The sequence below is a fragment of the Rhizobium sp. CB3060 genome (genome assembly GCF_025200735.1).
Taxonomy (GTDB): domain Bacteria; phylum Pseudomonadota; class Alphaproteobacteria; order Rhizobiales; family Rhizobiaceae; genus Rhizobium.
The window spans coordinates 57,672-115,342 of sequence record NZ_CP104159.1; the positions used below are offsets into that span (position 1 = coordinate 57,672).

Below are 57,671 nucleotides of genomic sequence, written 5' to 3' on the forward strand. Positions count from 1 at the left end.
GAGCGTCTCCTTGCGCGGCAAGGAGGTATAGTCATCGGCCTTCGCTGCCGCCATCAGGCCAAGTGTGGCCAGGGCGACGCCGAATGCAAGCTTCTTCCAATGCTGCATGATCTCCTCCCTTTGAGAGCGACGAGAGAGCGGCCGCAGGGACGCCTGGCACGTCGCAGTTTGTCGGTTCGCAGCCGCGTCAGGACCGAGCAAGTCAGGTCCTGGGCTTCTGCGAACCATTCCTCCGGCTCGGTTGCCTCCTCGCAACGCGCGCCGGATATGCCTCGGTCAGGGCCGGTAGCCCTGCCGGCAAATGGTCGTCACACCGACAGCCGGATGACGCTGTAGGACAGCGGCTTCAGCGCCGCCCGCAGCCTGCCATCCTCGATTTTTGCGGTTTCGACATGGACCGGGACGACCGTTTCCGGCCGCGTGGCGGTGTTGACCGCCTGCAGGTCGCCGTGGGTCATCTCCACCTGCTCGACAATGCGGGCATTTGCAAAGCCGTCCAGGCGGGCGTCGAAATCGAGCGCGGTCTGCGTGTGGCGGTTGACGGCGAAGAAGGTCAGGGTCTTGCCGTCGTCGGAAAGAACGGCTGACGCATCGAGATACGGAACGTCGTTTGCCTCGTCGCAATCGTAGGTCGGACCGTCGGTGATCAATTGTAGCGCCGATCCACGCCCATATTTCGAGGCGAAATAGAAGGGATAGTAAATCGTCTGACGCCAGGCCGGGCCGCCATCCTCGGTCATGATCGGGGCAATGACGTTGACGAGCTGGGCGATGCAGGCGATGCGCACGCGATCCGAGCGGCGAATGAAGGTGTTGAGAATGCCGCCCACCTGCAGAACGTCTTCGAAATTATAGACGTCTTCCAGCAAATGCGGCGCATCCGGCCATTCATCACGAGCAAGGATCTCCTTGTCCTGCTGGTTGGAATGGTACCAGACATTCCACTCATCGAAGGAAATGCCGATCGTCTTCTTCGACCGCTTCTTCGCCTTGATATAATCGATGACGCCACCGATGGTGACGATGTAGCGGTCGAGCTTTTCGGCCTTGGCCAGATAGTTGAGCGTGTTCTTTTCGCGATTGGCGAAATACATGTGCAATGAGATATGATCGGCGCTGTCATAGCACTGGTCCAGAACCTGCGCTTCCCAATCGGGATAGGTCTTCATGTCAGAATTCGACGAGCCACAGACGACCAGTTCCAGAGATTTGTCGAAGCCGCGCATGGCCTTCGCCGTCTCATCGGCCAGCCGGCCATATTCATAGGCTGATTTGTGGCCGACTTGCCAAGGGCCGTCCATCTCGTTGCCGAGGCACCACAATTTGACATCATGGGGATTTGTCCAGCCATGCTTGCGGCGCAGGTCCGACCAATAGGTGCCGCCGGGATGATTGCAATATTCGAGGAAATTGCGAGCTGCATCCAGGCCGCGCGAGCCGAGATTGACGGCAAGCATCGGCTTGGTATTTGCCTTCTTGCACCAGTCGACGAATTCGTTCACGCCGATCTGGTTGCTTTCGCGGGTGCGCCAGGCAAGGTCGAGACGGACCGGGCGCTCCGAGCGCGGGCCTACTCCATCTTCCCAATTATAGGCCGATACGAAGTTGCCGCCGGGATAACGGCAATAGGGCGTATCGAGCTGGCGAACGAGATCGATGACATCGCGCCGGAACCCGTGCTCATCGGCAGTCGGATGTCCGGGCTCGTAAATGCCGCCGTAAATCGCCCTGCCGAGATGTTCGAGGAACGAGCTGTAAAGTCTGGAATCGATGGTCGCGACCTGGAAATCGCGATGGACAATGACGTTCGCCTTCAACGAACCCTCCCATTTATGCATCAGATTTCTTGTTTTCTTGTATCTATCTTGATAGCGATAAATGGCAGTGTCAATTGTGCCGCGTTTTTGATTTTTCCCGTGCAAATTCCTGAAAAAGCTATTTAATTACAAGTAGTTCTCCTTGCGGATGGGTGGCTTGGAACGGGAACGGAACGCGATTTAATAATCAGGATTTCCGATATTTATCTTCAAACATACAGCCGCATGACGATGTCTCGGCCATAATTTCCAAAGCCGCGGCCGAAAATATTGACCCCGCCGGTGTTGCTGGCATTTTCGGCGATGCCGATGCGGAGCCGGATGGAGGAATGTTGGGCAAGGGCGAGGTCGCTGACCGTGACATTGGAGGCGGCCATGCCGTCGATGAAGGTTCCGCGTGTGGAAATGCGCCAGGTCTTCAGCTTCCCGTATTGCGAACCCTCGAGCTTCCACCATGCCGGCGTGAAGGCGCCACGCTTGTCGCCATAGTCGCCCGGCGAGGTCCAGGTTCCAATCGCCATTCCGTTAACCCAGAGCGTGATGTCGGAGGGCCAATCGGGATTGGTGCCTGGCACTTCAGAAGACAATTCCATCGAAAATTCGATGGCGCGCACGGTCTTGTTCAAGACCTTGGCATTATTGGGGAATTTATACTCGACATGCCCTCTGCCAAACCAGATGAGACCCGCCTGCATGCGTTGTGGATCCAAGAAATAGTCGGGCACGTCGAGAAGGCCGAGCACAGTTTCGGTGGAGCAGAGACCACAGGGCGCATGAATGTCACAGCTCGTATAGAGACCGACCGGCATCGCAACCTCGATGAAGTCGTCCTTCTGAACGGTCGTGTCCTGGAAACTGATCAGAATTTCATTATAAATCGCGGAGCAAATTTTTTGATTGCCCTTGCGTGCCTTGGCAAGACGGGATTCAACCAGTCCCGCCTCTTCCAAGATCTGAATGCCGGTGGCGACCGTTGACTGAGGCAAAGAGAGCGTTCGCGCCATGTCATTAACGTTCATCGGCCCTTTTGAGCAAAGCAACTTGAGGAGTTGTATGCGTACAGGCGCCGAGAGCGCTCTTATAGCATTCTCGTTCTCGCTGGCGTCGATGGTCAAGAACGAGTGTTCCATTACGCTCCCCAGTATTCTTGAAATTACGTTTTATATCTGAAATCTCGATGTATCAAGACTGACTGGCTAAAATTGACTTCAGTGTCAGTGCCGCCGGCTTTTATTTTTTCCAACTATAGGGGCAGCATCTTCAGAAGCTCAATCGACGATTATCCATTGGAAATCTGTTGCTTGATAGACTGCTGACGTTCACAGGCGCCCGCTAGAGGCGCAGGATAGTGGCTCCGATCAGGATGATGAGGAATGCCGGTGGCAAAAGGACGACTGGCAGGAGCCAGATGCCGAAAAGCGAGTCCGCCTGCGCTTGGTCGGGATGAGCGGGATCGTAAAGGATCGGGAGCTTGGAAAATTTGCATCCGCGATATAGCGCTCTTTGGCTCGCCGATCTCATTGTGTCTGCTAGCAGGGGTGAAGTAAAAATCTGACAGAAGGTGAGCTGGATGGTGAAATGGCAAGCTAAAGATTTCGGCCCGGACAGCGTTGTCCTTGACGCTGACAAGCTGTCGCGACCGGTTACCGCTGAAGAGCTGGGAAATCAGCTAGTTCGTATCAATCGACTCTGCACGATTCTGTCGCATGTTCTCGATGCGGCAGACATAGCAGTGACGGATCGGGAACGCCTTTGGTCGGAGATCGAGGGGTTTCAGGATCAAAACTTCGAGGCGTACAAAAGTTTGCTCGCGAGCGAATCCCCCGAAGGAGGCCGGACCAGCCCGCCCAAATAAGCAAATGGCCCGTTGAGATGGGATGCAGCAACGGCTATCTGCTGCTAGACCCCCAGCGGATACTCCGCGAACAACAAGGCATAGCCCCCGCATGATCCCAGATTTCCTCGTCACCCATTCCGGCGGTTTCCATGCCGACGAACTGTTGTCCAGCGTCATCCTGACCCGGCTTTTTCCGCAGGCGCGTCTCATCCGCAGCCGGATGCCGGAATGGACCACCCCCGGCCCAGACCGTATCATCTACGATGTGGGCGGCAGATATGACGCCGCCGCGCGGATCTTCGATCACCATCAGCGCGGCGCGCCGCTGCGGGAGAGTGGCCAACCATACAGTTCGTTCGGTTTGATCTGGAAGCATTATGGCCGTGATTACCTCGCCGCCTCGGGTCTTCCCGAAGCGCATATCGAGGCGGTACATGCCTCCTTCGATGCTAGTTTTGTGCTGCCGGTCGATCTCGTTGACAATGGTGCGCTCAGCCCCTCCGTTGCGGGAGCGCTGGCTGGGCTCACGTTGCCGGCGCTGCTGGAAACCTTAAAGCCCGTTTTTGACGAGGCAAACCCCGAGGCCGAAGATCGCGGTTTCCAAAACGCTCTTGCCATTGCCCGAAGTTTCGTCGAGGCGAGGATAGCCCAAAGCGCCGCAAAGTTGCGGGCCGAAGCGCTCGTGCACCAGGCAATCATGGATGCAGGCAAGGGGCGCATTCTGGAACTCCCAATGGGAATGCCCTTCCGCCCCGCCATCGTGAAGGCAGGCGCCGATCACCTGCTGTTTGTCGTTCACCCGCGCGAAAATGATTGGTGTCTGACCGGCATCCGCCGTGCGGATGAGGGTTTCGAGCTGAGGGCAGACCTGCCTGCCTCTTGGGCGGGCTTGACCGACCGCGATCTGGAAGTGGCTTGCGGCATAGAGGGCGCGAGCTTTTGCCACAGCGGCCGGTTCATCGCCGCCGCCAGGACCCGCGAGGCTGCACTCGCCATGGCCGAGCTGGCGGTGACGGAGGCTGAAGTCGGCATGACCGGCTGACGCTTGCCAGGCAGATGATGGAGCGGTGCCTAGTCGGCCCGCTCGTTCTGAAAGCCTTACCTGATCGACCTCGTAATCGACCGGCTCCTTGTCCCGCATTTCGCTTTCGCAATTGCCTATGAATTTGCTTTAAAGGGCGGAATGGTAGACTTGACGCAAAGAGACCAATTGTTCGGAGCCTTGCAAGTTCATCACGCCGAGAACATGGGATGGGCAGCGGCGTGACCGCTGCCCATCCCGGATTTCCCAGACCGAAGTTGTCTCAATGCAGAACCGCTAGCCACTGAGACGGAAGGCGATGATTTCCAGCGTCGTGGCCTGACTGGCGGCTGAAGGTGTTGCTTCGATCAGAAGTCTTCCCATTCCTTTACAGCGGCGGCAGTTGCCGTCTTTCCGCCGAAGACGCGGGAGAGCTTGTTGCTAAGGGCGCGGGCCGGAGAGGCAACAGGCTTGGTCGTTTCGCGGATGGCACGCGGGCCGACGGCGTCTTCAAGCCTAAAGTTGCCAATGAGATCCCGTAGCTTCGCGGCCTCCTGCGTAAGATTGGAAGCCGCGGCGGTCGATTGCTCCACCATGGCGGCATTCTGCTGCGTCGTCTGATCCATCGAATTGATCGCCGTGTTAATCTCGGCAAGACCCGTCGACTGCTCCTTTGCGGACACGGCGATCGCATTCATGTGATTGTTGATCTGGCCAATGAAGCCGCCGATGACGTTTAGCGCCTCGCCGGTATCGCGCACCAGCTTGACGCCGCTTTGCACTTCGGTGGTCGACGTTTGGATCAGGCCCTTGATCTCCTTTGCCGCCTGCGCCGAGCGCTGAGCAAGCTCGCGCACTTCCTGTGCGACGACCGCAAAGCCCTTGCCTGCTTCGCCTGCTCGGGCTGCCTCCACTCCGGCGTTGAGCGCCAGAAGATTGGTCTGGAAAGCAATCTCGTCGATAACGCCTATGATGTTGGAGATTTGCTGCGAGCTCTCCTCGATCCGCCGCATCGCCTCCTCGGCATGAGAAACCACTTCGGCGGATTTCTGCGCGCTCTGATTGGCCTGGCTCGCGACAGCGCGGGCCTCTTCCGTCAGCTTTGTCGACGAACCAACGTTGACGACGATCTCGTCGAGTGCGGCGGCGGTTTCTTCGAGTGAGGCGGCCTGTTGTTCCGTCCGTCTGGAGAGATCCTGCGCACCCGACGAGATTTCGCGCGTGCCATTGTTCATGGCGCCAATGCTGTCCGCGATCGTCGAAAGTGCGGCGCCAAGCTGCTGGACCGACTGATTGAAGTCCCGGCGCAGCGGCTCGAAATCCGGTGCGAAGGCCTCATTGATCTGGAAGGCCAGATCGCCGGCGGCAAGCCGTTTCAGACCTGAGGCGAGATTGTCAGAGGCAAAGCGCAATTGTTCGGCTTCACGCTCCGTGCGGCGCTGGAGTTCGGCGCGTTCGGCTTCCTGATGGCCGCGAGAGGCGGTAGCCTCTTCTTCGAGGCGCCTGTTGGCGACTGCATTCTGTTGGAAGACCTTAACGGCTTCATACATGGCGCCTATTTCGTCTCGACGCGTCACGGAGGCGATATCGACATTCATGTCGCCATCAGCGAGCCGGCGCATTGCTGAGGTCATCAGCTTGATGGGCTTGGCAACGCCGATCATCAACGCGATCGCTGATGCAAACAAGACAAGAACAACGCTTGCGCCGACGATCAAAGAGATCGTTTCCGCCGTTGAAACCGAGGCCGCCAGCGCAGCTCTTGCTTCCTGCGTAAAGTGGCGAGCGTTCTGGATCGAGGCGTCCGTTGCCGTGTGCGTGCGCTCCATAACCTGGTTGATATCCACCTCGGAGACGACGCCCAACGCCGCTTCGACTTCTGCCGGGCTCAATGGCGAGCCATTCTTCTTGGACATGGCTGCGGTCAAAGCGGAGGCACGTTTTGTTATGAGGCCATCATACTCGCGCAAACCATTGCGGATGTCCTTCAAGACATCAGGCTTCAGAGCGATACTGATGGGCTGCTCAAGGCCATCCCATGCTTGTTGGTCGCTGATTTTGGCTTGACTGAGCGAAGCTTCAACTTCCTTTGCCGTCGTAGCAGAGCCGATTTCATGAGCGGCTGTCCGCATTTCGGCGAGAGATACCGCGGCAGTCTGAATGCCGTTGAGAATCGTTTGTTCACGAGAAACGGCCGCATTCGCCGAACTGATTTCACCGCTGGCGATCTGCTGATTTATGAGAATACCGATGATCAGTACAATTCCGATACCCGACGAAAGCGCAAGCTTCGTACCGATCTTAAGGTTTGCCAAGAAAGACATATGAATCCTTTGTGTTGTCACCGCCGGCAGCCTCCTCCCTTGAAGCCGGGCGTATTGAATGATTTTCAGTTAGAGACGAAAGAAGAAGTGAGCCTTCACGCGTTCTGCGTGGGCCGCATGTCAGCGTTAATTGAAAGATGCGGCGCATCAGTCACATCGCCCTTCAGAGACGCGCAAAGAGCCTCCAAATAATATGCCGCGTTGCTCAGCATCTCACGTTTGCGCGCCAGCAATTGTAAGAGGTCAGGTGCTTCGGGCGCCGTGGAAAAGGTATCCGAGGTTTGGACGTCTGGTCGAGCGCGGTTCTGGGCTGGAAATGGAATGAGGTTAGGCACGACGTTCTCCGGGAACGAAGGAGACAGGGGTGCCGTCATCGGCCCTCTGAAGGTAGTGGAGAAAAGCCGCCACAAATCATTTGCGCAGCGCGAATAGGCTTTCGATTATGCCGGAGAGCAGGAGATTGTCCTTGGAAGACAACCGCGTCTCAGCAACTGCGCCTATGCACTCACGAATTGACGCGAACCCTTAACAAAGATTGGATTTTCGTGGATGCGCCTCGGTTCTCACAACCTCAAGTGAACTTTGCTGCTCATTCTGGATATGTTGGCGGAAACTGGACACGATGGCGCGATCCCATGATGGTAAGAGCGATCATGAAGTAGTGCCGCATTTCGCGGCAGTAAAAACTAAAGGATCGCTATGGCGTGACGAGATTCAGTCCGAACTGTCGCCAGGAAGAACCGCTTAGAGACCGGCCTTAAAATTCCGTTCTCTCGAGGGGCGCTACTGGTACTCGCGGTGCAGATTCTTGGTGTTCCAGAGAGTTGGCCGGGTACAGGTACGTGTCGCCTTTGGCGGCCGTCAGATATCGTTTGTCCGCGTGTCATTCGCTATTGGGCGGGGTCTGTTTGCGCGCTCGCAGACTTCCAAATCTCGACGCCGACCATCTGGACGAAGTTGCCATTTGACCTGCCATTGCCTTTCAAGCGGTCCACGCACAAACGAATAATCATATGTCAGACAATATCCTGGTGAAATCCTCGCTGCGATTTCATGGCTCAACCTTCGACGATATGGTCGAAATATACACGAAAAACTTCGGTCCCTTTGAGGCCAGCCAGTTGGGCCGGGGGGCAGATTTCCTTTGGCAGGCCGACTTCCATACCGGAGGGGCAGCAACCTTGGTCACCAGTCACTACCAGGTTGAATGGCAAGCACGTCCTCTGGCCGAAATGCCTGAGTGGCTATCGATTGCGGTACCTCGCATCGGAGGCTGGGGCGTAGCGCTTGGTCGCCGAGTGATTGACGTCAAGCCGGGCCAGGTGCTGCTTGTCAATAACAAGCAGCCGGAACGTTTCTTTCTGCAAGGTGCGCCGAATATGTCCGATGTGCTCCGACTGGACTGGGCGGTCATGAAGCAAACGGTTGCAGCAATGTTTGAGATGCCATTGAATGGCTCACTTGATCTGACGCCGATCCTGGATCTGTCCACGTCAGCCGGTCAATTGGTCGGAAATCTCGTGCAAACGATCATTGCGGGTATGCGCTACAACGGACCGCTCATTCAATCTCCGATGGCGATGTCGTATATGGTCAACGCGCTCGCCGATTTGATATTGCGGACGACGCCACATCAGCTATCTCACCTATTAGCCAAGAAGCCCCACCTGGTTGCTCCCCGGCATGTTCGACGTGCCATCGACTTCATGCACGCAAACATTGACCGGCCAATAACGATGCAAATGGTCGCCGAGGCTGTTGGTGTTTCCATTCGCGCGCTGGAAGGGGGCTTTCGGGCTTTCAGGGAAACAACCCCAATGGCTTATCTGCGGGGGATTCGTCTGCAAGCCGCCCGGGCAGATCTTCTGGATCAGTCCAACCGCACGTCGATCAAAGAAATATGCTTGAAGTGGGGCTTCTTCCATTTCGGAAGATTCGCGGTGACCTATCGGCAGACATTTGGAGAAACTCCATCGGAGACGAGGAAGCGCTCAGGAGCTGAAGGCTGAGTAAGCATATGACAATCCACAAACGTCTTTAGACCCGATCTCCGGGCTGGTTCACTCCAGGGGAAAGTGGCAGGCAACCCCATGGCTCGTCGAGGTTTCAGTCAAAAGCGGGCGGCTTTCATGGCAGATATCTCGGGCAAAGGCACAGCGGGTCGAGAATTTGCAGCCCTTGGGAGGGTTGAGCGGGCTTGGAATTTCGCCCTTGAGCAGGATGCGCTCGCGTCTGCCCCCTTTATGCGGCTGCGGAATGGCTGAAAGCAGCGCCTGGGTATAAGGATGGCGCGGGGCGGCGTAGAGCGTGTCGGTCTCGCCGATTTCCACGATGGAACCGAGATACATGACGGCCACGCGGGTCGAAACCTGGCGAACCACGGGAAGATCGTGAGCGATGAACAAATAGGTGAGGTTCAGCCGCTCACGGAGGTCAGCGAACAGATTGATGATCTGCGCCTGTACCGAAACATCGAGTGCGGAGACCGGTTCATCGGCGACGATCAATTGCGGTTCGACCGCCAGCGCCCGCGCAATGCCGATCCGCTGGCGCTGTCCGCCTGAAAATTCATGCGGATAACGATCGAGATATTCAGGCCTCAGACCCACCAAAGTCATGAGTTCGGCAAGGCGATCCTCGACTTCGGAACCAGTGCGGATCGCGTGGACCTTCAGCACTTCGCCGAGGATATCGCGGACCCTGCGGCGCGGATTAAGCGAGGAGGAAGGATCCTGGAAGATCATCTGCATTTTGCGCCGCACTGGCTTCAGCGCCCGCGCATTCGCCTTGCCGATCTCGATGCCCTCGAAGGCGAGGCTGCCGGAAGTCACGTCGTAAAGCCGGGTCATGCAACGACCCAAGGTGGACTTGCCGGAGCCGGATTCGCCGACCAGGCCGAGCGTCTCGCCCGGAAACACGTCGAGGCTGATCTGGTCTACGGCATGCAATATCCGGCCCGAGCCCGGCATCATGGTCTTACCGACGACGAAATTCTTGGTCAGTTGGTGAGCCGAAAGGAGAGGCTTTCGCATTTGCTCGGTGCTCACGCCGCCACCTCCAGGCAAAGAACGGTCCGGCGCAGGGTTTCCCGCTCGTCGCCGTCGAGCACACAGAGCCCGGCCTGATCCTCAAGCCGTCTGAGCGGCGGACGCGCGTTGCACTCAGCGCGGGCAAATCGACAGCGCGGCGCAAAACCGCAGCCCTCGGGTATGTTTTCGGGTGTGGGCGGCATGCCGCCGATCGAGATCAGCCGCTCGGGTCTTGGGCCGGTCAATGGCGGGATCGAGGCCATCAGGCCCCAGGTATAGGGGTGAAGGGGATGGGAAAAGATAGCTTTCGCCGGACCGCTTTCCACAATACGGCCGGCATACATGACCGCGACCTGATCGGCCACTTCGGCAACGACACCCATATCGTGGGTAATCAGGATGATCGCCGATCCAAAATCCTTGCGCAACCGCAGCAGAAGATCGAGCACCTGCGCCTGGACGGTCACGTCGAGCGCCGTGGTCGGTTCATCGGCGACGATGAGCGCCGGATTGCAGGAGATCGCCATCGCAATGACGGCGCGCTGGCGCATGCCGCCGGAAAGCTGGTGCGGATAGCGCCCGACGGCCTCCGCCGGATTTGCGAAGCCCACCTCCGCCAAAAGTTCGATCGCGCGTTTGCGTGCTGCCCGAGCGGAGAGTTTTTCATGAGCGCGGATCTGCTCTTCTATCTGCCAGCCGATCGTATAGACCGGGGTCAGCGCGGTCATCGGATCCTGCGAGATCAGGCCGATGCCCTTGCCGCGAATGCTTCGCATCCGGCTGGCCGGCAGTTCGAGAATGCGCTCGCCTTGAAAGGCAACCGCACCGTCGACCCTGGTGGTCTTCGCATCGTGAAGGCCGAGGAGCGACAGAAGCGTTACCGATTTTCCAGAGCCGGACTCGCCGACAATGGAGAGAATTTCGCCCTGGCGAACCGAAAAGGAGACGTCGTCTACAGCCTTGACGAGGCCCTTGTCGGTCGCAAATGACACGGTAAGACCCTTGACGTCCAGAAGCAGAGGCTTGTTGGAACCGGTCATCGTCAACTCCCTCTCACGCGCGGATCGATCAGCACGTAGATGATGTCCACGCACGCATTGGCGAGGACGACGAAAAAGGAGGCATACATCACCGTGCCAAGAATCATCGGCAGATCCAGATTGAGCAGCGCCTGATAAGTCAGCCGTCCGACACCGTTGAGGCCGAAGACGACTTCGGTAAGCAATGCGGCGCCGCCAACCAGTGCGCCGAAATCGAGGCCGAACATGGTAACGAACGGGATCAGCGACGTCCGGAGCGCGTGCCTGAGCATTACCCGCGCCGGGCTCAGCCCCTTGGCACGAGCGGTGCGGATATAATCTTCGTGATAGGCTTCCACCAAGTTGGCGCGCAGGACGCGGCCGTAAATCCCGATATAGAGCGTCGCCAATGTGATCCACGGAATGATCAGCGTCTTGAACCAGCCCAGCGGATCTTCGAAAAGCGGCTTGTAGCCGAGTGCGGGCACCCAGGAAAAAAGCCAGGTATCGTGAAGGCGGCTCTGGGAGATCAGATTCATTACCTCGCCAAGCCAGTAGACCGGCATGGAAACGCCGACGAGCGCAAGCATCATCAGCCCGCGATCGAGTAGGCTGCCCCGTGTCATGGTGGCTACGACGCCGGTCACCACGCCGCCCAGGATCCAGAGAACTGCCGCGCCGAAGACGAGCGACAAGGTCACCGGCGCCGCGACGGCGACTTCCGGCACCACGCGCATGCCGCGATTGACGTAAGAGGCGAGATCCTGCGTCACGAAAAGCCGCTTCATCATGATCGCATATTGCACGGGCAGCGGCCGATCGAAGCCGAATTCGGATCGGATGGCCTGGATAGTTTCCTGAGAGGCATTGCGGCCGGCGATGCGGGCAGCCGGATCGGAGCCGGGCGTCGCAAAGAAGATTAGGAAGACGAGCGCCGAGATGCCGAACATCACGAAGATCATCTGGGCGAGACGCTGGAAGATTGCGACAAACATCCCGCGCCCTCAGACAATCTTGGTGCGTGGGTCGAGCACGTCACGGATGCTGTCGCCGACCACGTTAAGGGAGAGAACGGTGAGCGCGATGACGATGCCGGGCGCGAGCGCCACGGCCGGGCGCGTATAGAGCAGCGTCTGCCCATCCTGAATGATTGTTCCCCAGCTCGCATCCGGCGCCTGTACGCCGATCGAAAGAAACGAAAGCGACGACTCGGTGACGATGTTGAGCGCCATCATCAGCGGTATGAAGACGATGAGCATGGTCGACACGTTCGGCAAAATGTCCTTGAGCAGAATGCGCCAGGCTGGAATACCGAGCCCGACCGCCGCGAGCACGAATTCGCTCTCCTTGAGCGCGAGCACCCGGCCGCGGACGGGTCTTGCGACATAGGGCACGTAGATGATGCCGATGATGCCGATCGGCAGGAGCAGACTGTCGGCAGTGATTTCAATCGGGCCGATCACAACGCCCTTCGAAATCATCACGATCGAAAGCGAGATCGCCAGCAGATAGACGGGAAACGCCCAGAGAATGTCGAGAATGCGCGACAGCACGATATCTGCGAGGCCGCCGAAAAAACCCGCAGATATGCCGATGGCTGCGGCCAGCACGAGACAGACGGCCGTCGCAGCCGACGCGATCAGCAGGGAATTCCTTCCGCCATAGAGGAGGCGGGCGGCAACGTCGCGACCCTGCGTATCGGCACCGAGGAAATATTGCGCTCCCCAGGTCGGCCCGATCGGAGTCACGCCGAGGCCCAGCCCCTCGGTAGAGGCCTGCATGATCTTCACCTTTTTGCCGTCGACCGTGACCTTGCCGCTCAGGTTGGAGCGGAACGGATCCGTGCCGGCGATATCGGCGGCGTAGAATGGCGCCGCAAGGCTCGACAACACGATCACGAGGAGCAGGAAAACGGCGGCGATCGTCGGCTTGTCGCGTTTCAGGAGCACCCAGGCCCGCCGCCAGGGACCGGCGCCGCTACGCGTCGCAACGGCGTCGAGCCTTTCGATCTCGGAAGATGGGGTATCGGCCAAGGCGTTCATCTCGCTTTCCCGCACGGGTCATATACAACAGGCACGCATGCAGGCGGCGGCGCTGATCGCGCCGCCGCCTGATGGTTACTTCACCCAGGATTGGGAGATGACCCAGCGGTTCTGCTTGTTGAAGGCATAATTTCCGAGGCGGGCGGAGGTGAAATTCACGCTCTTCGGCGTGAACAGCGGCGCCAGCGGCGCTTCAGCCATATAGGCCTTGTCGATCTTGGCCCATTCGGCATTGGCGGCTTTCTCATCGGTCAGCGAAAGGGTCATGGCCGCCTTCATCTTGGCGTCGAGGTCCTTATTGCAATAGCCGGCGATATTGATCGAGGAATCGCTGCCTTTGTTGAAGCTGCTGCAGGAGAGCAGCACATTCAGAAAGTCCGACGCGGCCGGATAGTCCATATACCACTGGGTAACGCTGATCTGGACGTTGTTGTTGGTATTCTGAATGTAGGCAAACTCGATATTGGGTGAGATCGCCTTCATTGAGGCATCATAGCCGAGCTCGTTGAGGACGCTCTGAATATAGGTGCCGATGCCGCGTGCAACCGCGTTGTCTTCGGCGATCACGGTCACCTTTTGACCCTTCGTGCCCGATTCCTCGACCAGTTGCTTGGCCTTGTCCATATCTGCCTCCGACCACTTCGGGCCGGGGTCCTTGGTATAGATGCAATCATCGACATGGCCGGGGAAATCGGGCGGCAGGATCTGGCAAGTCGGCTGTGCCAGCACTTCACCCCCGAAGAGCCCGACGAGTGCGTCACGATCGAGCGCATAGTTCAGGGCCTGTCGCGCTTTGATGTTATTAAAGGGCGGTAGATTGACGTTCATCGGCGCGTACCAAAAGGCCGCGAGCGGATCGATGCGAACCTGCTTGGCGTATTTCGAGCCGATCTCAGGCAGGCGATCCGTCGGCGGCGTGTCGAACATCCAGTCCACCTGACCATTGATCACGGCATTGATACCGGCTTCCTCGGTCATGCCGAACTTATAGTCGATTTCGTCGGCATAGCCGTCCGGCTGCGCATCGACGCTCCATTCCTTGAAATAGGGATTGCGCTTCAACACCATCTTTTCATTTGGGTTGTAGCTTTCGATCATGTAGGCACCGGTTCCCGGTATGGGGCTCGTGCCGGCATCCTTGGCGGGCGTATCGGCTGGGACGATACTCGCATGCGGTACCGCAAGCTTGGCGAAGAACTCCGAATCCGCCGCGGTGAGATTGATGGTGACTGTGCCAGCCTTCTCGTCGGCAATCACACCGCCATCAAGCGTGCAGGTATCACCATCAGCCATGCATTTATCGGCGCCGACGATGCCATTGTAGAAACTGCCCATGGTTGGACCCTTGACCTTGAAGATCCGCTGAAACGAGGCCACGACATCGGCCGGCGTGACGTCCTTGCCGTTCCAGAACTTGATGCCCTTGCGGATCTTGAAGACATAGGTTTTCCCGTCATTCTTGATCTCCGGCATTTCCTCGGCGATCGCGGGCACGATCTTGAAGCCTTCCGTACCACCCGCCTGCTTGAACTTGACGAGGCCGTCATAGCTCATCTGGTAGATCTGCCAATACTGGGCCGTATAGTTGAGCATCGGATCGATGGTGCCGGCCGCCGAAACGGCCGAGAGCGTCATCGTGCCACCGCGATGCTGAGCCATGAGCGCGGCCCGGTCCTCGGCGTGAGCCACCCCCGAAAGCATGGTCTGGGCGAGCAGAAGGCCGGCGAAAGCTGCCCCCGCGCGGAAAAATGTTGTTGTCCGTGTCATCATGATTGTCTGTTCCCCTCATTGTAGCTGGTTCGATACGGCTGCTATTTACGACCGGTCCGTTGACAGTCTCTTGCTTTCAGGGCGCTTTCTCATTCAGAAATGCGCCAACCTCGGCCATGCAGGCCGCGCGTTCCTCGACATGCGGCATGTGGCTGGACTGTTCAAAGATCCGCCAGCGCACATCCGGGATTTCATCGGCATAGGGTTGCACGCAGGCCTCCGTCGCCTCGTCGTAGCGACCAGAGATCAACAGCGTCGGGACATCGATGGTCGAAAGACGACCGACGATCGACCAATCCTTCATCGTGCCAATGACATGGAATTCGTTGGGGCCGTTCATCGTGTAGTAGACGGTCGGGTCCTCGGCTATGGCATCGAAGGTGCGCTTTACCTCCGGCGGCATGGGGACGACGCGGCAGACATGGCGCTCGTTGAAAACGTCTGTTGCCTTGACGTATTCTGGGCTGCCCGTGGTGCCGGCCAGTTCATGCTTGAGCAGCGTGGCCTGCACGTCGGCCGGCAAGGCTTCGCGAAGGCGATTGGCCTCGGAAATCCAGGTTTTCATTGCCGCGGGCGAATTGGCGATCACGAGCGCCTTGAGACCGGCCGGCCGATCGACGGAGAATTCAGCCGACAACATGCCGCCCCAGGATTGTCCGAGCAGGCAATAGGCGTCCCGGATGCCCAGATGGTCGATCAAGTTATGGAGCTCCGCCTTGAAGAAGGCGACCGTCCAGAAATCACCGCCCTTTTCCGGCAGGTGCGTGGACTTGCCATTGCCCACCTGGTCATAGTGGATGACGGCGCGGCCGGTGGCGGCGATATCCTTGAAACTGTCGACATAATCATGCGTGCAGCCAGGCCCGCCATGCGCGACGATCAGCGGCGGCTTGCCGGATGCGAGGTCTCCAGTGATCCGGTACCAGCTCCTGTAACTGCCATAGGGCGCATAGCCTTCGATTACCTCCATATTTCGTCTCCTTCTTGTTCGTCTTCCTAATGTCCGCCGTGGGTACGCCTGTCGTTCTTGCAGATGGCGTCCGCGGCCTCTTCGACCGTCATGCCCCAATCCATCGAGATGCGTCTCAAGCGTTTGAAAGCGGCGGCTTCGCCGGCATATCCCTGCTGCATCAATTGCAATACGGCGCGCACCACGATCGGTCGCTGACGCAATCGGTCCTCAAGCGCACGGATATCATCGGCATGGCTGCGGGCTTTCTGGTAGGCATGCGATGCGATCAGCAGCGCGCTATAGGCGCCTGTCGAGCCGATCGGCTTCAGCATATGCGCGTTCGAGCCCTGGGAGAGCACCCATTCGATCCGCCCCGGCGCTTCCGAGCCGATCAACGCGACGAGCGGCATCGGCGAAAAGCCAGATGGCCAGGGAAATTGCTGGTCGTGTCCCATGTCGGCATCGAAGAACACCACATCGGCCTGAGCATCCTGCTCATCGAGCTGCGGCCAGACGGCTTTGACCTGGATGTGCAGCGACTCCAACTGGCGCGTCAGCGCCTCGACGGACGGATGCGGCCGATGCAGGATCACTGCGCGCCACCTCGAAAACATCGGTCGTTCGAAGCGGCTCATTTGACCACCTTCAATCCCGCGCCCGGCCCATAAACGCTCGGCTTACCGGGAAAAATCGAACGCACCAGATAGGGATCTGCTTCGACAACAGGGGTTTCGGTGTCGAAAATCTCGAAACCGCCCTCGCTGTCGGACCTGCCGATATATGGCCGCAAACCGGCGTAATGGGTGCGCGGATCAAACGAAATCGGCCCGATGGGCGTATCGAACCGCCGTTGCGTGACCACTTTGCGGATCAAATCCGGATCGTCCGTGCCGGCATCGGCGATCGCCTGGGCCAGGACGGAAACCGCCATATAGGCGAAGGCAAATGGCCCTGTGACCGGCCGGCCGTCGCCACGGCGAGCTGCCAATCGCGTCTTGAAATGCCGATTTTCCTGAGTGTCGAGCCTGTCCAGATAGATGTTGGTGACGATGTGCCCAGCCTTGGCTTGCGAACTCAGGTCGGTGAGATCGATTTCCGAAAGGTTGCAGGCCACGAGCGGCCGGCGTTCGGCGCTAAAATCGACGTTCTCCTCACGCAGTTCCGCATAGGCCCGGATGAACGCATGGGCGGAACGGCCAACAAGGTTGGAGAGGATGAAATCCGGCCGCTTCAGGCGGATTTCGGCAATCAGGTGATCGACCTCTTCCGAACCAAGCGGCACGAAGCGCTCTGCCAGCACCTCGCCACCCGCCGCCTCGGTCAGCTCGCGGGCGATGCGGCCAATTTCCCAGCCCCAGATATAGTTCGAGCCGACGATGAACGGCCGCCGGCCGTAACGCGGCAAGACGTAGTCGAACAGCGGCAACAGATGCTGGTTCGGACAGGCGCCCAGATAGATGACGCTGTCACTCGTCTCATAGCCCTCGTGCGGAAAGGCGTACCAGAGCAGCGTGCCATGGCGTTCGACGACTGGAAGCACTTCCTTCCGGCTCCAAGACGTGATCGCGCCGACGATGTGCCGACATCCCCTTTGCCGGATGGCGACCTCGGCGAGTTCGGCATAGCGTTCCGCACTCCCGGCTGGATCATCGACACGCGGGTCGAATTGGAAGAAATAGCTGGAATCACCGTTGAGTTCGGCGATTGCCGCCAAGGCTCCGTCCACGGCATCACGGCCAAGTGTCGCATAAGTGCCCGTCGTCGAATAAAGAAGTGAGAGAGGGACGGGCTTTCGGGTCATAGGATGTCCCGCAACCCACCGAATGGGCAGCGGCCGATTGCGCGCCGCTCGAAAGACAATGGACTATCCTCGTTGGGGGTATTCTTGATCACGCCAAAATCTCGGTTTGAACGCTTGGCACGACCGACCAAACGGCACGAAAAAAGCCCCGTCCGCAGGGTGTGCGGAAAGCGGGGCTCATTTGCCGTTGGCGATCAATGCCATTTCTTGCTTTAACGCTATGACAAGCTCACTTTATAGTCAATTAGAAATCATGCTCATTTTTCAATCATTCGCCTGCGCCCAATCCGGCGATACCGCGCCGCGGCTGGTTAGGCGCAAGGATATGGGGCGCCATCTTCCCGGGCAATCCTCAAATCAAGGTTAACTGGGAACATTGAGACGGCGTTAACTTACATGCCATGATGAAAATGGGCCTGTCGCATGTTTTGTTGGCTATAGCATCATTGTTAAGCTTCTGGTGCTACCGCTATCCAGAAGACAAATGTTGGCGTTCAATATGCAAACTATTGATATCGAGGCAATTACTCAAAAAGCAAATTCCAGCCTACAGGAAGCGTGGCATCTTGGATGTACGGGCCGCTCGGTTGAGGCACTTACACTTGCCAGCCAAATTCATGCCGATGCCAAGTCGCGGGGCGACGATCGCATTGCCGCCCAATGCGACACGGATATAGCCTGGTATTGTTTGCAGATTGGCAAGGCCGAACTCGGGATAACGCATGTCCGCAGGGCGGTAGACTTCTGGAAATTGAATGGGGAGCCCATCCAGGAAGCCTATGCCCGGGCGTATCTCGGATGGTTATTCCTGGAATTGGGCCTGCCGGAGGAAGCGATCGAAGAGGCTACCCGCGCGTTGGATTTGGCCGACAGGACTGAAGACCTAAAGGTGCAAAGCCTGGCCACCAACGTCATTGGAATTATCTTCTGGTACAACAAGCAGCCTGACCGGGCCATTCTGATGAGCGAGAGATCCGTCGAGCTCGCCAGATCGATCGGCGACAAGACCTATGAATGCTGGTGGCTTATCAATCTTGGCGGTGCCCATTCGGAAGGCGGATATATCGCGCAAGCGCGCGGCGAGCCGGAAGTGGGACACCAGATGCTGATGAGAGCGCTGGAGCTGACGGAAGAGGCGCTCGACATCTCAATCGAGATCGGGGATAGCTGGGCCGCTCGCATTTGTCTCGGCAACGAAGCGGACTACTACAGTCATCTGGGCGAGCATGACAAAGCGCTTCAGTGCATGGTCCGCTATGAGGCGTTTCAGGAGAACAGCTATGTTCGCGACAGGCAGCAATATCTCTACACTTTAGGCCAGGTCCATATCAATTGCGGGAACTTTGTAGACGCGCGATCGCTGTTGCTCGAGGCGCTGGATCTGATCGGCGACGGCGGCAGTTTCGATTCCTATATCCAGATCTATCTTTATCTGTCGCAGGCTTATGAAGGGCTGGGGCAGTTTGACCTGGCGCTGGAGACGCATAAGAAGTTCCACCAGGCATATTTGCAAAACAGCGCCGAGAGAACCCAGCAGCGTGCGCGTCTCGCCGAAATCTACTATGAAACCAAACGGCTTAAGGAAGTCGCGGAGACAGAGTCGAAGCGCGCCGAAACGCTGGAAGCCTCCTATCAGAAATTGCAGGAGGAAACTGATATCCTTGCCAGCGCCGTTTATCTGGATGGGCTGACTGGGCTCTATAACCGCAAATATCTCGACAGCCGCTTCAAGGAGCTAGCGTCCGAGACGCGCCCATATTCCATCGCGATGCTGGATGTAGACCACTTCAAGTCGATCAATGACAACTTTTCCCATATGATCGGGGACCAGGTGCTTAGCGCCATTGGAACCATATTGCGCAACCAGTTGCGGATCACCGATCAGGCGATCCGCTTTGGCGGCGAGGAGTTCGTTGTCCTGCTGGCGGGCCCTCCCGGAGGGGCGGCCGATGTCTGCGAGAGGCTGCGTTCGACGATTGAACGCTGGGACTGGTCGCAGATCTGCAACGGGCTGTGCGTCACGGTCAGCATAGGCGTCGCCGGTAGCCTGTCCGCCAATTCTCCGAACGAGATTTTGGAGATCGCCGATCAGAATCTCTATGCGGCGAAAAAGGGCGGTCGCAACCGGGTTGTTTCGTAGCGAGCGTGCCGTCCAGCGACGTCTCTGTCTGGTAAACGCTGCAAGCATCTAGCTGTGTTGCTGCCCCGTAACCAAAGGCGTACGGGGCAGTTTCTTTGCTCGGCTAACTATTCAAATCCCGCCAAAGCCGCACCGGATTAGAATTCCTCCCAATTGGTAGCCGCGACCGCCAGGTTGCCTTGCGTCGCGTAGGCCTTGGCGAGTTTGGCTCCCAGCGCCCGTGCAGGAGATGCCGTGGGCATGTCGCTTTGCTTAGCTGAGCGAGCCCGGGATACCGATGCCTTGCCGATGTTGAATTCACTGAGCATTGCAGCGATGCGACCGACCTCCAGCGTGAGTGCATGGCTGGCGGCGGTGGATTCCTCTACCATCGCGGCATTCTGCTGCGTGCCCTGATCCATCGAGTTGACGGCTGTATTAATTTCCTGCAGGGCGGTTGCTTGCTCTGTGGATGCTCGAACGATCGCGCCGATATGCCGATCAATCTCCTTGACCTCGTCAGCGATGACCGTAAGCGCTTCTCCGGTTTCTCCAACAAGAGTCACGCCCGCCTTTACCTGCTCGCCCGAATTGTTGATCAGTTCTTTGATCTCCTTTGCGGCCTTGGCCGAGCGCTGGGCGAGTTCGCGAACCTCCTGCGCGACGACGGCAAAACCCTTACCTGCGTCGCCGGCTCGAGCCGCTTCGACACCGGCATTCAGCGCCAGCAAGTTCGTCTGGAAGGCGATTTCGTCAATCACTCCGATAATATTCGAGATTTCCCGCGAAGAGCCGTCGATTGCACCCATTGCGGCGACCGCTTGCCTCACGATGTCACCGGATTTTTCGGCGCCGATACGAGCCTTTGCAACCAGTTGTCCAGCTTCCTCGGCACGCCGGCTGGAATCCTTGACCGTGGTGGTGATTTCCTCAAGTGCAGCAGCGGTCTCCTCGATGGAGGCTGCCTGCTGTTCGGTACGCTTGGAAAGATCATCCGCAGCGGACCGAATTTCCTGTGAGCCAGAGTTGATCTGTGAAGCGGCACCATTGATTTGCTCGATCGTCGCCGACAACTGGTCAAGAGCGTTGTTGAAGTTGTCACGCAGAGCGTGATACGCCGCCGGCAGCTCGTCATCGATCCGGTAGCTGATATCCTTGGCGGCGATTGCCGCCATCGCTTTGCCGAAGCTGTCGCAGACGAGCTGGCGTTCCGCGTCGATCGCCTCGGCCTGAGCCTTCTGCTTTGCGATTTCAGCTTCATCGATATAGACCGAGATCGCCAAGTCCATGTCCAACATCACAGCCTTGACGAGACTGGCAAGTGCCTTGCCGAAGTCCGCACTCTTCATTGTTTTTCGTGAGAATATCCCGCCTTTGGGGAAGATTTCCTCGACGGCGCTCTTGATCAGATGGTCGATAATGATGGCGTAGCCGCCAATGTACCATTGTGGCTCCAGGCCGATGCGGGCATGCACAGTGCCGATCGTACGAACCTTGCCGACATATTCCTCATTGAAATTGCCATCGGCGATATTGTGCCAATGGCCCATCTGCGCACCCTTCGCCCGGGCGATGTTCTCCTCCGTGGAGAAAAAGCGGCTGACCTCTGGGCTCTTGCGCAATTGCGCATAGAACTTGTCCAGACCATGGGGCAGTTCGCGTTCGATCAAAGTTTTTAGGGATCGGATGCCAGCGCGACCGTCCTGATCGAGCTGCATGAAGTCGAGGCGGCGTTCGACGTTCTGACGCCGGGTCTTTGCGCCGGCGGCGTCACCGTTGCCTGCGGAATTGGAGCTGTTGTTGGCATGCATGGAGCGACTCGACATTCTCGACCTCGAAAACAATGGGCTTAAACCGCGATTGGGCACATACCTCAATCACATCGAAACCCGTCGTCATGTCGGCGCTGGCGTCCATCCGCCCTTTCGATAAGCCCCAAATTTGGGCGATTTCCTTTATTTGGCGTTAACCAAAGTCAGATCCTCAAGGCACATCGCTAAAGTCTTCGTATATCGGATATTTTCTGCGCTTTTCGGATGCGATGATTTGGCGAATGCAGGGGCGCAGCGGCATATGTCTATGCGGCGCTAAGCGCACTCCGAAGAGGAGGCGGGATCGGGAAGGTCCGTCGCCTCAGTTTATGAGGTTCCGGCGAATCGCTTCGGCGACCGCATGGGCGCGATTGGCCGCACCGAGTTTTTTCGTCGCGCTTTTCAGATAGCTATTGATGGTTTCCGGTCGATAATCCGAAGCATCGGCGATTTCCTCACTCGTCAACCCTTTGCTGGCGAGTTCAAGGCTTCGCAACTCACCGTTCGTCAGACGAAGGACGCCGGCGGCGAAGCGATCCATCAAAGGCTTCGTGATTACCCGATGCAGCGGTTCGGCAAAGAAGAGGAGCAAATCCCGCTCGCTTGCTGTGAATTGTTTTTCTCTTGTGAAGCAGACGCCGCCGTAGACGACGCCATCTCTCGCCAATGGCACCTGCAAGCGTTGCCCGATCCTGTAAGCCCGCAGCAAATATTGAAGGCGTTGCGAGGGGGGCGAGATGTCAAAAGCTTCTTCGTCGCTCAGCGGCGTCGTTCGGTTCAGCGACTGGATGACGAGCGGGTCCGATAGACCGAGCTTTTCTCCGAAGTAAGTATCGATATAAGCAGGCGGCATATCGGTATCGATGGAACGGCCCCGTCCAATCCGATACCCGGCGAGATCCAGCCCGCCGACAGCGATGTGGCGGAAATCGACCGCCTTCCTGAGCTGTTCCAGCAGTTCGCTGTCGCGTAGCTGTCTATGGGCGGGAACCTCGGAGAGATCCTTGAAATCGCCCAGGTATTTTATTGCAACACAACCCATCGTCATCTCGTCTTTTGCGCGCTGCCCAATTTTGACGTCGAGAAGTTAATGTCATGTTAAAGTTTGCAAGTTTAGGCGCTGCCCAGATCGCCGATCACGAACGTCTCTTACGTAAATTCAGCGGCCATGATCTCAAGTTCATGCCACAGACTGTCGGCAAATCCGCGCAGGACGAGGAGTTCGTAGCAATCCTCGCTGGTGCGGGCGAGGTTGGCGCCGATATGGCCGATCAGCGTCATCACGGCATGGTTGATGGGGAATTGATTGTCATGCAGGTCCACGCCCGTACCCTTTGCCAGGAGCTGACGCACCTGCGGACCCCTGATGCGGATCCGGCTGCGTCCGTGCGTTTGGTCCACCAGATAGGCGACTGTCGCCAGACGATCGGCGACGACATCAACGTCAAGAGCGCTGCCGGCAACCAAGAACCATTGTCCGGGACCGGAGTTTCTGAGGCTGAGACCTTCTGTTTGCCCGATCGCTGCCAGAATGCCGGCCTCGGTAACAGCGCCGGGGCGGGCCAATAGCTGCAGGATCACACCGTCGGTGACCGCCTCCAGCGCCAGATTCCCGAGCACCTTTGGTTCCCCGACGCGAAGTGCCGGGCGGCGGATGAGTTCAAATTTGGTCATGGCTGCCTCAGATGCCGCGCGTTCAGACATGGAGCTTCTCGTTTGCAGGATCGACAAAGACGGGACTGACGAGGCGTCCGGCGGTAAATTCGTTACGCAGGCCGTTCCAGATCTGCACCTCTTCACCATGGCGGGATGCGCCGCCCTTGACGAGGGCCAGGCCGATGGTGGAACCGACATGGGGCGAGAAGCAGCTCGAAGACACATAACCTTGGTCGTTTTCGAGCGTGGCCGCTGCGTCCTTCTTCAGAATATGTGCACCCGTCCTGAAGCTGACGGCCGGATCGAGCGGCACGACGCCGACCAGTTGCGGACGATCCGGATTGACTAGCCCCTCGCGCGCGACCATGTGCTTGCCGATGAAATCCTGCTTGGCCATGGACACCATCCTGCCGAAGCCGAGGTCGGCTGGGACGACGGTACCGTTGATCTCGTTATGGGTGACGTGCCCTTTCTCGATGCGCAGGACAGCCAGCGCCTCGATACCATAGGCGCAAATTCCACGGGCAGCGCCTGCCTGCATGACGAGATCGGCAACGCTCTCGCCGAAATCTGCCGGCACGGCCAGTTCAAAGGCCAGCTCTCCGGAAAACGAGATGCGGAACAGCCGGCCTTTCAGTCGTCCGCCAAGCAGCGAAACCTCTTTTGCCGCCAGGTATGGAAAGACTTCATTGGAAATGTCGTCATCGACGAGTTGCTGCAGCACGGCTCGCGACTTTGGCCCGGCAACCGCCATCTGCGCCCATTGGTCGGTGACCGACGCCAGCCGCACGTCGAGTTCCGGCCAAAGCGCCTGGGCGCAGAATTCGAGATGGTTCATGACACCTGCGGCATAGGCCGTGGTCGTCGTCATGAAATAGCGGTCCTCGGCAAGTCGGCTGGTCGTTCCGTCATCATATATAAAGCCGTCTTCGCGCAGCATCAGCCCGTACCGAGCCTTACCGACCGGCAGCGTCAGAAAACCGTTGCAATAGACGCGATTGAGGAACTCCGCAGCGTCCGGCCCGCACACTTCGATCTTGCCGAGCATGGAGACATCGCAGATGCCGACATTCAGCCGGATATTCTTCACCTCGCGGTCGACGCTTTCGCGCCAGCCATTTTCCCCCGCCCGCGGGAACCAGGCGGAGCGATACCAAAGGCCCGTTTCGACGAAGGTCGCGCCGTTTTTCGCCGCCCAATCGTGCAGTGGCGACTTGCGCACCGGCTGGAAATGCTTCCCGTGCGAGGCTCCTGCCAGGGCGCCGAAGGAAACGGGCGTATAGAAGGGACGGAAGGTCGTGGTGCCGACCTCGGCCGGCGAAACACGCCGCGCCTCGGAGAGGAGGCCGATGGCGTTGATGTTGGAAAGCTTGCCCTGATCGGTCGCCATGCCGTTGGTCGTATAGCGCTTGGCAAGCTCCACGTGACCATAGCCTTCCTGCACCGCAAGGCCGAGATCCTTCAGATGCACGTCGTTCTGGTAGTCGACGAAAGCCTTGCCGGTGATGCCGGGAATGGACCAGAGCGGCCTGGTCGGGGCCGGCACGGTTTCCCGCTCGACGACCGGGTTCTCGCTGACAGAATGGGAAAAGCCGAGGTCCGACAGTGCTGCGGCCGCAGCCTTCTGCCCGGACGCCATGGAGGCATGCAGCCCAAAGACACCTGCGGCCGAGCCCGCAAGCTCCAGATCCGCCAAGCCCTCGGGCGCGAGGAGGGCGGAATGTTCATCGGACCAACGCGGCTTGCCGCCGCGATGGCAGGCAAGGTGGATGATCGGCGAGAAGCCGCCTGACATGGCGAGACTGTCGACCGCGAGCCGCTCCGACTGCCCCTCGCGCCAGATGTCGATCGCTTCGACTGCCTTGCCGCCATGCACGTTCGAGACAAAGCCGCCCCGCACCAGCCGGGCCTTGCCGGTATAGGCGATATGCGCATCACGGCGGCTGTCGATGACCGCCGCCACCTCCATGCCGGCAGCCTCCAGATCGGCGGCGAGCGCATAGCCGCTGTCGTTGCTGGTGAAAACCGCCGTCTTCCTGCCCGGCGCAACGCCATAGTGATTGAGATAGCTGCGCATGGCGCCGGCCATCATGACGCCGGGAATGTCGTTGCCGCCGAAGACCAGCGGCCGCTCTTCGGCACCCGTTGCCAGAATGGCCTTTTTTGCCGCAATGCGCCACAGGCGCTCGACCGGCAGATTTGCCAGAGGTGCGGCAACATGTTTCTGCACACGCTCCACGGCCCCGAAAACCTGGCCGTCATACCAGCCGAATACCGTCGTGCGTGTCAAAAGCTGGACATTGGAAAGGCTCTCCAGTTCCGCAATCACGCCTGCGGCAAAGGAGGATGCCGGCAGTCCGCCGATCAGCGCCGTTTCGCTCAAGGCGTAGCCACCAAGCGCCGCATTTTCATCGACCAGGATTACCCGCGCTCCGGCCCGGCCCGCGGCAAGCGCCGCCATCAGGCCCGCGGCCCCAGCGCCGATCACCAGCAGATCGCAATGCGCCCAGCATTTCTCATAGGCATCCGGATCCGTTTCATGGGATGCCCTGCCGAGACCTGCCGCCTTGCGGATGAAGGGTTCGTAGACCTTCTCCCAGAATTTGCCCGGCCACATGAAGGTCTTGTAGTAGAAGCCGGCAGACAAAAAGGGTGAAAGCAGGCCATTGACCGCACCGATATCATGCTCCAGCGAGGGCCAGCGGTTTTGGCTCTTCGCTTCCAGGCCCTCATAGAGATCCTGCATGGTGGCGCGTGTATTGGGCTCGGTTCGCCCGCCGCGGCCGATGGTCATCAGCGCATTGGGTTCGGCCGCTCCAGCCGTCAGGATGCCGCGCGGGCGGTGATATTTGAAACTGCGTCCAACCAGTTGCTGACCGTTGGCCAGCAAGGCCGAAGCAAGCGTATCACCCGCCAGACCCGTCATCGGCTTACCATCGAAGGTAAAGGATAGCGCCTTCTCCCGTTTGATCAGGCCGCCTTTCGGAAGACGATAGGAGGTCATGCAAGCACCTCCTTTCGTTCAGCAGCATCACGGCAATCATGGATCTCATGCGTGGCCGTATCGCGCGAAACCACAAGCCAGCGGCGGCACCCGGACGTGTGGTGCCAATATTCCTGGTAAGCGCCACGCGGATTGTCGCGCAGATAGACATAATCGAACCATAGGTCCGCTCCGGCGTCGGCGGCGGGGCGCGGCAGGGCGGCGCCTTTCACAGTGAATTCTTCCTTCGGGCGAAGCCCGCAATGAGGGCAGGGAATACGGCTGGCCATGTCATGTCGCTTTCGGAAAAATCAGTGAAGGTTCGGCTGGGCGCCCTGGCCCTTTTCATCGATCATGTAGCCGCGCTGGAAGCGGTCGAGGCGGAACGCTCTCGCCGTTTCATGCGGCTCGCCGCGGGCAATCAGGTGGGCAAAGCAATAGCCCGACGCGGGCGTCGCTTTGAAACCGCCATAACACCAGCCTGAGTTCAGATAGAGATTATCGAGATGCACCTTGTCGATGATCGGCGAGCCATCCATCGACATGTCCATGATGCCGCCCCAGGACCGCAGCACACGGATGCGCGAGAGCGCCGGGATCATGGCCTTGCCGGCTTCCGCGACATGCTCGACCGTGGCCAGATTACCGCGTTGAGCATAGGAGTTGTAGCCGTCGATATCGCCGCCGAACACCAGGCCGCCCTTGTCGGATTGCGAGACATAGAAATGTCCGGCGCCGAAGGTGACAACGCCGTCGATGAATGGTTTCAGGCCCTCGGAAACGAAGGCCTGCAGCACGTGGCTCTCGATCGGCAGCTTCAGTCCGGCCATCTCCGCCACGCGTGACGAATTGCCGGCAGCAGCAAGCGCGAGCCTGCTGCAGGCGATGAAGCCGCGGCTGGTTTCCACCCCGACCGCCCTACCGTTTTCAAGGCGGATATCCGTCACCTCGCAATTCTGGATAATATCGACGCCATGGCTGTCGGCGCCGCGGGCGTAACCCCAGGCGACAGCGTCATGGCGTACCGTGCCGCCACGCCGCTGCAGCAAGCCGCCCTGGACCGGGAAGCGGGCATTCTCGTAGTCGAGAAAGGGCAGCATGGTGCGAACTGCCGCGCGGTCCAGCAGCTCGGCATCGACGCCATGCAGGCGCATGGCGTTGCCGCGCCGCGTATAGGCATCGCGCTGGGCGTCGGAATGAAAGAGATTGAGAACGCCGCGCTGCGAGACCATGGCGTTAAAGTTGAAGTCCTGCTCCAGACCTTCCCATAGCTTCAGCGAGAACTCATAGAAGGGATTGTTGCCGGGCAGCAGATAGTTGGAGCGGATGATCGTGGTGTTTCGCCCGACATTGCCCGAGCCGATATAGCCCTTTTCCAGCACGGCGACATTTCTGATTCCGAAGGTCTTCGACAGGTAGTAGGCCGTCGCCAGGCCATGTCCGCCGCCACCGACGATGATCACGTCATAATGGGGTTTCGGCTCTGGCTGCCGCCAGTGAGCGGCCCAATTCCTGTTGCCACGAAGACCATTGAGGAAGATCGAAAGTGCCGAATACCGCATCCGTGTCCGCTCGATTTGTGAGACTGAAGGAAGGCTAGGCCAGGAATGCGATCAACAATTGCAGAATTAGGCCATTTCAGGATAAATTGAAGACATGCGTGATAACAGCTCGTCCTCCACCCAACGCTACGGCTTCGCGCTGACCCCGAATTTCGCGCTGATGTCCTACGCATCGGCGACCGAGCCCTTGCGTGCTGCAAACCTGATTGCCCAGACCGGCCTCTATGAGGTCATCCCGCTTTCGGTCGACGGCAGGGCTGTCGCGTCCTCCTCCGGGTTTGCAATTCCCTGCGAAGACATTTCGGTCATCGGTGCGAGCTGCCACACGATCTTTGTCGTTGCCGGCGGCAATCCCGGCGACTGGAAGGATGCCGCAGGCCTGCATCCCGTGCTTCGCAGACTGGCTCGCCAGGGCGTGCGCATCGGCGGAATTTCCAGCGGCTCCTATCTTCTTGCCGCCGCCGGCCTGATGGATGGGCGCGATTTCACCATCCATTGGGAGCATGCCCCGGCCATGCGCGAGGCCTTTCCCCATCTCTCCCCGCGGCAGGCGCGCTATGTGCTGGATGGCGACCGCATCACCTGCGGCGGCGGCGTGGCTCCGCTAGACATGATGCATGCCCTGATCGAAGGCAGGCTGGGAACGGCCTTTGCGAGACGGGTCAGCGACTGGTATCTCCATACGGCTGTAGCGGAGCCGACAGCACCGCAGCGCGGCTCTTCGAGCGAGCGGTTCGGCACGCATCATCCGGCCCTGATCACGGTTCTGGAAAAGATGGAAGCCACCATAGAACAGCCGATGGATCGCCGGACGATGGCAAAGCTCGTCGGACTGAGCCCCCGTCATCTCGACCGCCTGTTTGCCGAACAGCTTGGTGTCAGCTTCCATGACAGCTATCATCGGATTCGGCTCGATCATGCCCGTCGGCTGCTTGAACAAAGCCCTCTATCGATCTCCGAACTGGCTTTCGCCACTGGTTTCTCCAGCGCTTCGCATTTTTCGAGAGCCTTCAGACAACATTTTGGGCTGACGCCAAAATCCGCTAGAGCAATCCGCCGGACGCCGTAGAAAGCGATCCGCAGGCAGACAGGGAAGAGAAATGATGGCCAAGAACACCCAAAAAGAAGCGGCAGCAAGCAAGGCAGCTCTTGCACAAAATCCGCATGCTGTCCGCGAGCCGCGCGAAAACAATCTCGAGATGGCGATCGGTCATGAGGTCCGCGCCTACCGCAAGAAGCTCGGCATCACCGTGACCGATCTTGCGGCGGCAACCGATATGTCGGTGGGGATGCTGTCAAAAATCGAAAATGGCAATATTTCGCCTTCGCTATCAACTTTGCAGGCGCTTTCCAAGGCACTCGGCGTACCGCTCACGGCATTCTTCCGACGCTTTGAGGAGCCGCGTACCGCGATTTTCGTCAAGGCAGGTGAGGGCGTCAACATCGAGCGCCGCGGTACGCGCGCTGGCCATCAATACAGTCTTCTCGGCCATATCGACAACAATAGCAGCGGCGTTACGGTCGAGCCCTATCTGATCACGCTCACCACGGAATCAGACGTCTTTCCAACCTTTCAGCATGAGGGAATGGAGTTCCTCTATATGCTGGCGGGCGAGGTCGTTTATCGGCACGCGGACACGCTCTACTCCATGCAGCCGGGTGACAGCCTTTTCTTCGATGCTGACGCGCCGCATGGGCCGGAGGAATTGGTCAAATTGCCGGCCCGTTATCTTTCGATCATCTCCTATCCGCAAAAAGCGAACCATGAGTAATTTTGCTTAAAAAGAAAAATTTATTCTTTTAAGTTGAAATACGGCATACCGTATGATAGCCCTCCATTGGCAAACGAATGGAGGGTGTTGGAAGTTATGTGCGGCATTGTTGGATTGTTTTTGAAAGACCGGACGCTCGAGCCGAAACTCGGCGAGATGCTGTCCGATATGCTGATAACAATGACCGACCGCGGGCCTGATTCCGCCGGCATTGCGATCTACGGCGCCCCATCCGAAGGAAGGACGAAGCTTACGCTGCAGTCGGCATCGCCGGAGACTGCCTTCGCCGGGCTTCGGGGCGAATTGGAGAGCGCCGGCCTGTCCGCGACCGTCACCGTCAAAAGCACGCACGCGGTCGTCGAAACCAATGGCAGCGCTGGCGAGCTGCGTGCGTTTCTGGCGGCCAGTCACCCGGATATCCGCGTCATGGGCTCCGGCGACAGCGTCGAAATCTACAAGGAAACTGGCCTTCCGAAGGAAGTGGTGGAGCGCTTCAACGTTCGCGCCATGAGCGGTTCGCACGGCATCGGCCATACCCGCATGGCCACGGAATCGGCTGTAACCACACTGGGCGCTCATCCCTTTTCGACCGGGGCTGACCAATGCCTCGTGCACAACGGCTCGCTCTCCAATCACAACAATCTTCGCCGCGAACTCATTCGGGAAGGCATGACCTTCGAAACGCAGAATGACTCCGAAGTGGCGGCTGCCTACCTGACAGCGGAAATGGCGAAGGGCAAAGACCTCGGCGAGGCCCTGACCGGCGCGCTCGACGACCTCGACGGCTTTTTTACGTTCGTCGTCGGCACGAAGTCCGGCTTCGGCGTCGTCCGTGATCCGATCGCTTGCAAGCCCGCAGTCATGGCCGAGACAGATCAATACGTCGCCTTCGGATCGGAGTACCGCGCGCTGGTCAATTTGCCAGGCATCGAGAGCGCACGCGTCTGGGAGCCGGAACCGGCCACCGTCTATTTCTGGGATCACGAAAAGGCCGCCTGAAGCCCGCCCTTCACGACAAGAAAGTTTTAGCTCCATGCCTGTCTTCGATCTTTCTCACACGCCGCTGCGCGAACTCAACAGCGCCCTGCACAATCTCGGTGCCGGCGCCAACGACACCGCCTTCGAGGTGGTCAATCCGCGCGGCAGCCATGCGGTTGCCGTCGGCATCGATGCTCCCGTCACCGTCGAGGTCAGGGGCTCGGTCGGCTATTACTGCGCCGGCATGAATGATGGCGGCGCGGTCACGGTCCATGGCTCGGCCGGTCCGGGCGTTGCCGAAAACATGATGTCCGGTACCGTCGTGATCGAAGGCGATGCCAGCCAGTATGCGGGCGCCACCGGCCGCGGCGGTTTGCTCGTCATCAAGGGCAACGCCGCCTCGCGCTGCGGCATCTCGATGAAGGGCATCGACATCGTCGTTCACGGTTCCATCGGTCACATGTCCGCCTTCATGGGCCAGTCTGGCCATCTCGTCGTTCTCGGCGATGCCGGAGAGGCGCTCGGCGACAGCCTCTACGAAGCCAAGCTTTTCGTGCGCGGGTCCGTCAAGAGCCTGGGAACCGACTGCATCGAAAAGGAGATGCGGCCCGAGCATCTCGAAAAGCTTTCTGAGCTTCTCGACAAGGCAGGCGTCAGCGGCGTCCGACCGGAAGAATTCAAGCGCTACGGCTCCGCCCGCAAGCTCTACAACTTCAATATCGACAACGCTGACGCGTACTGAGGCGAGGAAAAATCATGAGCTATCACAACCCGTTCACCCCGCCGCGTAAGTCCGCAACCTTCGACGACTACACGCTTGCTGAAATTCGCCGCGCGGCGGCGACCGGCATCTACGATATCCGCGGCGCCGGCACCAAGCGCAAGGTTCCGCATTTCGACGACCTGCTGTTTCTCGGCGCCTCGATCTCGCGTTACCCGCTGGAAGGCTATCGCGAGAAGTGCGATACTTCCGTGGTGCTTGGCACGCGGTTTGCCAAGAAGCCGATCCACCTCAAGACACCAATCACGATCGCCGGCATGAGTTTTGGCGCTCTGTCGGGCAATGCTAAGGAAGCCCTCGGCCGCGGCGCAACGATTGCCGGCACATCGACCACTACGGGCGACGGCGGCATGACAGACGAGGAGCGCGGCCACAGCCAGACGCTAGTCTACCAGTACCTGCCGTCGCGCTATGGCATGAACCCGAAGGACCTGCGCCGGGCCGATGCGATCGAAGTGGTCGTAGGCCAGGGCGCCAAGCCGGGCGGCGGCGGCATGCTGCTCGGCCAGAAGATTTCGGATCGCGTCGCGAACATGCGCAACCTGCCCAAGGGCATCGACCAGCGCTCGGCCTGCCGCCACCCGGACTGGACCGGTCCCGATGATCTGGAAATCAAAATCCTCGAACTGCGCGAGATCACCGACTGGGAAAAGCCGATCTATGTGAAGGTCGGCGGCGCCCGCCCCTATTACGATACGGCGCTGGCCGTGAAGGCTGGCGCCGACGTGGTGGTGCTGGACGGCATGCAGGGCGGCACGGCGGCGACCCAGGATGTCTTCATCGAAAATGTCGGGATGCCGACGCTCGCCTGTATTCGTCCGGCCGTGCAGGCTCTGCAGGACCTCGGCATGCACCGCAAGGTGCAACTGATCGTCTCCGGCGGCATCCGCTCCGGCGCCGATGTCGCCAAGGCCCTGGCGCTTGGTGCGGACGCTGTCGCCATCGGCACGGCAGCCCTCGTCGCTATCGGCGACAACGACCCGAAGTGGGAGGAGGAATATCGCAAGCTCGGCACGACCGCAGGAGCCTATGACGACTGGCACGAAGGCAAGGATCCGGCCGGGATCACGACCCAGGATCCGGAACTTGCCGCCCGTCTCGACCCGGTCGCGGCCGGCCGGCGCCTCGCCAACTACCTCAAGGTCATGACCCTCGAGGCGCAGACGATTGCCCGCGCCTGCGGCAAGAACAAGCTTCACAACCTTGAGCCGGAAGACCTCTGCGCGCTGACCATGGAAGCAGCGGCCATGGCCCAGGTGCCGCTCGCCGGCACCAACTGGTACCCGGGTAAGGGCGGGTTCTAACACCGAATGGCCGCGTCCTGCTCCCAGGGATGCGGCCATTTTCCTTTCAACATGTGTCTCAATCCATAAAAACAGGGGAACTACGTGACACAGGATCTTTCAAACTTTGCCGCCGAGCGCGGCATAAAATATTTTATGATCAGCTACACCGACCTGTTCGGCGCCCAGCGCGCCAAGCTCGTGCCGGCCGAAGCGATCGCCGACATGCAGAAGGATGGTGCCGGCTTTGCCGGTTTCGCCACCTGGCTCGACCTGACGCCGGCGCATCCGGATCTCTTCGCGATCCCCGACGCATCCTCCGTCATCCAGCTTCCGTGGAAGAAGGATGTTGCCTGGGTCGCGGCCGATTGCGTCATGGAAGACCAGCCGGTCGCCCAGGCGCCGCGAGTGGTGCTGAAGAAACTGGTCGCGGAAGCAGCGGAAATGGGGCTTCGCGTGAAGACCGGCGTCGAGCCGGAATTTTTCCTGATCTCGGCGGACGGCGAGAAGATCTCCGACGAATTCGACAATGCGGAAAAGCCCTGTTACGACCAGCAGGCCCTGATGCGCCGCTATGACGTCATCGCCGAAATCTGCGACCATATGCTGGCGCTCGGCTGGAAGCCGTACCAGAACGACCATGAAGACGCCAACGGCCAGTTCGAGATGAACTGGGAATACGACGACGCCCTGAAGACGGCCGACAAGCATTCCTTCTTCAAATTCATGGTCAAGTCGGTTGCGGAAAAGCATGGCCTGCGCGCCACCTTCATGCCCAAGCCGTTCAAGGGCCTGACCGGCAATGGCTGCCATGCCCATATCTCGGTCTGGGACCTCGACGGCAAGGTCAATGCCTTTGCCGACAAGGAAATGCCGTTCGGCCTTTCCGCCAAGGGCAAGACCTTCCTCGGCGGCATCATGAAACACGCCTCGGCGCTTGCCGCCGTCACCAATCCGACGGTAAATTCCTATAAGCGGATCAACGCGCCACGGACGATTTCCGGTGCGACTTGGGCGCCGAACACCGTGACCTGGACCGGCAACAACCGCACCCACATGGTTCGCGTACCTGGCCCCGGCCGCTTCGAGCTTCGCTTGCCCGATGGCGCCGTCAACCCCTATCTGCTGCAGGCCATCATCATCGCGGCCGGCCTGAGCGGTCTCAAGAGCAACGCCGATCCGGGCGCCCACTACGACATCGACATGTACAAGGATGGTCACACGGTCACGGATGCGCCCAAGCTGCCGCTCAATCTCCTCGATGCGCTGCGCGCCTATGAAGAAGACGAAGGGCTCCAGACCGCGCTCGGCAAGGAGTTTTCCGCGGCCTATCTCAAGCTCAAGCATGGCGAATGGAACGCCTATTGCTCGCAGTTCACGAGCTGGGAACACCAGACCACGCTCGACGTCTGATCCGTCCCTCCCAGGGCGCAACTGGTCCCGGATCGCTCCGGGACTTTCTTTTTCCCGTGATATGAAGGACCTCCTCCGATGAAATTCGTGCTGACCGTTGCCTGCCCAACCACCCGTGGCATCGTCGCGGCGATCTCCGGTTATCTCGCGAGCCAGGGGTGCTACATCATCGACAGCTCGCAGTTTGACGACCTGGAGAACGGCCTATTTTTCATGCGCATTTCCTTCCTGTCCGAAGAAGGCAGGGACCGGCCGGAGCTTGCCGACGGCTTTGCCGCGATCGCCGACAAGTTCAGCATGACCTTCGACATTCATGACGCCGAGGAGCGCATGAAGGTCGTCCTTATGGTCTCGCGCTTCGGCCACTGCCTGAACGACCTGCTCTATCGCTGGCGCATCGGCGCCCTGCCGATCGACATCGTCGCGGTCGTGTCGAACCATCTCGACTATCAGAAACTGGTGGTCAACCACGACATTCCTTTTTTCCATGTGCCGGTCACCAAGGCCAACAAGCCGGATGCGGAAGCTCGGTTGCTGCAGATCGTCCAAGACACAAAGGCCGATCTGGTAGTGCTTGCCCGCTACATGCAGGTCCTGTCGAATGCGCTCTGCCGGGAGATGTCCGGTCGGATCATCAATATCCACCACTCCTTCCTGCCGAGCTTCAAGGGCGCCAACCCTTACAAGCAGGCCTACGAGCGTGGCGTGAAGCTGATCGGCGCAACGGCGCACTACGTCACCGCCGATCTCGACGAGGGTCCTATCATCGAGCAGGACGTCGCCCGCATCACCCATGCGCAGTCGGCGGAGGACTATGTTTCGATCGGCCGTGACGTGGAAAGCCAGGTGCTGGCACGGGCCATCCATGCCCATATCCACCACCGCATCTTCATCAACGGCAACCGCACGGTCGTCTTCCCGGCAAGCCCCGGCTCCTATGCCTCCGAGCGCATGGGGTGACGACGACGGCGGTCGAGGCAAAAGTGGTGGCTGCTTTTCTCAGCCATCGCCGAAAGGCCCATTGTACATGGCGTTCCCGAGGGCCATGCCTTGCCGGCAAGCGTCGGCTCGCTCGGCACCGTCCCCTCGCATGTCACCCTGCCGATCGCCTGTGGCAAGATTGTAAGGGTGAAATAAGGATCATCGGCGTCCGGCCGGAGCGAACGCACTGAAATGGTGGCTCTGGGTTATTCCGGAGCCATCAGTCGCCCGGTCGAGGCCACTCAATAGAGCGACGGAAAACCGCCCCTGGTTACAGTTTGCCCTTCCAGGGCACGAGGAAAGCTTCCAGAAAGCGAATGGCGGCCGAGAAGGCGAAGGCGCAGATTGCGATGATGCCAATGCCCACGAAGACGACGTCGGTCGCCAGGAACTGCGACGCTGACATGATCATGAAGCCGATCCCGCGTGTGGAAGCGATCAATTCGGCGGCGACCAGCGTGCCCCAGCCGACGCCAAGCGCAATTCGGATGCCGGTGAGAATCTCGGGCAGGGCGGACGGCAGCACGATGTCGATGAAGAGCTGCAGCCGGCTTGCGCCCAGCGAACGCGCTGCATTGACGCGCTCGATCGGGAGCGAACGAACGCCCGCCTGGGCCGAGAGACAGATCGGCGCGAACATCGCAAGCACAAGCAGCGTGATCTTCGACGTTTCGCCGATGCCGAGCCAGATGATCATCAGCGGCAGGTAAGAGAGGGGCGGCAGCGGCCAGTAGAACTCGATCGGCGCATCCAGCACCCCCTTTGCCCAGCGGTTCAAACCCATGAGCAATCCGAGCGGAATGCCGGCGGAGATGGCGATGAAGGCTGCGACCACGATGCGGAACAGGCTTGCAAAGACATGCTCGGAAAGCGACGCTCCGGCATAACCGTCGCGATAGATGACACCGATTTGCGTCAGCACTTCGCCCGGACGCGGCAGGAAGAGGTGGGAAACAACACCGAGCGCGGATACGAGCCACCACAACAGCAATATGGCCAGGGCGGTAACAGTGCTGATCAAGACTGTGGGCCTCTCCCCGGCACCGAAGCTCGCCATCTTCACCAGCTTGACCTGGCGATCCTCTCTGTACGCCGCAACCGGCGAGGCTTGGACTATATCGCTCATGCGGCACTCCTGAAATCTTCGCTGCTATGGAGGATGGCGCGGATCTCCTCGCGCAGCTCGGCAAATTCCGGCGACGCCTTGATGGCGCGGGCATCGCCGGTTTCGGCGAAGCGGCGGACGAAATCGAGATCGAAGCGCGCAACGACGCGCCCCGGCCGAGGTGACATGACCAGGACCTGCGTGCCCAGGAACAAGGCCTCTTCGATCGAATGCGTGATGAAGAAAACCTTCTTTGCCGTCTTATTCCAGACGGAAACCAGCAGCTCTTGCATCTGCTCGCGTGTCAGGCTGTCGAGCGCGCCGAATGGTTCGTCCATCAGCAGGATGTCGGGATTGGTCGCGAGCGCGCGTGCGATACCGACCCGCTGCCGCATGCCGCCCGACAGCTCATAGGGAAAGGCGCCGGCGAATTCGTCGAGACCGACGAGCCGCAGCAGTTCCAAGGCACGCGCTTGCCGTTCCTTCCGGTTGACGCCGGCGAATTTCAGGCCGAGCGCGACATTGTCGACAACGGACTTCCATGGCAGCAGCGAGTCTTTCTGAAAGACGACGCCGCGATCGGCACCCGGCCGTGCGACTGCGCGGCCATCGAGTGTTATCCGGCCATCGGAAAGCGGAAGGAAACCGGCAATCGCGTTGAGAAGGGTGGATTTGCCGCATCCCGAGGCTCCGAGTGCGACGACGAAGCCGCGTTCGGGAATATCGAAGGAAACGCGATCGAGCGCGTGGACGGTCCGCCCGTCACGGGCTGCGAAGAAAACGCTGGCGTGATCGACTTTAAGCATGTTGGCGCTCGCGGGTTCGACGCCGGCGCGACTGTCGCGCCGGCGTCAGGGAGGATCAGTTGCTGACGCTGGCGAGTGCGTCTGCGGTTACGAAGGCTCCATAATTCGCCAGCACGTCGGACACCTTGCCCTGCTCCTTCAGGAACGATGCCGTGTCCTTGAGGATCTTGCCGGCCCCCGCCTTTTCCCCGCCGCCGAGCCAAGCATCCGATGCCTGGACCTCAGGCGTGAGCAGCGTCAGGTTCTTCAAGGCCGAGGCCTGCTGCTCGGGCGTTCCGCCGAGGAGTTTGGCGAGCGACTTGGCGTTATCACTGTCGGGACCCCAGGCGGCCTTATCTGAGGCGAAGGACGCGTAATATTTGTTGATGACCGCAGCGAAACCCTTCAGGAATTGCGGGTTGTCGGCGGCAAATTTCGAAGTCGCGACCCATGCTGAGAAGGTCGGCGCGCCTTTGTCCGCCACATCCTTGGAGGTCACGAGGACCTTTCCGTTCTTCTTGAGTTCGGTCAGAGCCGGATCCCAGACGAAGCCGCCATCGATGTCGCCGCGGTTATAGCTGGCGACGATCTCGGGCTGAGGGATTGCGAAAACCTGGACGTCCTTCTCGGTCAGGCCCAGCGATTTGATGAGCGCCAGGAGCTGATAGTGGTCGGTGGAGACAGGCGCGGCGGCAAGCTTCTTGCCTTTCAGGTCGTTCAGGCTTTCGATCCCGGAACCGTTGCGCACGACAAGAGCCTCGTCGATGCCCGAGATGGATGCGAGATAGAAGGCCTTGACCTCGAGGCCGCGCGATACCGCAGCCGCAAACGGGCTGGAGCCGACATAACCGACCTGAACGTCGCCGGAGGCAATGGCGGCGAAGATCTCGGCGCCCGAATTGAACCTGCGGAAGTCGATGTCGTATCCCGTATCCTTGGCGAATTCGCCGTTTGCGATCGCAACGGAAGAGGGCAAGGCATCGGTCTGATAGCCGACGACGACCTTCTTGTCCGCCGCATCGGCAACGATCGCCGTTGTAAGAGTGCCGACGCCGACAGCGATCGCCGCAATCAAGTTCCTGAAATTCATTTTGAGCCCCTTTGTTCAGGGCCGCACGGCCCTTGATATCACCGTCAAAAGGGTAACGGTAAAAAGCGGGCTATCGGGAGAAATAACAAACTATATTTATAGACTATAGGGACAATTGTTTGCGTGATTCTGCCGCTCGTGCGATCCGCAGAGCGGCCAAGAGATGCGGGGCTTGTTGCGCTTCAGGGAGAAACCTTGATGCTCACGACGCGACACGGACGATCAGCTTGCCAAAATTCCTTCCTTCCAGAAGACCGAAAAAAGCCGAGGGAGCGTTTTCGAGCCCGTCCACGATGTCTTCCTTATATTTGAGCCGGCCGTCGGCGATCCATGTTCCGGCCTCGCGATAGAAGTCAGGGCGCTGGTCGGCGAATTCGCGCTGGATGAAGCCTCGTATGGTGAGGCTTTTGCGCAGAATGGCTCGCATCACGACGGGGAGTTGATCATGTCCGCTCGAGGCGGAAGCGGTTTCGTTGTAGTGTGCGATCAGCCCGCAGACCGGAACGCGCGCAAAGTCGTTGAGCAGAGGAAAGACCGCGCTCCAGACGTGGCCGCCGACATTCTCGAAGTAGACATCGATCCCCTTCGGACAGGCGGCGGCGAGTTCTGCCGCAAAATCATCAGAACGATGGTCTACCACCGCGTCGAAGCCGAGTTCTTCGCGCACATATTCGCACTTCTCGCGTCCGCCTGCTATTCCGACAGCCCGCGCCCCGAAAATCCTGGCGATCTGGCCGACGGCGGAGCCAACAGCACCACTCGCCGCAGCGACGACAAGTGTTTCGCCGGCTTTCGGTTTGCCGATATTGCGGAGCCCTGCATAGGCTGTGAAGCCAGGCATTCCGAGAATGCCGAGTGCGGTCGTGATCGGCGCCGCCTCGGGATCGAGCTTGCGCAATGCGGTACCGTCTGAAATCGCATAGCTCTGCCAGCCGGAATGCGAAAGGACGATATCCCCTGGCTTGAATGTTGCATTGCGGCTGCTGACGACCCGGGCAACCGTTCCACCTTCCATCACGTCGCCGATTTCGACCGGCTTGGCATAGGACTTTGCATCGTCCATGCGGCCCCGCATATAGGGGTCGAGGGAAAGATAAAGAATTTGGAGAAGCACTTCGCCCTCGGCGAGATCCCGGAGCGTTTCTTGCTCGACCCGGAAATTCGCCGCTACGGGCTTTCCGGATGGGCGTGATGCAAGGACGATGCGTGTGGTAACGGGCAGGCTGGCCATGATCATGTTTCCTCGCTCTGACTTTCGCTTGTAGGCAAAATATGAGGTTCGTTCGAGGACGGGCAAGACCACTTTCGCAGCGCCGATCAAGGACGATATGCAGGGCGGGCGCCGATCGCGATTTCAGAATAGCGCTTTCGGTGGCTCGATAGTGACAAAATCTGGGATGAAACAACCGAGCTTCATGTAGATGCGGGCTTCGTACGCCGCGACGATGAAGGCGTCTCTCGCAAGCTCAGGAGTGGATTTGCCTTCGACTGCGGCGCGACAGATCATCAACGCATCCTCATAAGCCTGATCTTCTTCGGCGGGCCAATCCGTCGACAGACAATCGAGTGCTTCCAAACTGCTCCTGATCGTTCGAAACTCGCCGATCCGGTGTAGTTCCAGGCTTACCGGCTCCTGCCATGTTTCATGCGTTAACATGATCTACCTCTGCGCTAAAACGGCAACAAAGGGATTTTTGTTCCTATGGGTCGCAAGATGTGGAGGTGGGTCTGGCTCGTACTCCCAACGATCATCCTGATGGCTACTCAAGAACTGTTTCCGTTTACGGCTGGTCTCGATGCGATCGAAAACGCAGCCTTTCAACATGGCCTGCTTGTTTCTGAGTTGAGCTTGTGGTCACTCCTTTCTATGTTGATGAACTTATCCGTATGATTTCCAACGGCTTCACGAAGCTCGGGAAGGATCGAAATTCCACAATGGCGCGATCGGCCGAAATGCAAGATAGAACCCGCATGAAGAATGGGCAGCAGGATGAATCCCAAACACCCTCGTCATCGGTGGGCCGGCCGCTGCAAGAGCGGCGGAGATCCTTGACGATCGGGCTGTTGCGCGCGCGCGAAGCGGTGATGAGTCACTTCCGGCCGATCTTGGCGGCGCATGACGTAACCGAGCAGCAGTGGCGGGTCATCCGCGTGCTGTTTGAAGCGGGTACACTCGATGCAAGCGAAGTGGCGGACAAGGCTTCTATCCTGGCGCCGAGCCTGACGCGTATGATTCGCTCGTTGGAGGAGCGCGGTTTCATCACGAAGCATAAGGACAAGGCTGACGGTCGACGGGTTTTGATGCGGATCACGCCCGCAGGGCGGGCATTGATCGATGCGGTCATGCCGGAGAGTTTGAAGGTCTATGCCGATATAGGCGAGCGCTTCGGTCCGCAGCGCGTTGAACAATTGTTGGATATGCTGGACGAGCTGGCGGCGCTGAAGCTCGAAGGAGATGCGGGCGGCGAAGAGTGAGTGCTTCAAGCATCGCATAGGCTCCCTTAATTAATGTGTTAAATAAATAGTTGACGATCTGCCTGGGCTGCTGCAGTCTCAAACCATGCTGACACTGTTGGGAGGCAGAGTTGGACCTGTTGCAGAACCGCAGCCTCGTGGATCGGGCTTGGTCACCGACGCCTTACGATCAATGGGTGGATGAGCTTCAAAGCATCTGTGGGAATTTCAACGCGCATACGATGAGCCGCGGCGACAGGGTGGTCGGCACGGCGAGCCGGATCGACGTGTGCGGCATGGAGTTCGCCCATGTTTCAAATGATCTCGACTATGTTCACCGCGATTGGGACGATATTCGCCGCGATGCCAATGAGCATCTGTTCCTGATCCTGCAGCTCGAGGGTGCCTGCGGCGTGGAACATTCCGGCCAGCAGAATATCCTCGATGTCGGCGAATGTATTCTCGTGGACTCCACGCGACCGACCACTTTCTATTTCCGGGGCCATTTCTCCAATCATCTGTCCCTGCACCTGCCGCGGCAATTGATGTATTCGGACAGCAGGATCGATTTCGATGTGGCGCGGAAACTGATTGCTTCCGATCCGATGGCGATGATGCTGCGCGCGCTGATCGCCAAGATGATGACGACGCCGGACAACGAGGCAGCCTCGCCGTTCCTTCGCCAACTCATGTTCGACACGACACGCCAGGCGTTTCTGTCGACGGGTATTCAGACGGCGAGCCTGAATTTGCTGCACGATAGCGCCAGCAAACGTATGCAAATGGTCGATATTCTCATCGACAAGCATCTGACCGACAGCGACCTGAATGCCAAGTGGCTCGCGACGAGGCTTGGCGTGTCGATCCGCACCCTGCAACAGGATTTCCAGGGCATGGGCATGACCTGCACGACCGTCATCCGCGACAAGCGGCTGCGCTTCGCACGCGAAAAGATCGAGCAGCTCAAGGAGCAGCGCAACCAGACGACCATCGCCGAAGTCGCCTATTCGGCCGGATTCAACGACATTTCCTACTTCAATCGCAGCTTCAAAGAGCTGTTCGATTGCGCGCCGAGCGAATTGCTTCGCTCTGCCGAACCCGCCCATAAATTGGACTGAGGCATACTCTGCGCTCCAGTCCAAGACGAGGCGCGTTTCTCCCCAAGACGGGTTTTGCGGCAACGGCCATAGTCCTCCCGAAAGTCACGGGAGGAGAATGTCGTGAAGCAGTATACCCTGCTTATCGGTGGCGAACCTGTTGCCACGTCCCATCATGCACCGGTCGCAAATCCGTCGAATGGCGAGGTGGTCGGTCATATGCCGCTTGCCGGCGAAGCAGACCTTGACCAAGCCGTTGCGGCCGCCGCCACCGCCTTCAAGACGTGGTCGCAAGTTTCGAGCGAAGAGCGCGCCAAGGCTTGCCGCGACATGGCGGAGAAGATCAACGAACATGCCGAGGAACTTGCCCAGATCCTGACGCGGGAGCAGGGCAAGCCGCTCAATGGCCTCGGCTCACGCTTTGAGATCGGCGCCGCGCTCGCCTGGACCCGCCATACCGCCGAACTCGACCTGCCCGTTGAGGTCCTGCAGGACGATAATGAAGGCCGTGTCGAGCTGCATCGCAAGCCGATCGGCGTCGTCGGTTCGATCACGCCCTGGAACTGGCCAGTGATGATCGCCTGCTGGCATATCGTTCCGGCCGTGCGTGCCGGCAATACCGTCGTCATCAAGCCGTCGCCTTTGACGCCGCTTTCGACGATCCGCCTCGTCGAGATCATGAATGAGGTCCTGCCGCGTGGTGTCGTCAACGTCATCACCGGCGAAAACAGCATCGGCGCAGCACTCTCCGCCCATCCGGGCGTCGCCAAGATGATCTTCACCGGCTCGACGGAAACCGGCAAGAAGGTCATGGCATCGGCGGTCGCGACCCTGAAGCGGCTGACGCTGGAGCTCGGCGGCAATGATGCCGGCATCGTCCTGCCCGATGCCGATCCGAAGGCTATCGTCGAAGGTCTCTTCTGGGGCGCCTTCATCAATAACGGTCAGACCTGCGCGGCGCTGAAGCGTCTCTATGTGCACGACAGCATCTATGAAGAGGTCTGCCACGGCCTTGCTGATTATGCGTCCAAGATCGTTGTCGGTGATGGCCTGGACGAGGCGAGCATCCTTGGGCCGATGCAGAACGAGATGCAATTCAACAAGGTGCGCGAACTGGTCGAGGATGCGCGTGCCCATGGCGGCCGCATCCTGACCGGTGGTGCGCCAATGGATCGCCCGGGCTATTTCTATCCGATCACGCTCGTTGCCGATGTCGATCATGGCGTTCGGCTGGTCGATGAGGAGCAATTCGGTCCGGCCCTGCCGATCATCCGCTATAGCGACATCGACGAAGTGGTCGCCCGTGCCAACCAGAATCCCGCCGGTCTCGGCGGTTCCGTCTGGTCCTCCGATGCGGAGAAGGCGAAACGCTATGCGGTGCAGCTCGAATGCGGTTCGGTCTGGATCAACAAGCACGGCACGATCCAGCCCAATGCGCCTTTCGGCGGCGTGAAGCAGTCCGGCATCGGCGTCGAGTTCGGCGTGGAAGGACTGAAGGAATTCACGACAATCCAGACGGTGTTGAGCTGAGCCATGACGACTTACGATTATATCATCGTCGGTGGCGGCTCTTCGGGCTGCGTGCTGGCAAATCGGCTTTCGGAAAATCCGGCGCATAAGGTGCTGCTGATCGAGTCCGGGCGTAGGGATTCCGATCCCTGGATCCATATCCCCGCGACCTTCTTCAAGGTGCTGGGCAAGGGCATCGATATTCATCCCTATGCCTCGAACCCTGACAAGGGTTTGAATGGCCGGCCGAGCATCGTGCCGCAAGGCAATGTGCTGGGTGGCGGCAGCTCGGTGAATGCGATGATCTATATTCGCGGCCATCGCAACGACTACGATACCTGGTCGCAGATGGGCTGCCAGGGCTGGTCCTACGAGGATGTGCTTCCGGCCTTCCGCTCGCTGGAAAACAACGAGCGGCTGAACGGCGAGTTCCATGGCAGAAAGGGGTCGCTGCGCGTCTCCGATCCTCGCCACCGCCATCCGCTAAGCGAGGCCTTCGTCAAGGCGGCGACTGAGATCGGCATTCCTCATAATAACGATTTCAACGGCGCGGATCAGGCCGGCGTCGGCTTCTACCAAAGCACGACCTATGGCGGCCGACGCTGGAGTTCGGCCCAAGCCTTCCTACGCGAGGCGGAGAAGCGGCCGAACCTGACCGTGCTGACGGAGCGCAAGGTCGCCCGCATCCTGTTCGAGGGGCAGAAGGCCGTCGGCGTCGAGCTGCTCGACGGTACGATATTCAAGGCATCCTGCGAGATCGCGCTCACCGCCGGCGCCATCGCAACGCCGAAGATCCTGCAATTGTCCGGCATCGGCGATGGCGGGCATCTCTCCTCACTCGGCATCAAGGTCGTGGCGGACCTGCCCGGTGTAGGGAGCAATTATCAGGATCATCTGGAAGTTCCGGTGCAGGGTGAGACGCGGGAGCCGATTTCGATCCTCGGTCATGACAAGGGCCTTCGGGCTGCCGGTCACATGCTGCGCTATCTGACCTCGCATCGTGGGCTGTTGTCGTCGAACGTCGTCGAGTGCGGCGGTTTCGTCGACACCGCCGGCACGGGGCAGCCGGATGTGCAGTTCCACGTTCTGCCGGTCCTGATCGGCTTCGTCGACCGCGATCCGGAGCCAGGTCACGGCCTCAGCATCGGACCATGTTATCTGCGGCCGCGCTCGCGCGGTTGGATACGGCTGAAGAGCGTCAATCCGAACGAGCAGACGGATTTCAACGCCAATCTGCTTTCCGATCCCGCCGATCTTGAAACTTTGGTGCGCGGTGTCGAAACGGCGATCCGCATTCTCGATGCGCCGGCCCTAGCCAAGCTGGTCAAGCGCCGGGTGCTGCCGAAGCCGGGGGTCGAGAAGGATCCCGAAGCACTGCGCGGTTACATCCGTCAATCCTGCAAGACCGTGTTCCATCCGGCTGGAACGGCGCGCATGGGCCGGGCGGACGATCGCATGGCCGTTGTCGGGCCGGACCTAAAGGTGCGTGGGATCGAGGGGCTGCGCGTCTGTGATGCCTCGGTCATGCCGACCCTTGTGTCGGGCAACACCAATGCCCCGACGATGATGATCGCGGCAAAGGCTGCTGCCTTCATGACAGGAAAGGCGATTTCCGGCTGAGCCGGAAATTGGGGAAGCAAAGAGCCCGTGGGGAGCGGGACAACAAACTGGAGGAGACAATGCGTATCAATCTGAGAGGGCTGGCAATCGGCCTTTTGCTGACGCTGGTTTCTGCGTTCAGCGCACATGCGGCCGCATCCTGCGGCGATAATAGCGGCAAGCCGGCAACGGGCGAGCCGATCGTCATCGGTGCCATTACCGGCAAGACCGGACCCGACGATTTTTCCAATTCCACCAAGGCGGCAAAGGCCTATTTCGATTGCCTGAACGCCAATGGCGGCATCAAGGGCCGACCGGTTAAATATCTGGTCGAGGACGATCAGTGGAACCCGGAGATCTCCGCGCAACTGGCGGCAAAGCTCGTCAACGACCAGAAGGCCGTGCTGATGGTCGGCAATTCCAGCTATGTCGAGTGCGGTGCGAACGCCGATTTCTACAAGAAGTCGGGCATTCTTGTCGTCGCCGGCGTCGGTGTGCCGCGTGAGTGCTATTTTGCTGAAAATTATGCGCCGACCAATGCCGGACCGCGCGTCTCGATGCTCGGCGCGATGGGCTATGCGCTCGACAAGCTGAATGCCAAGTCGGTCGTCTGCATCGGCCCGAACATTCCGAATGTCGGCACCTGGTCCTGCGACGGCGTGATGCTGCTCGCCAAGGAAAAGGGTTTTGCCGCGCAGACGATCCTGATGGATCCGGGCTCGGCCGACGCCACGTCGATCATCCTGCAGGCGGCTTCGAGCAAGCCTGATGTCATCGTGCTCGGCCTGTCGAAGGGCGTGACCGTGCCGCTGCTGACGGCTGCCGAAGAGCAGGGCCTCAACCAGACGATCACCTTCCTCAGCGCCGCCTCTGCCTATGATCTTTCGGTTCCATCGACCATCGGCTCGGGTTGGGACGGCAAGTTTTATGTCAACATGGAATTCAATGATCTCGAGGCAACGACGCCGGACAATCAGAACTGGCTCGCCGTCATGGACCAGTACGGCCAGAAGTCGGACCCACGCGACACCTTTGCCCAGGCCGGTTATCTGGCGGCGCGCATCGCCGAAACGGCGCTGATGACGCTCGATCCAGGCAAGATCGATCGCGAGACCGCCTCTGCCGCCGTGCGCCGGATCAAGGACTTCAAGAGCGATATCTTCTGCGCTCTCTGGTACTTCGGTGATGGCCAGCCGCGCCACAACGCCAATTCGACGACGCGCATGGCCGTCGCCGAGGGCGGAAAGTGGAAGGTCGTCTCCGATTGCGCTCCGTCGCCTGATCCGGAGCTGAAGGACATCCGCGCCTTCGAAAAGTCCGCCGGCATCAACTGAGCCCTGACGCTTGCCATCGGTTCCGCGGCAAAACCGCGGGGCCGAACGACCCGAAAGGATCGATTCAATGAACCTTCTACCCTTCGTCATTTCCGGGCTGGGCATTGGCGCTGTCTATGCGCTGTCCGGCGTCGGGCTTGTCGTCCTGTTTCGAGCGACCGGCGTACTCAACTTCGCATTCGGTGCCGTCGGCGCAATCGGTGCGCATTGCGCCTGGCAATTGCTGGAGTGGAAGATGCCGCTCGCCATTGCCATCCTCGCCGCCGTTGCCGTCTCGACGGCGATCAGCTTTCTCTATGGCCGGATATTCGCGCCCATGCTGTCGCATCGCGATATCGTCGTGCGCGCCGTCGGCACCTTGGCGCCCGCGCTGATCCTGATCGCGATTATGGGCGTCATCTGGGGAGAGTTGCCGCGTCGCCTGCAGTTTCCGACCGACCAGATGTTCGTGTCGCTTTTCGCTGTGCGCCTCACCTTCACGCGCATCATCGCCATCATCCTCGCCGTCGTCATGGTCGTTGCCATTACGCTGCTTTTGACCCGCACGCGCTTGGGCCTCGATATGCGCGCGCTTGCCAATGATCGCGATCTCAGCGCCATTCTCGGCGTGCGCATCCTTTACACGGAGACCGCGGCCTGGATCATGACCGGCATCTTCTCGGGCTTTGCTGGCCTGTTGCTGGCCGATCTCGTCCGGCTGCAGGGAACCTTTCTGACTTTGCTGGTCATACCTGCAATCGCGGCTGCGATCCTCGGCCAGTTGCAGTCGCTGTGGCAAACGGCCGTTGCTGGCATTCTGATCGGCATCGCCGAAGCCGTGCTGACGCCGATCGCCTGGATATCGCCCTATCGCGCAGCGGCACCGTTTGTCATCGCGCTTATCGCAGTCACCATCCTGGGAGGCACCGCGAAAGTCGCGTTGAAGGACCGATGAGCATTCAGCAGCAAACAATCGACCCAACCGCCGAAGGCATATCGATGGTGCGCCTGCCCAAGCAGCTTCTTCATGTGCCCTTGACGATGTTGGCCCTTTCGATCCTCGTCGCCTGCCTTGCCAATTCCTTCTGGCTGTCCGCCGCAACCTCTGCCATCGCACTCTCGCTCTCGGTTGCCGGGCTCGCTATTCTTTATGGTCAGCTTGGTCTTGTCTCCCTTTGCCAATTCGCGCTTGTCGGTGTCGGCGGCTGGGTGACGCTTCGCGTCGGGCACGCTTTTCATCCGCCCTTCGAATTGAGCCTGCTTGCGGGCGGTGTCGTCGCTTCGGTGGTGGGACTGGCATTCGGTGTGCCGGCACTGCGCCTGCGTGGCCTCTATCTCGCGCTCGTGACGCTGATGCTGGCCGGCGCCTTCCAGATCGTCATCAGTGCCTGGGGCTTCCCCGATGGCGGCCTCGGTTTCCTGGGCCGGGCGGATGGTTCTGGCCGCGCGATGCTGGCAAGGCCGGCAATCGCCGATGGAGAAGTCTCCTATTTCCTCTATGTCTGTGCGGTAGCGGCAATCGGCCTTTTGATCGCGCAGTGGCATAAGCTCGCCCGTCCCGGCCGCGCTTGGGCGCTTATCCGCAAGGGCGAGACGGTTGCTGTTGCAAGCGGCGTCAATGTGCTGATCTACAAGGCCTGGGCATTCGCATTGGGCGGCTTTCTCGCCGGCCTTGCTGGCGGTTTGCTGGCGGGCAATGTCGGTCAGCTCGACGGGCGCGCCTTCGGCGCCTTCGAAAGCCTCAATCTCTTCGCCCTTGCCATCGTCGGCGGTGTCTTCAATTGGTACGGCGCCGTCATTGCGGGCCTGCTGCTGCGTGCCGTGCCGGCGTTGCTCACCGATCTCGGCATTGACGGCTATGTCACGATCGGGATCTTCGGCGTCGCCCTGTTCCATGCGCTGGCGACCGCGCCGACAGGCATTGCCGGTCAGATATCGGTTCTCATTGCCCGGCTGAATGCCGCTCTTTTCCGGGGGAGGGCAGGATGATCAAGATCGACAATCTCATCGTCCAATTCGGTGGTATCAGGCCGATCAATGAACTCAGCGCCATGCTGACGGCCCCTGTCGCCGGCCTCATCGGCCCGAATGGTGCGGGCAAGACGACGTTGCTCAACGTACTCTCCGGGTTCGTGAAACCCATCCACGGCACAGTCTCGCTTGGCGAGCGGGCGTTGCTGCCGCTGACGCCACTGCAGCGGGTGCGTGCCGGCTTGCGCCGTTCATTCCAGACGGAGCAGGTGGTTGAGGATCTGACAGTTGCCGGTAACATCGCCGCAATCGCCGATCATGTCGTTAGCACCGGGTATCATGCCCGTGCGATCGACCAGGCTCTTACCTTTGTCGGCCTAACGGATGTTGCCGATCGGCTCGGCCAATCCCTCAATCTTTTCCAGCGCCGCCTCGTCGAGCTGGCAAAATGCGTGGTCGGCGAGCCGAAACTCATTCTGCTCGATGAACCGGCCGCGGGTCTGACAGAAGAGGAAGGCAAGGCCTTTCGCGAAATGGTGCTGCGCATTCCGGCGGAGTTCCGGGCGCAGGTGCTGATCATCGACCATGACGTCGATCTCATCCGGTCCATGTGCGGCGAAACCATGGTGCTCGATTACGGCAAGCTCCTGGCGCTCGGCCCAACGCAGGCCGTGCTGGCCGATCCGAACGTGCGGCGCGCCTATCTGGGGGAATTCTGACATGGGCATCGCATCCGAAGTCAGCGTCGAAAATCTCGTCGTCGAGCGCGGCGGCAAGCGCGTCATTCATGACGTTTCCTTTTCGGTCGCGGCCGGGAAGATCACGACGTTGCTCGGCGCCAACGGGTCCGGCAAGTCGAGCACGGTCATGGCCATGGCGGGCGTCCTGCCGCGTGGCGGTTCCGTGCGCCTGGGCATCACAGCGTTCGAAGGGTTTTCGCCCGACCGCATTCGCCGGGCTGGTCTTGCGCTCGTGCCGGAAGGGCATCGCGTGCTCGGGCAGCTTTCCGTCGAAGATAATATTCTCGTCGCGGCGCTTGAGGGATCAGCTGCTGCGCGGCGGGAAGGTCTGGCGCATGCCTATGAGATTTTTCCGGAACTTTCGGAGCGGCGGCGCCAGTCGGCGTCGGATCTTTCCGGCGGTCAGAAGCAGATGGTGGCCATGGCGCAGGCCTTTATTGCCAAGCCGCGTTTCATGATCGTCGACGAACTATCGCTCGGCCTGGCGCCGGCCGTCGTCAAGCGGCTGGCCGAGGCGCTGAAAATCGCCGCCCACCGCGGCATCGGCGTCCTGCTGATCGAGCAGTTTGCCAATCTCGCGCTCGATCTGGCCGATCAGGCTCTTGTTTTGGAGCGCGGGCGCCTCGTCTTTTCGGGCACCGCCGCGACGCTCAAGGCCCAGCCGGACATTCTGCATGGCGCTTATCTGGCAAGCTGAAGCGACGAAAATATTTCGCCTTTTTGAGGACAGCAATCATGGCCGCAGCACTTCATCGGCATGTCGACAGCGCCAGCGGTCGAGCGTTTGCGGGGCTGGCACGCAATCTCTTCGGCAATGTCCGGCTCGATTTCGGCACCGCAGATGAAGAAAAGAGCCGGCTGATCTCGGCCATGTTGGGCACTTGCCGGCTGACACGGCTGGAGGCGGATCGGCATGTCGTGTTCGGCGATTGTGTGATGGCGGCACCTGATAATCCTGACGCGATCAAGCTGATCGTGCAGACGGAAGGCAGCGCCTCGCTCGCACAGGGCGGATTGCATGCCCCGGTCTCGCGGAATGCGCTTGTCATCTACGACCCCAGCCGCCCCTATATGCTGACGAACAGCACGCCGGTTCGCCAATTGCTGTTGCAATTGCCGCGCCACGCGCTGCCCCATGCGGCCGTGGAACGATTGGCACAGCCTTTCACTGTCCATGCCGAGCAAGACGGCATGTGCCGAATTTTGCTCGCGCTCATGGACTCGACCTTCCATGAGATCGATCATCTTGACGAGGCTCGGCGTTCGAGTGTCGGCCAGACCATGATCGAGCTCGTGCGCACCATGATTGGCGCCGATCAGCAACAGGCTAGGCCGGTTGCCAATCCGCTGGGTGTGCTGCTGCAGCGGATCAAGGATTTCATCGATATCAATCTCGAATGGCCGGATCTGACGGTAACGATGATCGCGCGCCGCATGGGCTGCTCGGTACGTTACGTCTACCGTGCATTCGAGGTCGAGTGCCTGACTCCTTCGGATTACATCTGGGATCTGCGCGTGCAGAAAGCTGCGGCACAGTTGCAGGACGCCGACGGCTATGCCGGAGAAATATCCGAGATTGCCTTTGCTCTCGGCTTTTCCTCCAGCGCGCATTTTTCGCGCGCGTTCCGCCATCGCTACGGTGTTTCGCCGTCACAATGGCGCAAGGCCAGGATGTCCTAGACGGATAAGGTGGCCCGGCCAAAGCCGAGCCACCTTGTTCCTCATCGCATGGATTCGGCCACTCTCAGCGTATCCGTGAACTGCTCGAAACGCCGGATCTTGCCTCCCACCACGCCCCAGACATGCACGACACGGGCTTTGAAGGCCTTTCCGGTCTGCTTGTTCGTGCCGCTATAACCTCCGACGGCAACGACCTCGTCACCGGCGTCGAGAAGACGTTCGAGCGTGAAGGTGTATCCGTCGAAGGTCTGCCCGAGCGCCTGAAAGACGTTCTTGAAGATTTCCTGTGGGCCGACATAGGTGCCGGCGCAGGGAAAGCCATCCATCTCCGTCCAGCGGCAATCGGAGGCGATGTCGGCGAGCATGCCATCCACGTCGCGGCGGTCGTTGGCGTCGTAATGCGCCTTTACGATATCGAATGCTTTGCGCATGGCGTCCTCACACAGGTTCTTGGCCGGGCAGGTAATAGGTCATCGACGCCTTGCGAATGAAGGCGCCGGCCGGGCTGTTCTGGATGCGGCCGTCGCCGGTAATGCCAAGGAATTTGCCTGTGGAACGCATATCATTGAAATTATAGAAGAAAGTGGATGCGACCGCGATCTTGAATTCGCGGAAAGTGAAGATGTAGAGGTTGTCGTCGAACTTGTAGGTGGTGGTCAGGTCGACATCGCCGTGGCCGCGCTGCACGCCGACGAGGCATTGCCAGGCATAGCGCTGAGACGAGAGATAGGTGTGCTCGTAGACGTGGTTGGGACTGTAGGTGAAATGTGCCCTCAGCCCGATCAGATCGCGGCTCTCATGCGGCACCGGCCCGCTCGCCGCACCGCCCTCGATGACACCGGGTCGGAAGATCTGCGCGACCTGCGGCTCGCCGACAGAATCCTGGAGATCGCGAACGATGGAGTAGATGGAAAGCGCGCGGCGCGTTTCAGTGTTGAGGATCAGCGTCTCGGCCTCCTTGGGGCGACCGGCAAAGATGATCTCGACGAAATAGGTCTTCGGCGCGACTTCGATCACCTCAGATAGATCGGTGCCACCGTCCTTGCCGTCGGACCATTTGACTTCACTCTTGGCGAAGGCAAGCTCCAGCGTGCGGCCGTCGTCGAACGAGATCCTGTGCGACGAGCCGGTCAGAGCTTCCGTTGCAGGCAGACGGTTCGTATCGATGCCATAGGCGAATTCGTCGTAGGTTTTCCAGTCCTTGGGATTCTGGTTCATCAGTGTCTCCTCCCTGTTATTTTGCAAATGCCAAGGTCGGCAGGTCGACCGTGCCGGCGCCGCCGTCGACGGTCAGGACCGCCCCATTGATCATCGATGCTTCGCACGAAGCCAGGAAGCAGACGGCATTGGCGACGTCTTCTGCCGTTGCCGGTCGGCCAAGCGGTACGTCCTTGGTGACGAGCGCGTAGGCCTCCTCGATGCTGCTCAGCTTGTATTTCTCGACGATGAATTCCATCTGCTCGTCGGCCATGGCTGTCGTGACCCAGCCGGGGCACACGCTGTTGGTGCGCACGCCCTTGCGGCCATAGTCGCGGGCCAGAGATTTCGCGAGGCCGATGCAGCCATGCTTCATGGTGACGTAGCCCGCCGCATCCGGCCCGGCGAAGAGCCCCGCAATCGAGGCGAGAACGACGATGTTGCCTCGCCTCCTGATGAGATGCGGCAGGGATTCACGGGCACTGACGAAGGCGGTGTTGAGATTGAGGCGGACGGCGAGGTCCCATGTTTCGTCCGACATGCTGACCGTCGGCCCAACGCCGTGACCGCCGGCATTGGCAATGAGGATATCGAGGCCTCCGAAGGTTTCTACGACCTTTTCGACAGCGGCTTGCATGGCGGCGCTATCGGCCGCATCGGCCGTGACGACGGCAGCGCCGATCTCTTCGGCAACGGCGCGAAGCGGTTCAGGGCGGCGCCCGACGAGCGCGACGTTGCCGCCTTCCTGCCGGATGCGGCGCGCGACCGCCGCTCCGATGCCCGTACCGCCGCCGGTGATCAAGGCGGTCTTGTTCTTGAAACGCATGTTTCCTCCTCCTGGCTTTCCGGATCATGATGACCGATGTGTCTGGAGGCGTCGCGTCCATCTCTGCAGTCCGTTTTGACTGAGCGTGCACAATGCAGCCCGCGCGGGGAATTCCCACGATTGGAAGCAGCCAAACGTGCAATGTCCGAGGAGGTTCGGGAAATCAGTAGACTTTTGCGTCCGCCGGCGGCTTGGCGGCATCCGCCTTCTTGAAGTCGTCGAGGAGCTTGGTGGTTGCGTTGGCAAGCAGGGTGACGTCGTTGCCGATCGCGACGAAGGTCGCGCCAAGTTCGAGATAGCGTTTCGCAAGCGAGAGGTCGCCGATCAGAATGCCGGCCGCCTTGCCGTGCGACTGGATCTTCGCAAGCGCCTTTTCGACTTCTGCCTGCACTTCAGGTGCGCCCGGCTTGCCGAGATAGCCCATATCAGCGGCGAGATCGGCGGGGCCGATGAAGATTCCATCGACGCCCTCGGTCGAGGCGATGTCATCGAGCGCGGCAAGCCCGGCGCGGTTTTCCACCTGCAGGAGCAGACAGATCTCGTCATTCGCCGTCGGCAGATAGTCCGGAATACGGTTAAAGGCGGAGGCACGGGCAAGCGCTGCACCGACGCCGCGCACGCCATGCGGCGGATATCGCACTGCCCTGACCATGGTCTCGGCCATCTCCTTGCTGTCGACCATCGGGATCAGCAGGGTCTGAGCGCCGATATCGAGCATCTGCTTGATGATCCAGGTCTCGCCGATCGGCGGGCGGATCACCGCATGGCTGGCAGTGCCCTTCATCGCCTGCAATTGCGAGACGAGAAGCGGCACATCATTCGGCGCATGCTCGGCGTCGAGCAGCAGCCAGTCGTATCCGGCGCCGGCGCAGATCTCGACGGTGTAGGCATTGGCAAGCGCCTGCCAGAGACCGATCTGCGCCCGCCCTTCCTTCAGGGCCTGTTTAAAAAGATTCTTGGGCGCCGGCATGCTTCACTCCTTCACGCAAAGAACAGGCTGACCGACCCGTAGGGACCGAAATCGGCATTGATCGTGTCGCCGTGCCGCGCCTCGATCGGGCGAATGAAAGAGCCGGCAAGCACGATCTGGCCGGCCTCGATGCCATCGCCATATTGCGACAGTCGATTGGCAAGCCAAGCGATGCCGCGTGCAGGCTGGTTAAGCACGCCGGCGCCAAGGCCGGTCTCTTCGACCTCGGCATTGCGGCTGACGATCGCGCCCATCCAGCGCATGTCGATCTCGCCAGGCCGCACGGCGCGGCCGCCGGTGACGATGCCGGCATTGGCAGCATTGTCGGAGATGGTGTCGACGATGGTGCGCGCTTTCTTCGTCTCCGGATCGACCCGGAGGATACGGGTATCCAGGATTTCGAGGGCAGGCGTCACGTAGTCGGTAGCGTTGAGCACATCGAAGATCGAGATATCAGGCCCCTTGAGCGGCGCCTTCATCACGAAGGCGATCTCGGCCTCGATGCGCGGCTGGATGAAGCGATCGGCCGGTACGGTCGCACCATCCTCGAACACCATGTCGTCGAAGAGCACGCCAGAATCGGGAATGTTGATGTTGAGGGCATATTGCATCGCCTTCGATGTCAGCCCGATCTTCCAGCCGATCGGCTTGCGGCCGCTCGCAATCTTCTTCTGCACCCAGGCGCTCTGGACGGCATAGGAGTCGTCCATAGTCATCTCTGGGTGTTTCAGCGAGAGAAGTCCGGTCTGGACACGGGTCCGCTCTGCCTGATCGAGGCTTTCGGCGGCTGCCTGGATTTCTTCATGCGACAGCATCAGAGCACCTCGTCGGCGATGGTGTTTTTCAGGATGCCAATGCCATCGGCTTCGACTTCGACGACATCGCCGGGTTTCAGCCAGATCGGCGGATCGAAGCGGGCGCCGGCGCCCGTCGGCGTGCCCGTGACGATGACGTCGCCGGGGACGAGCGTGGTGAAGGTGGAGATGTAGTTGATGATCTTGCGGAAGGAGAAGATCATCCGGCTCGTGCGGTCGCTCTGGCGCACTTCGCCATTGACGCGGGTCTTAAGCTCGATGTCTTCAAGCTGTGCTGCATCGGTGAAGGGGATCAGCCAAGGCCCGATCGCGCCGGTGCGATCGAAGTTCTTGCCCTGGGTGACGTTGAATTTCGCATGGCGCACCCAGTCGCGGATCGTGCCCTCATTGCAGAGCGACAGGGCCGCGATATGGGAGAAGGCGTCGGCTTCGGCGATCCGGCGACCACCCTTGCCGATGACGATGACGATCTCGCCTTCATAGTCTAGCTGCGGGCTTTCCGGCGGTCGGATCAAGGGCTGATCGTGCCCAGTGAACGACCGCGGAAAGCGGATGAAGAGGGAAGGGTTGGAAGGGGCTGCCTGCCCATCCTTGTATTCCTCGTTGCGGTCGGGGAAGTTGACCCCGACGCAAATGATCTTTTCCGGCGACGGAATGGGAATTTCGAAGCGGATGTCGTCGAACGCGAAATCCGGCTTCAGCGCTTTGGCTTCCTCGGCGAGTTGAGCGAGGCGACCGGCCTCGATAACTTCGCGGAGCGTCGGCCATGTTGCGCCATGGCGGGCAGAGAGGTCGACGACACCATCGGTCTTGACGAGACCATATTTCAAGGTGCCGTGGTGAGAAAAGCTGGCGAGGCGGGGCCGTTCGGTCAAAATGGTCTCCTATGTCAAACTGCGGGCAATCTCGGTGATCACCGTGAAGGCCATGTCGGCGTCATCGCGGGTCATCTCGAACTGGCCTGCCTGGAAGCGAATAGCGATACGCCCGTCGACGCGTGTTTGCGTGAGATAGATGCGGCCATCGTCGTTGATGGCGTTGACCAGCGCAATATTGTGCCGGTCGACGTCCTCACCGCCTTTGTGGCGGAAGGAGAAGAGCGAGAGCACCGGTTCGCTAACGAGTTCGAAATCCGGTTCGGCGGCAAGTCGTTTTGCCAGTTCTTCCGACCAGGCCACATGGTTGCGGATCATTGTGCGCAGCCCTTCAAGCCCGTGATAGCGCATGAGAAACCAGAGTTTCAGCGCGCGAAAACGACGGCCGAGCGGCACGGACCATTCGGAGTAGTCGATGATGCCGTCATGACCATGCGTCTTCAGGTATTCCGGCTGAATGGCGAGCGTGCGTACCTGGTCTTCCGGGCTGCGGATGAACTGTACCGAGCAATCGAAATTGGCACCGAGCCATTTGTGAGGGTTGAAGACGATGGAGTCCGCAGCCTCGACACCATCCCAAAGCCGACGGAACTCCGGGCAAATCATCGCGGAGCCGGCCCAGGCGGCGTCGACATGCAGGTAGAGCCCGTGCGCCTTCACGACTTCCGCAACGGCGCGGATCGGGTCGCAGGCGCCGATAGAGGTACCGCCCGTGCAGGCGATGACGCCGGCCGGAATATGGCCGGCGGCAAGGTCGGCCTTAATCGCGGCATCGAGCGCTTCAGGGTCCATGCCATTGAGCAGGCCTTTGGTGGGGATGCGCACGAGATTTGCCTCGCCGATGCCCGCTATCCAGATCGCCCGGTCAATGGAGGTGTGCACCTGTTTGGAGGCATAGACGCGTACGGCCTTGTGCGCTGAAAGCCCGTCGCTGTTGCCCTTCCAGCCGAGAGCTTTTTCGCGCATCACCAGTACGGCTGCGAGCGTCGCAGTTGAGGCGGAATCCTGGATGACACCGGCAAAACCATCCGGAAGTCCCATAGCTTGTCGCAGCCAGTCGACCACGCGAGTTTCAAGCTCCGTCGCCGCCGGCGATGTCTGCCACAGCATGCACTGCGCGGCGATGGAGGTGACGAGATAGTCTGCGATTACCGAGACTGGTGCGGCATTTGCCGGGAAATAGGCGAAGAAGCGAGGATGCTGCCAGTGCGTCAGGCCATCCGGAATGATGCGCTCGAAATCGGCAAAGATCGCCTCCATGGCCTCGCCCGCTTCCGGTGCCGCATCAGCGATTTGCCGCGCGATGTCGCCAGGCTTCGTCCGCGCCCGTACAGGCCGCTCGCGCAGGCCCGCGCGATAATCGGTGCCCCAGTCGGCGACTTTTCGAGACCAATGACGGAATTCTTCGCTGTCCATATATCATTCCCTATTTGGTACTGCGTTGTCTCGGCGCTGTGCCATCCCCTGCGCAATGTTCCACGGCGAACAGCCGGCTCTTTCAAATTGCTGCAGCCTCGCCTTGAGACTAAAGCTGGGATGGGTCATGCTTATCTCGGGCCTTCCTTGGCCTCAGACGACGCCGCCGAGGCAGACATATTTGATTTCGGTGAACTCCTCGATGCCGTAGCGCGATCCCTCGCGGCCGAGACCGGAGAGTTTGACGCCGCCGAATGGCGCTTCGGCCGTCGAGATCAGGCCGGTATTGACGCCGACCATGCCGTATTCGAGCGCTTCTGCGACGCGGAAGACGCGGGCGAGGTCCTTGGCATAGAAATAGGAGGCAAGACCGAATTCGGTGTCGTTGGCCTGGGCAATGACATCGGCCTCATCCTTGAAGCGGAAGAGCGGAGCCACCGGTCCGAAGGTCTCTTCCTTGGCGACAGCCATCGCCGGTGTGACATTGGCAAGTACGGTTGCCTCATAAAAGCGTCCGCCGAGCGGATGGCGATGACCGCCGGCAACGACGCGGCCGCCCTTGGAAAGCGCATCGGCAACATGTTCCTCGACCTTGGCAAGGGCTGCTTCGTCGATCAGCGGGCCGAGATTGATGCCTTCGTCGAAACCATTGCCGGTCTTCAGCGCGCCGACCGCTTTGGAGAGCTTTTCGGCAAAGGCATCGTAGACGCCGTCCTGCACATAAAGACGGTTGGCGCAGACGCAGGTCTGGCCGTTGTTGCGGAACTTGGCGATCAACGCGCCTTCGACGGCCGCATCGAGATCGGCATCGTCAAACACGATGAAGGGCGCATTGCCGCCGAGTTCCAGCCCGAGTTTCTTGATGGTCGGCGCGCTCTGCCTGTAGAGCTCGGCGCCGACTTCGGTCGAGCCGGTGAAGGTGAGCTTGCGCACGACCGGGCTTGCGGTCATCTCGCCGCCGATGGCGCGGGCCGAGCCGGTCAATACACTGAACAAGCCCTTGGGCAGACCGGCGCGTTCGGCAAGGACCGCAATCGCAATCGCCGAAAACGGCGTCTGCGAGGCGGGCTTCAACACCATGGCGCAGCCGGCGGCAAAGGCAGGACCGGCCTTGCGGGTGATCATCGCATTCGGGAAGTTCCAGGGGGTGATCGCGGCAACGACGCCGATCGGCTGCTTCATCACCAGAATGCGCTTGTCCTTCTGGTGGCCGGGAATGATGTCGCCATAGACGCGGCGGGCTTCTTCGGCAAACCATTCGATGAAGCTGGCGCCATA

The 57,671-nt window shown here is 59.8% G+C and carries 53 protein-coding genes (2 of these 53 cut by a window edge); 21 read left to right on the forward strand and 32 right to left on the reverse strand.

The features are described 5' to 3' along the window. From N2601_RS19850 to N2601_RS19860, 3 genes are all read right to left on the reverse strand, one after another. Positions 1-108, reverse strand: the beginning of a protein-coding gene (locus N2601_RS19850; RefSeq protein ID WP_104825991.1) for an ABC transporter substrate-binding protein. It extends 1,794 nt beyond the left edge of the window; only the first 108 of its 1,902 coding nucleotides appear in the window; its start codon is at positions 106-108; the stop codon falls past the left edge of the window. 200 nt (positions 109-308) lie between these two features. After that, positions 309-1,817: an arabinosylfuranosidase ArfA gene (gene arfA / locus N2601_RS19855; protein ID WP_104827814.1), complete on the reverse strand. Its 1,509-nt coding sequence runs from the start codon at positions 1,815-1,817 to the stop codon at positions 309-311. 209 nt (positions 1,818-2,026) lie between these two features. Further along, entirely contained in the window at positions 2,027-2,947 is a 921-nt protein-coding gene (locus tag N2601_RS19860; protein WP_104825992.1) for an ArsR/SmtB family transcription factor, read from the reverse strand. Positions 2,948-3,387: 440 nt separating this feature from the next. Between N2601_RS19860 and N2601_RS19865 the strand changes: the two genes are divergently transcribed. Next, on the forward strand, positions 3,388-3,672 hold the full coding sequence (locus N2601_RS19865) for a hypothetical protein (protein WP_104825994.1): 285 nt from the start codon (positions 3,388-3,390) through the stop codon (positions 3,670-3,672). Positions 3,673-3,763: 91 nt separating this feature from the next. Further along, positions 3,764-4,696 carry an MYG1 family protein gene (locus tag N2601_RS19870; protein WP_104825995.1) on the forward strand — a complete coding sequence of 311 codons (933 nt, stop codon included), beginning with the start codon at positions 3,764-3,766 and terminating at the stop codon, positions 4,694-4,696. A 347-nt stretch (positions 4,697-5,043) separates the two neighbouring features. Here N2601_RS19870 and N2601_RS19875 read toward each other — a convergent pair whose 3' ends face one another. Together N2601_RS19875 and N2601_RS19880 are read right to left on the reverse strand one after the other, a co-directional pair. Next, the gene (locus N2601_RS19875) at positions 5,044-6,591 is read right to left on the reverse strand and encodes a methyl-accepting chemotaxis protein (protein ID WP_445945050.1); all 1,548 of its coding nucleotides are present in this window, start codon (positions 6,589-6,591) and stop codon (positions 5,044-5,046) included. A 503-nt stretch (positions 6,592-7,094) separates the two neighbouring features. Next, positions 7,095-7,373, reverse strand: coding sequence for a hypothetical protein (locus N2601_RS19880; protein ID WP_158704548.1), 279 nt, complete (start codon positions 7,371-7,373; stop codon positions 7,095-7,097). Positions 7,374-8,012: 639 nt separating this feature from the next. On the opposite strand from N2601_RS19880, the gene N2601_RS19885 reads away from it, so the two are divergent. Further along, positions 8,013-9,008: an AraC family transcriptional regulator gene (locus N2601_RS19885; protein WP_104825997.1), complete on the forward strand. Its 996-nt coding sequence runs from the start codon at positions 8,013-8,015 to the stop codon at positions 9,006-9,008. A gap of 51 nt (positions 9,009-9,059) precedes the next feature. Here the strand turns inward: N2601_RS19885 and N2601_RS19890 are convergent, their stop codons facing one another. The 8 genes from N2601_RS19890 to N2601_RS19925 form a co-directional block, all read right to left on the reverse strand. Further along, on the reverse strand, positions 9,060-10,031 hold the full coding sequence (locus N2601_RS19890) for an ABC transporter ATP-binding protein (RefSeq protein WP_445945051.1): 972 nt from the start codon (positions 10,029-10,031) through the stop codon (positions 9,060-9,062). Positions 10,032-10,042: 11 nt separating this feature from the next. Continuing rightward, positions 10,043-11,068 carry an ABC transporter ATP-binding protein gene (locus N2601_RS19895; protein WP_104825998.1) on the reverse strand — a complete coding sequence of 342 codons (1,026 nt, stop codon included), beginning with the start codon at positions 11,066-11,068 and terminating at the stop codon, positions 10,043-10,045. A gap of 2 nt (positions 11,069-11,070) precedes the next feature. Continuing rightward, complete coding sequence (locus tag N2601_RS19900; protein WP_104825999.1) at positions 11,071-12,042, reverse strand: ABC transporter permease; 972 nt, start codon at positions 12,040-12,042, stop codon at positions 11,071-11,073. A gap of 9 nt (positions 12,043-12,051) precedes the next feature. Beyond that, on the reverse strand, positions 12,052-13,089 hold the full coding sequence (locus N2601_RS19905; RefSeq protein ID WP_104826000.1) for an ABC transporter permease: 1,038 nt from the start codon (positions 13,087-13,089) through the stop codon (positions 12,052-12,054). Between the two features lie 75 nt (positions 13,090-13,164). Then, entirely contained in the window at positions 13,165-14,856 is a 1,692-nt protein-coding gene (locus N2601_RS19910; protein ID WP_104827816.1) for an ABC transporter substrate-binding protein, read from the reverse strand. 79 nt (positions 14,857-14,935) lie between these two features. After that, positions 14,936-15,829 (reverse strand): proline iminopeptidase-family hydrolase, encoded by an 894-nt coding sequence (locus N2601_RS19915; RefSeq protein WP_104826001.1) that lies wholly within the window; start codon positions 15,827-15,829, stop codon positions 14,936-14,938. 26 nt (positions 15,830-15,855) lie between these two features. Beyond that, positions 15,856-16,446 carry an ANTAR domain-containing response regulator gene (locus N2601_RS19920; RefSeq protein WP_104826002.1) on the reverse strand — a complete coding sequence of 197 codons (591 nt, stop codon included), beginning with the start codon at positions 16,444-16,446 and terminating at the stop codon, positions 15,856-15,858. Further along, on the reverse strand, positions 16,443-17,612 hold the full coding sequence (locus N2601_RS19925; RefSeq protein WP_260304599.1) for a transporter substrate-binding protein: 1,170 nt from the start codon (positions 17,610-17,612) through the stop codon (positions 16,443-16,445). Before N2601_RS19925 ends, N2601_RS19920 begins: the two co-directional genes overlap by 4 nt. A gap of 484 nt (positions 17,613-18,096) precedes the next feature. Here N2601_RS19925 and N2601_RS19930 point away from each other — a divergent pair, with 484 nt between their 5' ends. Beyond that, on the forward strand, positions 18,097-19,752 hold the full coding sequence (locus N2601_RS19930) for a tetratricopeptide repeat-containing diguanylate cyclase (protein ID WP_104826004.1): 1,656 nt from the start codon (positions 18,097-18,099) through the stop codon (positions 19,750-19,752). A 137-nt stretch (positions 19,753-19,889) separates the two neighbouring features. Here the strand turns inward: N2601_RS19930 and N2601_RS19935 are convergent, their stop codons facing one another. The 6 genes from N2601_RS19935 to N2601_RS19960 form a co-directional block, all read right to left on the reverse strand. After that, on the reverse strand, positions 19,890-21,557 hold the full coding sequence (locus N2601_RS19935) for a globin-coupled sensor protein (protein ID WP_260304600.1): 1,668 nt from the start codon (positions 21,555-21,557) through the stop codon (positions 19,890-19,892). A 307-nt stretch (positions 21,558-21,864) separates the two neighbouring features. After that, positions 21,865-22,584, reverse strand: a complete 720-nt coding sequence (locus tag N2601_RS19940; RefSeq protein WP_104826006.1) for a helix-turn-helix transcriptional regulator — start codon at positions 22,582-22,584, stop codon at positions 21,865-21,867. A gap of 107 nt (positions 22,585-22,691) precedes the next feature. Further along, positions 22,692-23,216 carry a sarcosine oxidase subunit gamma gene (locus N2601_RS19945; RefSeq protein ID WP_260304601.1) on the reverse strand — a complete coding sequence of 175 codons (525 nt, stop codon included), beginning with the start codon at positions 23,214-23,216 and terminating at the stop codon, positions 22,692-22,694. Positions 23,217-23,238: 22 nt separating this feature from the next. After that, positions 23,239-26,202 carry a sarcosine oxidase subunit alpha family protein gene (locus N2601_RS19950; RefSeq protein ID WP_260304602.1) on the reverse strand — a complete coding sequence of 988 codons (2,964 nt, stop codon included), beginning with the start codon at positions 26,200-26,202 and terminating at the stop codon, positions 23,239-23,241. Then, positions 26,199-26,471, reverse strand: a complete 273-nt coding sequence (locus tag N2601_RS19955) for a sarcosine oxidase subunit delta (protein WP_104826009.1) — start codon at positions 26,469-26,471, stop codon at positions 26,199-26,201. Before N2601_RS19955 ends, N2601_RS19950 begins: the two co-directional genes overlap by 4 nt. A gap of 21 nt (positions 26,472-26,492) precedes the next feature. Next, the gene (locus tag N2601_RS19960) at positions 26,493-27,743 is read right to left on the reverse strand and encodes a sarcosine oxidase subunit beta family protein (protein WP_104826010.1); all 1,251 of its coding nucleotides are present in this window, start codon (positions 27,741-27,743) and stop codon (positions 26,493-26,495) included. 94 nt (positions 27,744-27,837) lie between these two features. On the opposite strand from N2601_RS19960, the gene N2601_RS19965 reads away from it, so the two are divergent. From N2601_RS19965 to purU, 7 genes are all read left to right on the forward strand, one after another. Continuing rightward, a complete protein-coding gene (locus tag N2601_RS19965) occupies positions 27,838-28,812 on the forward strand; it encodes a GlxA family transcriptional regulator (protein WP_104826011.1) in 975 nt (324 codons plus the stop codon). Positions 28,813-28,843: 31 nt separating this feature from the next. After that, positions 28,844-29,515 carry a helix-turn-helix domain-containing protein gene (locus tag N2601_RS19970; protein WP_104826012.1) on the forward strand — a complete coding sequence of 224 codons (672 nt, stop codon included), beginning with the start codon at positions 28,844-28,846 and terminating at the stop codon, positions 29,513-29,515. A 96-nt stretch (positions 29,516-29,611) separates the two neighbouring features. After that, positions 29,612-30,514 (forward strand): class II glutamine amidotransferase, encoded by a 903-nt coding sequence (locus N2601_RS19975; protein WP_104826013.1) that lies wholly within the window; start codon positions 29,612-29,614, stop codon positions 30,512-30,514. A gap of 34 nt (positions 30,515-30,548) precedes the next feature. Then, positions 30,549-31,235, forward strand: a complete 687-nt coding sequence (locus N2601_RS19980; protein ID WP_104826014.1) for a GltB/FmdC/FwdC-like GXGXG domain-containing protein — start codon at positions 30,549-30,551, stop codon at positions 31,233-31,235. 14 nt (positions 31,236-31,249) lie between these two features. Further along, positions 31,250-32,578, forward strand: coding sequence for an FMN-binding glutamate synthase family protein (locus N2601_RS19985; protein ID WP_104826015.1), 1,329 nt, complete (start codon positions 31,250-31,252; stop codon positions 32,576-32,578). Positions 32,579-32,662: 84 nt separating this feature from the next. Beyond that, the gene (gene glnT, locus N2601_RS19990) at positions 32,663-33,970 is read left to right on the forward strand and encodes a type III glutamate--ammonia ligase (RefSeq protein WP_104826016.1); all 1,308 of its coding nucleotides are present in this window, start codon (positions 32,663-32,665) and stop codon (positions 33,968-33,970) included. 78 nt (positions 33,971-34,048) lie between these two features. Further along, positions 34,049-34,930, forward strand: a complete 882-nt coding sequence (gene purU, locus N2601_RS19995) for a formyltetrahydrofolate deformylase (protein ID WP_104826017.1) — start codon at positions 34,049-34,051, stop codon at positions 34,928-34,930. A gap of 292 nt (positions 34,931-35,222) precedes the next feature. Here purU and N2601_RS20000 read toward each other — a convergent pair whose 3' ends face one another. The 5 genes from N2601_RS20000 to N2601_RS20020 form a co-directional block, all read right to left on the reverse strand. Continuing rightward, positions 35,223-36,077: an ABC transporter permease subunit gene (locus tag N2601_RS20000; protein WP_104826018.1), complete on the reverse strand. Its 855-nt coding sequence runs from the start codon at positions 36,075-36,077 to the stop codon at positions 35,223-35,225. Continuing rightward, positions 36,074-36,862 carry a taurine ABC transporter ATP-binding protein gene (locus N2601_RS20005; protein WP_104826019.1) on the reverse strand — a complete coding sequence of 263 codons (789 nt, stop codon included), beginning with the start codon at positions 36,860-36,862 and terminating at the stop codon, positions 36,074-36,076. The genes N2601_RS20000 and N2601_RS20005 overlap by 4 nt, the downstream gene beginning before the upstream one ends. Positions 36,863-36,917: 55 nt before the next feature. Then, positions 36,918-37,931, reverse strand: a complete 1,014-nt coding sequence (gene tauA, locus N2601_RS20010; RefSeq protein ID WP_104826020.1) for a taurine ABC transporter substrate-binding protein — start codon at positions 37,929-37,931, stop codon at positions 36,918-36,920. 202 nt (positions 37,932-38,133) lie between these two features. Beyond that, on the reverse strand, positions 38,134-39,162 hold the full coding sequence (locus N2601_RS20015; protein WP_104827817.1) for an NADP-dependent oxidoreductase: 1,029 nt from the start codon (positions 39,160-39,162) through the stop codon (positions 38,134-38,136). Positions 39,163-39,285: 123 nt separating this feature from the next. Then, positions 39,286-39,588: a DUF982 domain-containing protein gene (locus N2601_RS20020; RefSeq protein ID WP_104826021.1), complete on the reverse strand. Its 303-nt coding sequence runs from the start codon at positions 39,586-39,588 to the stop codon at positions 39,286-39,288. 296 nt (positions 39,589-39,884) lie between these two features. On the opposite strand from N2601_RS20020, the gene hpaR reads away from it, so the two are divergent. From hpaR to N2601_RS20070, 10 genes are all read left to right on the forward strand, one after another. Further along, positions 39,885-40,406, forward strand: coding sequence for a homoprotocatechuate degradation operon regulator HpaR (hpaR, locus tag N2601_RS20025; protein ID WP_199773636.1), 522 nt, complete (start codon positions 39,885-39,887; stop codon positions 40,404-40,406). 110 nt (positions 40,407-40,516) lie between these two features. Then, on the forward strand, positions 40,517-41,503 hold the full coding sequence (locus N2601_RS20030) for a helix-turn-helix domain-containing protein (RefSeq protein WP_104826023.1): 987 nt from the start codon (positions 40,517-40,519) through the stop codon (positions 41,501-41,503). Positions 41,504-41,605: 102 nt separating this feature from the next. Continuing rightward, positions 41,606-43,012, forward strand: a complete 1,407-nt coding sequence (locus N2601_RS20035; protein ID WP_104826024.1) for an aldehyde dehydrogenase family protein — start codon at positions 41,606-41,608, stop codon at positions 43,010-43,012. A 3-nt stretch (positions 43,013-43,015) separates the two neighbouring features. Beyond that, positions 43,016-44,611, forward strand: a complete 1,596-nt coding sequence (locus tag N2601_RS20040; RefSeq protein WP_104826025.1) for a GMC family oxidoreductase — start codon at positions 43,016-43,018, stop codon at positions 44,609-44,611. A gap of 59 nt (positions 44,612-44,670) precedes the next feature. Then, positions 44,671-45,924, forward strand: coding sequence for an ABC transporter substrate-binding protein (locus tag N2601_RS20045; RefSeq protein WP_260304605.1), 1,254 nt, complete (start codon positions 44,671-44,673; stop codon positions 45,922-45,924). A gap of 67 nt (positions 45,925-45,991) precedes the next feature. Beyond that, positions 45,992-46,858: a branched-chain amino acid ABC transporter permease gene (locus N2601_RS20050; protein WP_104826027.1), complete on the forward strand. Its 867-nt coding sequence runs from the start codon at positions 45,992-45,994 to the stop codon at positions 46,856-46,858. After that, entirely contained in the window at positions 46,855-47,892 is a 1,038-nt protein-coding gene (locus tag N2601_RS20055) for a branched-chain amino acid ABC transporter permease (RefSeq protein ID WP_104826028.1), read from the forward strand. The genes N2601_RS20050 and N2601_RS20055 overlap by 4 nt, the downstream gene beginning before the upstream one ends. Beyond that, positions 47,889-48,593, forward strand: coding sequence for an ABC transporter ATP-binding protein (locus tag N2601_RS20060; protein WP_104826029.1), 705 nt, complete (start codon positions 47,889-47,891; stop codon positions 48,591-48,593). The genes N2601_RS20055 and N2601_RS20060 overlap by 4 nt, the downstream gene beginning before the upstream one ends. 1 nt (position 48,594) lies before the next feature. Beyond that, positions 48,595-49,311, forward strand: coding sequence for an ABC transporter ATP-binding protein (locus tag N2601_RS20065; protein ID WP_104826030.1), 717 nt, complete (start codon positions 48,595-48,597; stop codon positions 49,309-49,311). A 38-nt stretch (positions 49,312-49,349) separates the two neighbouring features. After that, the gene (locus N2601_RS20070; RefSeq protein ID WP_104826031.1) at positions 49,350-50,294 is read left to right on the forward strand and encodes an AraC-like ligand-binding domain-containing protein; all 945 of its coding nucleotides are present in this window, start codon (positions 49,350-49,352) and stop codon (positions 50,292-50,294) included. 41 nt (positions 50,295-50,335) lie between these two features. On the opposite strand, the gene N2601_RS20075 is transcribed toward N2601_RS20070, so the two are convergent. The 8 genes from N2601_RS20075 to gabD form a co-directional block, all read right to left on the reverse strand. Next, positions 50,336-50,725 carry a nuclear transport factor 2 family protein gene (locus N2601_RS20075; protein WP_104826032.1) on the reverse strand — a complete coding sequence of 130 codons (390 nt, stop codon included), beginning with the start codon at positions 50,723-50,725 and terminating at the stop codon, positions 50,336-50,338. A 7-nt stretch (positions 50,726-50,732) separates the two neighbouring features. Continuing rightward, positions 50,733-51,512, reverse strand: a complete 780-nt coding sequence (locus N2601_RS20080; RefSeq protein ID WP_104826033.1) for a MoaF C-terminal domain-containing protein — start codon at positions 51,510-51,512, stop codon at positions 50,733-50,735. Between the two features lie 16 nt (positions 51,513-51,528). Further along, a complete protein-coding gene (locus N2601_RS20085) occupies positions 51,529-52,317 on the reverse strand; it encodes an SDR family NAD(P)-dependent oxidoreductase (RefSeq protein WP_260304607.1) in 789 nt (262 codons plus the stop codon). Positions 52,318-52,480: 163 nt separating this feature from the next. Then, entirely contained in the window at positions 52,481-53,287 is an 807-nt protein-coding gene (hpaI, locus tag N2601_RS20090; RefSeq protein ID WP_104826035.1) for a 4-hydroxy-2-oxoheptanedioate aldolase, read from the reverse strand. Positions 53,288-53,298: 11 nt separating this feature from the next. Next, positions 53,299-54,102: a 2-oxo-hept-4-ene-1,7-dioate hydratase gene (gene hpaH, locus N2601_RS20095; protein WP_104826036.1), complete on the reverse strand. Its 804-nt coding sequence runs from the start codon at positions 54,100-54,102 to the stop codon at positions 53,299-53,301. Further along, entirely contained in the window at positions 54,102-54,932 is an 831-nt protein-coding gene (locus N2601_RS20100) for a fumarylacetoacetate hydrolase family protein (RefSeq protein WP_445945052.1), read from the reverse strand. Before N2601_RS20100 ends, hpaH begins: the two co-directional genes overlap by 1 nt. A gap of 54 nt (positions 54,933-54,986) precedes the next feature. Continuing rightward, positions 54,987-56,393: a pyridoxal phosphate-dependent decarboxylase family protein gene (locus N2601_RS20105; RefSeq protein WP_260304608.1), complete on the reverse strand. Its 1,407-nt coding sequence runs from the start codon at positions 56,391-56,393 to the stop codon at positions 54,987-54,989. Positions 56,394-56,546: 153 nt separating this feature from the next. Further along, positions 56,547-57,671 carry the 3' portion of an NADP-dependent succinate-semialdehyde dehydrogenase gene (gene gabD, locus N2601_RS20110; RefSeq protein WP_260304609.1) on the reverse strand. The gene runs 327 nt beyond the window's last position, so only the last 1,125 of its 1,452 coding nucleotides appear in the window; its start codon lies beyond the right edge, outside the window — the gene reads right to left on this strand; the stop codon is at positions 56,547-56,549.

Excerpts from the sequence above, each read along its gene's own strand:
- N2601_RS19860 (WP_104825992.1), bottom strand. The coding sequence starts at position 2,947 with ATGGAACACTCGTTCTTGACCATCGACGCCAGCGAGAACGAGAATGCT.
- N2601_RS19865 (WP_104825994.1), top strand. The coding sequence starts at position 3,388 with ATGGTGAAATGGCAAGCTAAAGATTTCGGCCCGGACAGCGTTGTCCTT.
- N2601_RS19870 (WP_104825995.1), top strand. The coding sequence starts at position 3,764 with ATGATCCCAGATTTCCTCGTCACCCATTCCGGCGGTTTCCATGCCGAC.
- N2601_RS19875 (WP_445945050.1), bottom strand. The coding sequence starts at position 6,591 with ATGTCCAAGAAGAATGGCTCGCCATTGAGCCCGGCAGAAGTCGAAGCG.
- N2601_RS19880 (WP_158704548.1), bottom strand. The coding sequence starts at position 7,373 with ATGACGGCACCCCTGTCTCCTTCGTTCCCGGAGAACGTCGTGCCTAAC.
- N2601_RS19885 (WP_104825997.1), top strand. The coding sequence starts at position 8,013 with ATGTCAGACAATATCCTGGTGAAATCCTCGCTGCGATTTCATGGCTCA.
- N2601_RS19890 (WP_445945051.1), bottom strand. The coding sequence starts at position 10,031 with ATGCGAAAGCCTCTCCTTTCGGCTCACCAACTGACCAAGAATTTCGTC.
- N2601_RS19895 (WP_104825998.1), bottom strand. The coding sequence starts at position 11,068 with ATGACCGGTTCCAACAAGCCTCTGCTTCTGGACGTCAAGGGTCTTACC.
- N2601_RS19900 (WP_104825999.1), bottom strand. The coding sequence starts at position 12,042 with ATGTTTGTCGCAATCTTCCAGCGTCTCGCCCAGATGATCTTCGTGATG.
- N2601_RS19905 (WP_104826000.1), bottom strand. The coding sequence starts at position 13,089 with ATGAACGCCTTGGCCGATACCCCATCTTCCGAGATCGAAAGGCTCGAC.
- N2601_RS19910 (WP_104827816.1), bottom strand. The coding sequence starts at position 14,856 with ATGACACGGACAACAACATTTTTCCGCGCGGGGGCAGCTTTCGCCGGC.
- N2601_RS19915 (WP_104826001.1), bottom strand. The coding sequence starts at position 15,829 with ATGGAGGTAATCGAAGGCTATGCGCCCTATGGCAGTTACAGGAGCTGG.
- N2601_RS19920 (WP_104826002.1), bottom strand. The coding sequence starts at position 16,446 with ATGAGCCGCTTCGAACGACCGATGTTTTCGAGGTGGCGCGCAGTGATC.
- N2601_RS19925 (WP_260304599.1), bottom strand. The coding sequence starts at position 17,612 with ATGACCCGAAAGCCCGTCCCTCTCTCACTTCTTTATTCGACGACGGGC.
- N2601_RS19930 (WP_104826004.1), top strand. The coding sequence starts at position 18,097 with ATGTTGGCGTTCAATATGCAAACTATTGATATCGAGGCAATTACTCAA.
- N2601_RS19935 (WP_260304600.1), bottom strand. The coding sequence starts at position 21,557 with ATGTCGAGTCGCTCCATGCATGCCAACAACAGCTCCAATTCCGCAGGC.
- N2601_RS19940 (WP_104826006.1), bottom strand. The coding sequence starts at position 22,584 with ATGGGTTGTGTTGCAATAAAATACCTGGGCGATTTCAAGGATCTCTCC.
- N2601_RS19945 (WP_260304601.1), bottom strand. The coding sequence starts at position 23,216 with ATGACCAAATTTGAACTCATCCGCCGCCCGGCACTTCGCGTCGGGGAA.
- N2601_RS19950 (WP_260304602.1), bottom strand. The coding sequence starts at position 26,202 with ATGACCTCCTATCGTCTTCCGAAAGGCGGCCTGATCAAACGGGAGAAG.
- N2601_RS19955 (WP_104826009.1), bottom strand. The coding sequence starts at position 26,471 with ATGGCCAGCCGTATTCCCTGCCCTCATTGCGGGCTTCGCCCGAAGGAA.
- N2601_RS19960 (WP_104826010.1), bottom strand. The coding sequence starts at position 27,743 with ATGCGGTATTCGGCACTTTCGATCTTCCTCAATGGTCTTCGTGGCAAC.
- N2601_RS19965 (WP_104826011.1), top strand. The coding sequence starts at position 27,838 with ATGCGTGATAACAGCTCGTCCTCCACCCAACGCTACGGCTTCGCGCTG.
- N2601_RS19970 (WP_104826012.1), top strand. The coding sequence starts at position 28,844 with ATGATGGCCAAGAACACCCAAAAAGAAGCGGCAGCAAGCAAGGCAGCT.
- N2601_RS19975 (WP_104826013.1), top strand. The coding sequence starts at position 29,612 with ATGTGCGGCATTGTTGGATTGTTTTTGAAAGACCGGACGCTCGAGCCG.
- N2601_RS19980 (WP_104826014.1), top strand. The coding sequence starts at position 30,549 with ATGCCTGTCTTCGATCTTTCTCACACGCCGCTGCGCGAACTCAACAGC.
- N2601_RS19985 (WP_104826015.1), top strand. The coding sequence starts at position 31,250 with ATGAGCTATCACAACCCGTTCACCCCGCCGCGTAAGTCCGCAACCTTC.
- purU (WP_104826017.1), top strand. The coding sequence starts at position 34,049 with ATGAAATTCGTGCTGACCGTTGCCTGCCCAACCACCCGTGGCATCGTC.
- N2601_RS20000 (WP_104826018.1), bottom strand. The coding sequence starts at position 36,077 with ATGAGCGATATAGTCCAAGCCTCGCCGGTTGCGGCGTACAGAGAGGAT.
- N2601_RS20005 (WP_104826019.1), bottom strand. The coding sequence starts at position 36,862 with ATGCTTAAAGTCGATCACGCCAGCGTTTTCTTCGCAGCCCGTGACGGG.
- tauA (WP_104826020.1), bottom strand. The coding sequence starts at position 37,931 with ATGAATTTCAGGAACTTGATTGCGGCGATCGCTGTCGGCGTCGGCACT.
- N2601_RS20015 (WP_104827817.1), bottom strand. The coding sequence starts at position 39,162 with ATGGCCAGCCTGCCCGTTACCACACGCATCGTCCTTGCATCACGCCCA.
- N2601_RS20020 (WP_104826021.1), bottom strand. The coding sequence starts at position 39,588 with ATGTTAACGCATGAAACATGGCAGGAGCCGGTAAGCCTGGAACTACAC.
- hpaR (WP_199773636.1), top strand. The coding sequence starts at position 39,885 with ATGCAAGATAGAACCCGCATGAAGAATGGGCAGCAGGATGAATCCCAA.
- N2601_RS20040 (WP_104826025.1), top strand. The coding sequence starts at position 43,016 with ATGACGACTTACGATTATATCATCGTCGGTGGCGGCTCTTCGGGCTGC.
- N2601_RS20045 (WP_260304605.1), top strand. The coding sequence starts at position 44,671 with ATGCGTATCAATCTGAGAGGGCTGGCAATCGGCCTTTTGCTGACGCTG.
- N2601_RS20050 (WP_104826027.1), top strand. The coding sequence starts at position 45,992 with ATGAACCTTCTACCCTTCGTCATTTCCGGGCTGGGCATTGGCGCTGTC.
- N2601_RS20055 (WP_104826028.1), top strand. The coding sequence starts at position 46,855 with ATGAGCATTCAGCAGCAAACAATCGACCCAACCGCCGAAGGCATATCG.
- N2601_RS20060 (WP_104826029.1), top strand. The coding sequence starts at position 47,889 with ATGATCAAGATCGACAATCTCATCGTCCAATTCGGTGGTATCAGGCCG.
- N2601_RS20065 (WP_104826030.1), top strand. The coding sequence starts at position 48,595 with ATGGGCATCGCATCCGAAGTCAGCGTCGAAAATCTCGTCGTCGAGCGC.
- N2601_RS20070 (WP_104826031.1), top strand. The coding sequence starts at position 49,350 with ATGGCCGCAGCACTTCATCGGCATGTCGACAGCGCCAGCGGTCGAGCG.
- N2601_RS20075 (WP_104826032.1), bottom strand. The coding sequence starts at position 50,725 with ATGCGCAAAGCATTCGATATCGTAAAGGCGCATTACGACGCCAACGAC.
- N2601_RS20080 (WP_104826033.1), bottom strand. The coding sequence starts at position 51,512 with ATGAACCAGAATCCCAAGGACTGGAAAACCTACGACGAATTCGCCTAT.
- N2601_RS20085 (WP_260304607.1), bottom strand. The coding sequence starts at position 52,317 with ATGCGTTTCAAGAACAAGACCGCCTTGATCACCGGCGGCGGTACGGGC.
- hpaI (WP_104826035.1), bottom strand. The coding sequence starts at position 53,287 with ATGCCGGCGCCCAAGAATCTTTTTAAACAGGCCCTGAAGGAAGGGCGG.
- hpaH (WP_104826036.1), bottom strand. The coding sequence starts at position 54,102 with ATGCTGTCGCATGAAGAAATCCAGGCAGCCGCCGAAAGCCTCGATCAG.
- N2601_RS20105 (WP_260304608.1), bottom strand. The coding sequence starts at position 56,393 with ATGGACAGCGAAGAATTCCGTCATTGGTCTCGAAAAGTCGCCGACTGG.